Origin of the sequence: Verrucosispora sp. SN26_14.1 (genome assembly GCF_004307965.1) — a bacterium.
GTDB lineage: Bacteria > Actinomycetota > Actinomycetes > Mycobacteriales > Micromonosporaceae > Micromonospora.
Genome location: NZ_SISL01000001.1, coordinates 1 through 57,671 on the forward strand (window position 1 = coordinate 1; position 57,671 = coordinate 57,671).

At 71.1% G+C, this 57,671-nt stretch carries 49 protein-coding genes and 1 riboswitch (1 of these 50 running past the window's edge); of the genes, 31 read left to right on the forward strand and 18 right to left on the reverse strand.

The features are described from left to right. The 5 genes from EYA84_RS32310 to EYA84_RS00020 all read left to right on the forward strand — a co-directional run. A partial coding sequence (locus EYA84_RS32310; RefSeq protein ID WP_201272234.1) for a hypothetical protein occupies positions 1-3,919 on the forward strand: 3,919 nt, incomplete at its 5' end. A gap of 170 nt (positions 3,920-4,089) precedes the next feature. Beyond that, positions 4,090-4,353 carry a hypothetical protein gene (locus EYA84_RS00005; protein ID WP_131050847.1) on the forward strand — a complete coding sequence of 88 codons (264 nt, stop codon included), beginning with the start codon at positions 4,090-4,092 and terminating at the stop codon, positions 4,351-4,353. Between the two features lie 3 nt (positions 4,354-4,356). Beyond that, entirely contained in the window at positions 4,357-4,617 is a 261-nt protein-coding gene (locus EYA84_RS00010; protein ID WP_131050848.1) for a hypothetical protein, read from the forward strand. Then, entirely contained in the window at positions 4,614-5,270 is a 657-nt protein-coding gene (locus EYA84_RS00015; protein ID WP_131050849.1) for a hypothetical protein, read from the forward strand. Before EYA84_RS00010 ends, EYA84_RS00015 begins: the two co-directional genes overlap by 4 nt. Then, positions 5,267-5,695 (forward strand): hypothetical protein, encoded by a 429-nt coding sequence (locus tag EYA84_RS00020; protein WP_131050850.1) that lies wholly within the window; start codon positions 5,267-5,269, stop codon positions 5,693-5,695. Before EYA84_RS00015 ends, EYA84_RS00020 begins: the two co-directional genes overlap by 4 nt. A gap of 199 nt (positions 5,696-5,894) precedes the next feature. Here the strand turns inward: EYA84_RS00020 and EYA84_RS00025 are convergent, their stop codons facing one another. From EYA84_RS00025 to EYA84_RS00040, 3 genes are all read right to left on the reverse strand, one after another. After that, entirely contained in the window at positions 5,895-6,131 is a 237-nt protein-coding gene (locus tag EYA84_RS00025) for a GntR family transcriptional regulator (protein WP_131050851.1), read from the reverse strand. A 1,053-nt stretch (positions 6,132-7,184) separates the two neighbouring features. Beyond that, entirely contained in the window at positions 7,185-7,787 is a 603-nt protein-coding gene (locus EYA84_RS00035; protein ID WP_131050853.1) for a response regulator transcription factor, read from the reverse strand. Then, complete coding sequence (locus tag EYA84_RS00040) at positions 7,784-8,932, reverse strand: sensor histidine kinase (RefSeq protein ID WP_201272235.1); 1,149 nt, start codon at positions 8,930-8,932, stop codon at positions 7,784-7,786. The genes EYA84_RS00035 and EYA84_RS00040 overlap by 4 nt, the downstream gene beginning before the upstream one ends. Before the next feature lie 107 nt (positions 8,933-9,039). Here EYA84_RS00040 and EYA84_RS00045 point away from each other — a divergent pair, with 107 nt between their 5' ends. From EYA84_RS00045 to EYA84_RS00055, 3 genes are read left to right on the forward strand one after another with little or no spacing between them, the layout of a single operon-like run. Further along, positions 9,040-9,921: an ABC transporter ATP-binding protein gene (locus EYA84_RS00045; protein ID WP_131050855.1), complete on the forward strand. Its 882-nt coding sequence runs from the start codon at positions 9,040-9,042 to the stop codon at positions 9,919-9,921. 25 nt (positions 9,922-9,946) lie between these two features. Then, entirely contained in the window at positions 9,947-10,666 is a 720-nt protein-coding gene (locus EYA84_RS00050) for an ABC transporter permease (protein WP_131050856.1), read from the forward strand. Next, positions 10,663-11,349 (forward strand): GPP34 family phosphoprotein, encoded by a 687-nt coding sequence (locus EYA84_RS00055; RefSeq protein WP_131050857.1) that lies wholly within the window; start codon positions 10,663-10,665, stop codon positions 11,347-11,349. Before EYA84_RS00050 ends, EYA84_RS00055 begins: the two co-directional genes overlap by 4 nt. Before the next feature lie 34 nt (positions 11,350-11,383). On the opposite strand, the gene EYA84_RS00060 is transcribed toward EYA84_RS00055, so the two are convergent. After that, a complete protein-coding gene (locus EYA84_RS00060; RefSeq protein WP_131050899.1) occupies positions 11,384-12,226 on the reverse strand; it encodes an ATP-grasp domain-containing protein in 843 nt (280 codons plus the stop codon). Between the two features lie 169 nt (positions 12,227-12,395). Between EYA84_RS00060 and EYA84_RS00065 the strand changes: the two genes are divergently transcribed. Both EYA84_RS00065 and EYA84_RS00070 read left to right on the forward strand, forming a co-directional pair. After that, positions 12,396-14,270, forward strand: coding sequence for an ABC transporter ATP-binding protein (locus EYA84_RS00065; protein ID WP_201272237.1), 1,875 nt, complete (start codon positions 12,396-12,398; stop codon positions 14,268-14,270). Next, positions 14,267-16,087 carry an ABC transporter ATP-binding protein gene (locus tag EYA84_RS00070; protein WP_131050858.1) on the forward strand — a complete coding sequence of 607 codons (1,821 nt, stop codon included), beginning with the start codon at positions 14,267-14,269 and terminating at the stop codon, positions 16,085-16,087. The genes EYA84_RS00065 and EYA84_RS00070 overlap by 4 nt, the downstream gene beginning before the upstream one ends. Here the strand turns inward: EYA84_RS00070 and EYA84_RS00075 are convergent. Beyond that, positions 16,066-16,332: an acyl carrier protein gene (locus tag EYA84_RS00075; RefSeq protein WP_131050859.1), complete on the reverse strand. Its 267-nt coding sequence runs from the start codon at positions 16,330-16,332 to the stop codon at positions 16,066-16,068. The genes EYA84_RS00070 and EYA84_RS00075 overlap by 22 nt on opposite strands. A gap of 200 nt (positions 16,333-16,532) precedes the next feature. Here EYA84_RS00075 and EYA84_RS00080 point away from each other — a divergent pair, with 200 nt between their 5' ends. The 4 genes from EYA84_RS00080 (at position 16,533) to EYA84_RS00095 (ending at position 22,054) form a co-directional block, all read left to right on the forward strand. Further along, on the forward strand, positions 16,533-17,960 hold the full coding sequence (locus EYA84_RS00080) for a condensation domain-containing protein (protein WP_131050860.1): 1,428 nt from the start codon (positions 16,533-16,535) through the stop codon (positions 17,958-17,960). Positions 17,961-18,080: 120 nt separating this feature from the next. Continuing rightward, on the forward strand, positions 18,081-19,754 hold the full coding sequence (lysS, locus tag EYA84_RS00085; RefSeq protein WP_131050861.1) for a lysine--tRNA ligase: 1,674 nt from the start codon (positions 18,081-18,083) through the stop codon (positions 19,752-19,754). Between the two features lie 114 nt (positions 19,755-19,868). Continuing rightward, complete coding sequence (locus EYA84_RS00090) at positions 19,869-20,954, forward strand: Ldh family oxidoreductase (RefSeq protein ID WP_131050862.1); 1,086 nt, start codon at positions 19,869-19,871, stop codon at positions 20,952-20,954. Beyond that, positions 20,951-22,054 carry a glycosyltransferase gene (locus EYA84_RS00095; protein ID WP_131050863.1) on the forward strand — a complete coding sequence of 368 codons (1,104 nt, stop codon included), beginning with the start codon at positions 20,951-20,953 and terminating at the stop codon, positions 22,052-22,054. The genes EYA84_RS00090 and EYA84_RS00095 overlap by 4 nt, the downstream gene beginning before the upstream one ends. Before the next feature lie 38 nt (positions 22,055-22,092). On the opposite strand, the gene EYA84_RS00100 is transcribed toward EYA84_RS00095, so the two are convergent. From EYA84_RS00100 to EYA84_RS00130, 7 genes are all read right to left on the reverse strand, one after another. Continuing rightward, positions 22,093-23,163 carry a sulfotransferase gene (locus EYA84_RS00100; RefSeq protein WP_131050864.1) on the reverse strand — a complete coding sequence of 357 codons (1,071 nt, stop codon included), beginning with the start codon at positions 23,161-23,163 and terminating at the stop codon, positions 22,093-22,095. Next, positions 23,160-24,842 (reverse strand): B12-binding domain-containing radical SAM protein, encoded by a 1,683-nt coding sequence (locus EYA84_RS00105; RefSeq protein WP_131050865.1) that lies wholly within the window; start codon positions 24,840-24,842, stop codon positions 23,160-23,162. The genes EYA84_RS00100 and EYA84_RS00105 overlap by 4 nt, the downstream gene beginning before the upstream one ends. Before the next feature lie 64 nt (positions 24,843-24,906). Then, entirely contained in the window at positions 24,907-25,377 is a 471-nt protein-coding gene (locus EYA84_RS00110) for a DUF6027 family protein (RefSeq protein ID WP_131050866.1), read from the reverse strand. A gap of 28 nt (positions 25,378-25,405) precedes the next feature. Further along, positions 25,406-26,380: an arginine deiminase family protein gene (locus tag EYA84_RS00115; RefSeq protein ID WP_131050867.1), complete on the reverse strand. Its 975-nt coding sequence runs from the start codon at positions 26,378-26,380 to the stop codon at positions 25,406-25,408. Next, a complete protein-coding gene (locus EYA84_RS00120; protein ID WP_131050868.1) occupies positions 26,355-27,704 on the reverse strand; it encodes a sulfotransferase in 1,350 nt (449 codons plus the stop codon). Before EYA84_RS00120 ends, EYA84_RS00115 begins: the two co-directional genes overlap by 26 nt. Continuing rightward, positions 27,698-29,734, reverse strand: coding sequence for a methyltransferase domain-containing protein (locus tag EYA84_RS00125; protein ID WP_201272238.1), 2,037 nt, complete (start codon positions 29,732-29,734; stop codon positions 27,698-27,700). Before EYA84_RS00125 ends, EYA84_RS00120 begins: the two co-directional genes overlap by 7 nt. Then, positions 29,731-30,186 carry a rubrerythrin gene (locus tag EYA84_RS00130; protein ID WP_131050869.1) on the reverse strand — a complete coding sequence of 152 codons (456 nt, stop codon included), beginning with the start codon at positions 30,184-30,186 and terminating at the stop codon, positions 29,731-29,733. Before EYA84_RS00130 ends, EYA84_RS00125 begins: the two co-directional genes overlap by 4 nt. 346 nt (positions 30,187-30,532) lie before the next feature. Here EYA84_RS00130 and EYA84_RS00135 point away from each other — a divergent pair, with 346 nt between their 5' ends. Beyond that, positions 30,533-31,285, forward strand: a complete 753-nt coding sequence (locus EYA84_RS00135) for a class I SAM-dependent methyltransferase (protein ID WP_201272239.1) — start codon at positions 30,533-30,535, stop codon at positions 31,283-31,285. 65 nt (positions 31,286-31,350) lie between these two features. On the opposite strand, the gene EYA84_RS00140 is transcribed toward EYA84_RS00135, so the two are convergent. Further along, positions 31,351-32,523, reverse strand: a complete 1,173-nt coding sequence (locus tag EYA84_RS00140; RefSeq protein WP_201272240.1) for a sulfatase — start codon at positions 32,521-32,523, stop codon at positions 31,351-31,353. Between the two features lie 146 nt (positions 32,524-32,669). On the opposite strand from EYA84_RS00140, the gene EYA84_RS00145 reads away from it, so the two are divergent. Genes EYA84_RS00145 through EYA84_RS00160 form a run of 4 tightly spaced genes read left to right on the forward strand, consistent with a single transcriptional unit; the run spans position 32,670 to position 36,840 of the window. After that, positions 32,670-33,440 (forward strand): QueT transporter family protein, encoded by a 771-nt coding sequence (locus tag EYA84_RS00145; RefSeq protein WP_131050871.1) that lies wholly within the window; start codon positions 32,670-32,672, stop codon positions 33,438-33,440. Between the two features lie 7 nt (positions 33,441-33,447). Further along, the gene (locus EYA84_RS00150) at positions 33,448-35,130 is read left to right on the forward strand and encodes an ABC transporter ATP-binding protein (protein ID WP_131050872.1); all 1,683 of its coding nucleotides are present in this window, start codon (positions 33,448-33,450) and stop codon (positions 35,128-35,130) included. Then, the gene (locus EYA84_RS00155) at positions 35,127-35,924 is read left to right on the forward strand and encodes an energy-coupling factor transporter transmembrane protein EcfT (protein WP_131050873.1); all 798 of its coding nucleotides are present in this window, start codon (positions 35,127-35,129) and stop codon (positions 35,922-35,924) included. Before EYA84_RS00150 ends, EYA84_RS00155 begins: the two co-directional genes overlap by 4 nt. Before the next feature lie 49 nt (positions 35,925-35,973). Next, positions 35,974-36,840 carry an HAD family hydrolase gene (locus EYA84_RS00160; RefSeq protein WP_131050874.1) on the forward strand — a complete coding sequence of 289 codons (867 nt, stop codon included), beginning with the start codon at positions 35,974-35,976 and terminating at the stop codon, positions 36,838-36,840. Here EYA84_RS00160 and EYA84_RS00165 read toward each other — a convergent pair. Then, the gene (locus EYA84_RS00165; protein ID WP_131050875.1) at positions 36,785-37,978 is read right to left on the reverse strand and encodes a DUF455 family protein; all 1,194 of its coding nucleotides are present in this window, start codon (positions 37,976-37,978) and stop codon (positions 36,785-36,787) included. The genes EYA84_RS00160 and EYA84_RS00165 overlap by 56 nt on opposite strands. Before the next feature lie 212 nt (positions 37,979-38,190). On the opposite strand from EYA84_RS00165, the gene EYA84_RS00170 reads away from it, so the two are divergent. Together EYA84_RS00170 and EYA84_RS00175 are read left to right on the forward strand one after the other, a co-directional pair. Continuing rightward, positions 38,191-38,946: a phytanoyl-CoA dioxygenase family protein gene (locus EYA84_RS00170; RefSeq protein WP_161594865.1), complete on the forward strand. Its 756-nt coding sequence runs from the start codon at positions 38,191-38,193 to the stop codon at positions 38,944-38,946. A gap of 61 nt (positions 38,947-39,007) precedes the next feature. Continuing rightward, positions 39,008-40,639 (forward strand): radical SAM protein, encoded by a 1,632-nt coding sequence (locus tag EYA84_RS00175; protein WP_131050877.1) that lies wholly within the window; start codon positions 39,008-39,010, stop codon positions 40,637-40,639. A 31-nt stretch (positions 40,640-40,670) separates the two neighbouring features. Here the strand turns inward: EYA84_RS00175 and EYA84_RS00180 are convergent, their stop codons facing one another. Then, positions 40,671-42,092 carry a sulfatase-like hydrolase/transferase gene (locus EYA84_RS00180; RefSeq protein WP_131050878.1) on the reverse strand — a complete coding sequence of 474 codons (1,422 nt, stop codon included), beginning with the start codon at positions 42,090-42,092 and terminating at the stop codon, positions 40,671-40,673. A 119-nt stretch (positions 42,093-42,211) separates the two neighbouring features. Here EYA84_RS00180 and EYA84_RS00185 point away from each other — a divergent pair, with 119 nt between their 5' ends. Next, on the forward strand, positions 42,212-43,156 hold the full coding sequence (locus tag EYA84_RS00185) for an NAD(P)-dependent oxidoreductase (protein ID WP_131050879.1): 945 nt from the start codon (positions 42,212-42,214) through the stop codon (positions 43,154-43,156). Beyond that, a complete protein-coding gene (locus EYA84_RS00190) occupies positions 43,146-44,045 on the forward strand; it encodes a PHP domain-containing protein (RefSeq protein ID WP_131050880.1) in 900 nt (299 codons plus the stop codon). Before EYA84_RS00185 ends, EYA84_RS00190 begins: the two co-directional genes overlap by 11 nt. On the opposite strand, the gene EYA84_RS00195 is transcribed toward EYA84_RS00190, so the two are convergent. Continuing rightward, positions 43,998-45,500: a class I adenylate-forming enzyme family protein gene (locus EYA84_RS00195; RefSeq protein WP_161594866.1), complete on the reverse strand. Its 1,503-nt coding sequence runs from the start codon at positions 45,498-45,500 to the stop codon at positions 43,998-44,000. The genes EYA84_RS00190 and EYA84_RS00195 overlap by 48 nt on opposite strands. A 134-nt stretch (positions 45,501-45,634) precedes the next feature. Between EYA84_RS00195 and EYA84_RS00200 the strand changes: the two genes are divergently transcribed. Continuing rightward, on the forward strand, positions 45,635-47,305 hold the full coding sequence (locus tag EYA84_RS00200) for a thiamine pyrophosphate-binding protein (protein WP_131050882.1): 1,671 nt from the start codon (positions 45,635-45,637) through the stop codon (positions 47,303-47,305). 40 nt (positions 47,306-47,345) lie between these two features. Next, positions 47,346-48,653 (forward strand): NAD(P)/FAD-dependent oxidoreductase, encoded by a 1,308-nt coding sequence (locus EYA84_RS00205; RefSeq protein ID WP_131050883.1) that lies wholly within the window; start codon positions 47,346-47,348, stop codon positions 48,651-48,653. Here the strand turns inward: EYA84_RS00205 and EYA84_RS00210 are convergent. Continuing rightward, the gene (locus EYA84_RS00210) at positions 48,642-49,535 is read right to left on the reverse strand and encodes an aminoglycoside phosphotransferase family protein (protein ID WP_131050884.1); all 894 of its coding nucleotides are present in this window, start codon (positions 49,533-49,535) and stop codon (positions 48,642-48,644) included. The two genes, EYA84_RS00205 and EYA84_RS00210, sit on opposite strands and share 12 nt — an antisense overlap. Positions 49,536-49,708: 173 nt before the next feature. Here EYA84_RS00210 and EYA84_RS00215 point away from each other — a divergent pair, with 173 nt between their 5' ends. Genes EYA84_RS00215 through EYA84_RS00235 form a run of 5 tightly spaced genes read left to right on the forward strand, consistent with a single transcriptional unit; the run spans position 49,709 to position 55,319 of the window. Next, positions 49,709-50,725 carry an ATP-binding cassette domain-containing protein gene (locus EYA84_RS00215; RefSeq protein WP_131050885.1) on the forward strand — a complete coding sequence of 339 codons (1,017 nt, stop codon included), beginning with the start codon at positions 49,709-49,711 and terminating at the stop codon, positions 50,723-50,725. Continuing rightward, complete coding sequence (locus EYA84_RS00220) at positions 50,722-51,546, forward strand: ABC-2 family transporter protein (RefSeq protein WP_131050886.1); 825 nt, start codon at positions 50,722-50,724, stop codon at positions 51,544-51,546. The genes EYA84_RS00215 and EYA84_RS00220 overlap by 4 nt, the downstream gene beginning before the upstream one ends. Next, entirely contained in the window at positions 51,543-52,352 is an 810-nt protein-coding gene (locus EYA84_RS00225; RefSeq protein ID WP_131050887.1) for an ABC transporter permease, read from the forward strand. Before EYA84_RS00220 ends, EYA84_RS00225 begins: the two co-directional genes overlap by 4 nt. Before the next feature lie 16 nt (positions 52,353-52,368). After that, positions 52,369-53,445 carry a hypothetical protein gene (locus EYA84_RS00230; RefSeq protein ID WP_131050888.1) on the forward strand — a complete coding sequence of 359 codons (1,077 nt, stop codon included), beginning with the start codon at positions 52,369-52,371 and terminating at the stop codon, positions 53,443-53,445. After that, positions 53,442-55,319 (forward strand): GMC oxidoreductase, encoded by a 1,878-nt coding sequence (locus EYA84_RS00235; RefSeq protein WP_131050889.1) that lies wholly within the window; start codon positions 53,442-53,444, stop codon positions 55,317-55,319. The genes EYA84_RS00230 and EYA84_RS00235 overlap by 4 nt, the downstream gene beginning before the upstream one ends. Here the strand turns inward: EYA84_RS00235 and EYA84_RS00240 are convergent. Then, complete coding sequence (locus EYA84_RS00240) at positions 55,297-56,526, reverse strand: aminotransferase class V-fold PLP-dependent enzyme (protein WP_236145510.1); 1,230 nt, start codon at positions 56,524-56,526, stop codon at positions 55,297-55,299. The genes EYA84_RS00235 and EYA84_RS00240 overlap by 23 nt on opposite strands. A gap of 52 nt (positions 56,527-56,578) precedes the next feature. Continuing rightward, positions 56,579-56,696, reverse strand: a riboswitch (SAM riboswitch). A gap of 492 nt (positions 56,697-57,188) precedes the next feature. On the opposite strand from EYA84_RS00240, the gene EYA84_RS00245 reads away from it, so the two are divergent. Continuing rightward, positions 57,189-57,671: the 5' portion of a hypothetical protein gene (locus tag EYA84_RS00245; protein WP_131050891.1), read on the forward strand. It continues 3,096 nt past the right edge of the window; the window shows 483 of its 3,579 coding nt (coding positions 1-483); its start codon is at positions 57,189-57,191; its stop codon lies beyond the right edge, outside the window.

Below are 57,671 nucleotides of genomic sequence, written 5' to 3' on the forward strand. Positions count from 1 at the left end.
GCCGTGGGGCGCCCGCACGGCGCGATGGCTCGGCGAGGCGGCGAGGTCCGGGTGGGCGTGGTGGCGACGACGGACGATCGGCGATCCGCTGGACCGACCGGAGAGCATGGCGCAGGAGGTGGCCCACGCGGCACTGTCGCCCCACCATCTGACGGCCAACGCCCTGCAGGTCTTCAACAACCAGTACGTGACCGAGAACATCGGCGGGCACGGCATGGTGTCGGGAACCGACGTCTCGGTGACGGTCGAGGGCTACCTCACCGACGTGAGACTCCTGCCATCGCCCGGGATCATGGACATGGAGAGCTGGCTGCAGTCCTTCGACGGCTCGTCGCAGACGGCGGAGCAGAGCGTCGGGTACGAACTGCCGGCGACGCTCACCGGCACGTACGGCAGCGTCACGCAGTTCGTACCGGCCGGGACGTACACCCATCTCCAGCGGACGGACACCCGCACGACGTTCAGCGACAACACGATGGCGTTCCGGGTCACCACGGAGAACGACGTCTCGGTGTTCCGCTTCTCGGCGACGGCCGTCTATCTCGTCACGGTCACCAAGGGCCTCCGCAACGTGGTGGCCGGGACGCTCGCCGGCCGACCGTACGTCGAGTGGCAGGTCGCGGTCGAACTGCCCGAGGCCGTGGAGTTCCTGCTCGTCGAGAACGACCTGATCAACCACCCGGAGCTGCGGCAGATCCCCGGCGTTCCGCAGGTCGACCCGGAACAGACCCTCGCGATCGCCGACCGCACGTTGCCCTCCTGGTTCGTGCACGGTCGCGGGAGGCTCGGGTTCGGCGTCGCCACCGCAGTGGTCCCCCGGGGCGCACGTCCGCAGCTACGTACCCATGTCCGCGCACTGGTCGAGGCCCAGGCACCGGGCGTGACCAGCCCCGGCAACGCCGCATACCTGCCCGGTGTCCGATCGCGGATCGCCGACCACACGTCCACCCTGGGGCTGCGGACCCTGATCAACGTCGGCCCCGAGGGCCGCGCCTCGTTCCACTTCGTACACCGGTCGTGGCTCGGCCCACGGGTCGTGGAGGTCGAGTTCCGCGCAGAGCCGGTCGAGGACGCCGCGCAGCTCGCGGCACGGCGAGGCCGGCAGACCTCGTCCAGCGCGGGCCTGGACACCATCCTGGCCCACTCCTCCGGCGAGGGCGGCTCGCTGCCGACCCCGGGTGCGAGCAAGCTGAGCGTCACCCGGGTCGTCGCCAACAGTGTGGCCTTCTCGCCGGCCGTCAAGCAGTACGGCCACCAGACGCAGCCCACCCTCTCGATCGGCGCCCAACACCAGCGTGTGCAGACCGCGACGTCCCTGCGGGAGTACCGGACCTGGGAACGGACCATCGTCACCACCCAGTTCGACCGCGTCCCCTACACACTCGGCGTGACCGTACGCTCGATGCCGTTGGAGGACGCACTCGTCGTCCGGGTGGGCCGGGCCGCGATCACCGGGCTCCTCACCACGGGCCGGCTCGTCCGGCGGGCCTGGCCGAACCTGCCGACGCCGAGTGCGGTCGGCGAGTCGTCCCATGCCTTCGCGGCCCTGGTCACGTTGCGTTTCAGCCAGGCGGAGACGCCTCGCCTCCCGGCCGGCGACCACCGGCAGGTCCCGCCGCTGCTGCTCACGTCCGCCCCGACCGCCGTCGTACCGCCGCCCACCGACGCGGTCGTCATCGACCTGGAGATCCCGGCAGCGGTTCGCGACCTGGTGACCGGACCGTCCTGGCGGCTGAGCCGACCGTTCTCCGTGTACGACTTCGACGCCGTCTCGCAGCTCGCCCACGCGATCCGGACAGTCGACCCGTCCCTGGCCGACGACGACCAGCTGCACAACTCGACGTCGGCGGAGGGCATCTTCGTCCGCCTGTCCAGCCTCGTCCGCTCGGGCCGGGTCACCATGCTGGAACCCGCCGCGGTGGGCCGGTTGCTGGGCCGCGCGGGCAGACCGGGTACGTCACTGCAGTTCGCGCTCTACGCGCCCCGACCCGCGAGCTCCAGTCGCAACGTGGCCATCGACGGCATCAACGCCAACACCGACAGCTTCACCACGACCGTCACCGGGGCGACGACGCCGACGATGACCTTCGGCGACGCCCACCCGCTGACCCGGGACGTCACCAACACCGGCGGGCCGACCGTGCCGGTCCTCGGGGTCGACGCGGCACACGGTCAGGGCGTCGGCGGCTCGGCACAGCGACGCGAGATCCTCCGGTTCGGCACCCCGACGGAGTCGGCCGCCGGCCTCGGCACACCCGGACACCAGGTCGTCGCCGTCGCCGTGATCCGGGTCGACGGCCCCCACGGCACCCGGTGGGTCGTCGGCAACATCGACCTGCGCACCACGGAGGCCCCACCCGCCCCGGCACCGGCCGACGTGATCACGCCCGGCACGCCGGAAACACACTCCCCTGCCCGGGACGTCGCGCCACCGCACGCCCCGACCATCGCGGAGCAGACCCCGGCCGACCTGCCGTCCACGGCGGCCCCACCGTCCGTCGCGTCGGCGGTACGCACCGACGGCGGTCCGGCGGTGGTCGTCGCCGCCGGAGCTGTCGAGGACGACCCGCTGATGCCCGAGGAGATCACCTCCGTGGACGGGGTCTGGTTCGCCGGTGCCCCGCCGGGACCCCGCGACGAGCTGGCGCTGACCTCCCTGACGCAGGCAGTGCGGGCGGCGGAGGCAGAGCGGCACGTGGTGATCGTCAACACGCCCCGGCTACAGCCGCAGAACGCCTCCGTCGTCGCGGCGCTCCGTCAGGCGGTGGACCGGCTCGCCTGGTGGGACGGGCGTGGTGTGGTCGTCGCGGTGCTGCGCGCCGACGCGCTGCTGGAGGCGTGGCTCGACCGTGCGGCGGTGGTGACCGTGCGACGAGTGCCGGCACCGGTCGACAAGGACCGGGTGGCGCTGGACACGGTATGGGAGCTGCGTGGCGCGGGAGGCCGGCGCGAGCAGTTCCGGGAACGACCGACCGCCGACCTGGTGACCGCAGCAGTCGAGGCGAGCCGGACGGTGGCACGCCCACCGCTGCCACGGGACCTGGCGCGGTGGCTCTCCACCGACACCTGGCCGCAGCGGCAGGCCCTTCTCGACGAGCTGGGAGAGCGGCTCGTACGCCCTGACATGCTCGACGCGCTCGAACAGACCGCGACCGCCGAGGGGCGCCCGGGAGGCGTCCTGACCTGGCTCGACCAGGTTGGTCCGTGGCAGGTGGCGGATCGGATCAGGCACGACTCGGAAGGCGTGCGCGACGAACTCGGGCTGGTCGACTCCCGCAGCACGCGGCGCGGAATCGCCAACCGGGTGCTGGAGGAGATGTGGGCGGAGAGCCGCGCCGCCCGGGAACTCGCCGCGATGTCCGTGCTCCTGCGGCATGAGCTGGCCGCCCGTGACGACACCGCACCACCGACTGAGACGGCGACCGCCCCGGCCGTCGCGGACCCATGGAGCCCGCATCCTCCGGTCGCCGGGCTGTCGACCCGGCAGATCTTCGCCTACCTGACGCGCGGCGAGCCGGAGTGGCAGGATCCCCGCGCCGGCCGCTTCCTGCTTCGCGCGGTGTTCGACCGCCACCTGTCGTACGACGACTACGCCGCACTGGTCCTGGCGGGCGCCACCAGCACGAGCCAACGGGTGGAAGGTGTCATCGCCACGGCTGTCGCCGTCGTCCTGGAGCTGTCCCGCCGGGTCCCCGACCAAGAGCGCGACGAGGAGGTGCTCCGCAGCATCGACGACGTGATCACAAGCCTGCAGTGCCTGATCGACCCGACGCTGCGAGTGGAATGGGTGTCGCGGACCGACCCGGCCTGGTGGAGCGGAACGCCGCTGGCCGCCAGCCTGCACCGCGACGGCCGGCTCTCGTCCACGAGAGCCCGACTCGACCACCTGGCCGCGCTGATCGCCTCATGCGGCTACTGATGTCGACAGTTCCGCCGCGACATCAACAATCTCGTCACTGGCGAACGGATGGCCTGGCCTGACTGCTCCCTCGACGGACGGGGCTGCGGAAGGCAATTCATGTTGGATAGTGTCTGCCTCGCTACGTTGTGTGTCGAACGCCATTGCCCGCAGCAGACCGGAAGGACGGCATGGCCAGCATCGAGCAAGTCAAGGCCGAACTTGCCCAGGCAGCCGAGCAGTGCAACGCCACGACGAACCAGATCAGAGCCGCCATCGAGGGCACCGAGCAGGTGCTCTCCCGGCTGAGGGCGGTCGCGGCCGGCACCGGACATCCCGCGATCTCGGAGGCGATCAGCCGCGCCGAACAGAGCAAGCAGCGGCTGATCGAGGCGGCCACCGTCCTCCAGGGCAGTACCCAAGCCGCCCGGCAATACATCAGCATCCTTGGCTGACCGGTGAGTATCGGCGAGGTCAAGGCAGCCCTGACGCAAGCGCACCAATCCCTCGACGAGGGCAGGACCACGGTCGAAGGGGTCGGTACGGACCTTGACGAGGTGTCCGCACTTGCGCTCGCCACCCTGCACGACAGCCAGCGGACCGAAGCAGCGCAGGCCCGCAAGGCCATCGCCGACGCCATCCGCGAGGTGAAGCTGATCTTACGGGTCCTCGCCGCCGCTCAGGACAACGGCCGCGCGTACCGGGATGTGCTGGGATGAGTGGCCTGCTCGCCCAGGTCATCGTCCAACTCAAATCCGCCGTGGACCAACTGGACGGCATCGCGGCACGCGCCACACGCGCCGCAGCAGACGCCGCCGAGGCAAACGTCCTCTACACCCGGGTCGGCACAGGCACCGACCATCCGAAGCTCCGGGCTGCAGTGATGCAGAGTCGCGTCGGCGTCGACAAAGCTCACCGGCTTGCCCGGCTGAGCAGCGACGCGGCCCGGCACATAGGCGCGTATATGAATACCATCGCTCCGGGATCGGCTTCGCTACCAGTCGCTGCCTCCGGGCCGCCGTCCGGTGAGGAGATCCTGACGGACAGCGATCGTCGTGCCCTCACCCGCGAACGGATGCGGGGAATGCTCACCCAAGCCGTACGCAAGGCCGACGAGCTACAGGAGCGGGCAGCCAACGCGACCGAGGCCACCCAGCAGATAATCAAGGTCTCTCGCGGCCCCCAGGGTCCTACCGGAACACACCACACGGGCACTGGCACCCCCGCCGCCCCGGGCGCCGCCGCACCACGACCGAAGATTGACAGCGCGGAGGCCGCAGGCAACCTTGTGGTGGTTGGCCTGCTTGCAGGAATGGGCGCGCGGTGGTTCGCGATGGCGGCGGGCAGGATGATTGCGAGGTTGAAGCGATGACGGTTCAGGCGCTCAGCGAGCTTGTCCGGGCGTTGGCAAGGGCTGACTGGGATGCTGCCGAGACTCTTGTCGCGGAGATTGGCCGTGGCGGCTGGGTCGGCGGTCTACAGATCATCGGTGCGGCGTTCACCCTCGCCGTCAACCGTTACTTTGGCCCCGGCACCACCCCGACCGACGTAGCCGCCTGGGTGGCCACGACCCGCGCTCGCTACGACGAGGGCGACACCCTGCCAGCCCTTGAGATGGAAGGCCTCATCCGCGCCGCTCTCGGTGAATCGCAGCTGGTCGACAGCATCCCCGCCGAGACCATGATCGCCGCCGAGATCTTCGTCCTTGGTCAACTGCTCCTAGAGATGACCCTGACTCCGGACGAACTCAATGAGTTCGTGGCAGAGGCAGAGGAGGTCGCAGCCGAGTACATGTAGGCGTGCGTCCATGCTGACATCGACATCCGTCGGCTGAGCTAGGCCGATGATCATTCGGGAGCCTCCCCCAGGACGGAACTTCGCGGTGGCGCGATCATCTTCGTGGAGCTGACGATTTGGCACTGAATCGGCGGTTTCCACTGAGTCTGTGCGTCGATCTCATGGACACAGCAGACTTCGCAGTGCGTGGCTCCTGTGGCTAGGGATCCTGCTCCGCTGGGTTATTGACGAAGACGCCCAAACCTTGTCGGCCGATGAGCTCGCCAGACTCGATCATGGAATCGACTGCCCTGCGGACGGTCGCAGAGGTTGTCGAGTGCTGGGCCATGAGTTCGCGCGTGGTCGGGATCTTCTCGCCTGGCTTCAACAGGCCTGCCTGGATCCGTGCCCTCAGATCATCGCGGATGGATCTCCAGAGGGGCTGGGCGTAGGGCATTCCTTGATGGGATCACCGGCCTTGAGGAAGAAGACAAGCAACCCTAACTTTGCTAGTAATCCTAGAAGACTTGCGCTAACGTCAACGCACAACTGAAGGGAGGGGCCATGGGCCGGCGGTGGAAGTGGTTCTTACGACCCGGCAGGGTGGCGCTCGACATCGTCGGGCAGGAGGCGCCGACGCAGCTTCGTCGGCCTGAGGTGGACTCTGTCGTGTCGGACCTCCGGATGACCTCGCGCTGCGACGGTTTGGAGGTCACCGAGTTACCTGAGGAGCGGTCGACGCGGCCGCGAAACGTGGTCGCGGGTCGCTACGTGCGAAGTCGGTCCGGTACACGCAACCGGGGCGAGGGACCGCGATGATTGTGGCAGTGCGGCTGCGCGACACGCCGAGGCGCGAACAGCCAGACTGCCACGATCATGTGCGCGCTTCTCGCCCGGCTCGCGGCCTGTGCCGGACCGGGTCGAGGTGGTGACGATGATGGTCGTCGGTGCCGTACTGCTGGGGTTCCTGGCTGGGCTGTTCGCGTTTCGGGTGAAGTCGCGGTGGTGCCCGCGCTGCGGGGAGTCGACCGACGCCATGCGCCAGGCCGCGGGCAGCAGCTCGATCCGCGTGCCGTCCGGGTCCGCCGTAGTCCAGTGGGACGGGCACCGTCGCGCACTGCACCTGTGTCTGCACCGTCGGCGGCACCACCACGTCCGCCGGGCACGCCGTCCACTGTGGTCCGGTCGGCGGTCTGCCGCCCGTCGATTCGCCGGCGGTCGCCGGGACGACCGCTGCCAGGGCACCGACCAGGCCGAGCATCCCGATCAGGGCGATGCCACGCTGTCGTCTCACGTCCAGGTCTCCTGTCGTCGTCGGGGGTGGTCCACCGGGTACGGCCACGGTGCCGTGGGGCACGGTCGGGCGGGAGACGCGTCGGGCTCCTTCGCCGTCCGCCGCGATGGACCTACCTCGATGACAACAAGCCCCGTCCGCCGCAGACAGTGACGCCACGTCACCGCTTTCGGGTCGGGATGTCAGTGCGGGCGTACCGCTACGAGCTGACGCGGCTCACAGCCAGTCGTGTTCGCGGGCGTACCGGGCCGCCTCGTGGCGGGTCCGGGTCTGGGTCTTGCGCATCGCGTTGGAGAGGTAGTTGCGGACGGTCCCGGGCGCCAGGTGCAGTCGGACGGCGATGTCGGCGACCGAGTAGCCCTCGCCGGTGACCCGCAGCACGTCGGCCTCGCGTTCGGTCAGGGGGCAGTCCTCGGTGATGGCCAGTGCCGACACGTCCGGGTCGATCCACCGTTTGCCCGCGTGCAGGGTGGCCACGACCGAGGTGATGTGGGCCGGTTCGGCGGACTTGCTGACGAAGCCCTGGACGCCGAGCCGCAGCGCCTTGCGCAGTACGCCGGGACGGGCGTGCCGGGTCAGCATGAGGACCACCTGGTCCGGGAGCGTACGCCGGATCTCCGCGACCGCGCCGAGGCCGTCGACGCCGGGCATCTCCAGGTCGATGACGAGGACGTCGGGCCGGTGCCGCAGGGTGGCCTCGACGGCGGACCGGCCGTCGTGCGCCTCGGCCAGGACGGTGATGTCTCCCTCCAGCGGCAGCAGTGCGGCCAGGGCCGTCCGCAGCAGCACCTCGTCGTCGGCGAGCACGATGGTGGTCATCGGTCATCCCTGCCCATGGTCGAGGGGGTGCCGGCGTGAGCCGTCGGGAACGTCGCGGCGGTCCGGAACCGCCCGTCCTGCTGTCGCACGGTCAACTCGCCTCCGTCGTCCGCCACCCGCTGACCGAGGACGGAGAGGCCGCTGAGTTCGGTGGGTTCGTCGCCGGTCGCGCCGTCGTTGACGATGGTGATGCCCGACGCGGAGAGGGTGATCTGGACCTGGGTCGCCTGCGCGTGCCGCAGGATGTTGGTGGTCGTCTCGCGCAACACCTGGCCGAGCAGCTCGCCGACCCGGGAGTCGACCTCGCCCTCCCGGGTCACCCGGACCCGGATGCCGGCGGCCTCGAAGAGGTTCTTCGCGTTCTCGATCTCCGCGGTGAGGTTGAGCCGCCGTTGCGCGTGGGCGAGTTCCTTGGTCTGCGCGATGGTGTCGCTGACCAGCGCGTACGTCTCCCGCAGTTCCTTCTCCGCCCGGACGGTGTCGCGGACCAGCAGCTTCTGCGCCAACGCGATCTTCAGTTTGACCACGTGCAGGGTGTGGCCCTGGATGTCGTGCAGATCGCTGGCGAAGCGGAACCGTTCCCGCACGACCGCCAACTCCGCCTCGCGTTCCCGGGTCTGTTCGAGTTCCCGGATCAGGTCGTAGAACCGCTCCCCCACCACCGTCATCAGCGTCACGACGACGGTGAGGGCGGCCGGGACGAGGACGTAGGCGACCAGGACCTGGCGGACGTCGTCGCGCTCCACCAGGAGTCGTGTCGCACCGACGGCGGCGACGTAGGCCAGCAGCGCGACCGCCGCCAGCACGCGCCGTCGCACCTCGCGCAGGGCGAGGGAGCCCACGGCGCAGACCCCCCACCAGGCGTTCGGACTGCCGGTGACCAACGCACCGACCGGCCACACCGCTGCCGCGACGACCAGGCACGGCAGGGCGACCCGCGCGAGGTCGTCGGCGGTCCACCGTTCGAAGGCGACCAGGGCCGCCACCACCCCCGGGGCCAGGACGAGAGCGTGCCACCAGGTACGCGAGTCGAGGTACAGCAGGAGCAGCGCGGCGAACACCACCGGCGGGAGTGAGGTGATGAGGTTGATCCGGCGCAGCCGTCCCCGCGTCGACTCGGTGAAGCGCGCCGATCTTGCTGTCACCATCCCAGTATCCGGCAGTGACCGGGCCTGACCAGTGACACCACGTCACATCCGGTCATGACGTGCGCGCACTGACGGGTCCCGACGATCCGCGCTGTCATGGAGGCATGTCCAGCACACCAGTCATCGACGTCGAGCGCCTCAACCTGACCTACGGCGACTTCCACGCCGTGCGGGACCTCTCCTTCCAGGTGCGGCGCGGAGAACTCTACGCACTGCTCGGCACCAACGGAGCCGGGAAGACCTCGACCCTGGAGGTCGTCGAGGGGCACCGGAAGCCGACCTCCGGCACCGTGCGCGTCTTCGGGCACAGCCCGCAGGACCGCCGCGCGGTACGTCCCCGAATGGGCGTGATGCTCCAGGAGAGCGGATTCTCACCGGACCTCACGGTCCGCGAGTCCGTCGGGCTGGTCGGCCGGCTCACCCGGCGTACGGACGACGTCGACCGGCTGCTCGACCTGGTGGACCTCACCGATCGGGCCGGTCGGCGGGTGTCCCAGCTCTCCGGCGGTGAGAAACGGCGACTCGACTTCGCCACCGCCGCCTACGGCACCCCGGAGTTGATGTTCCTGGACGAGCCGACGACGGGCCTGGACATCCAGTCCCGCGACGACGTCTGGGCCACCGTGGACCGGATGCGGGAGAACGGTGCCACGATCGTGCTCACCACGCACTACCTGGAGGAGGCGCAGCAGCGCGCCGACCGGATCGGGTTGATGCACCAGGGTCGCCTGCACCGCGAGGGCAGCGTCACCGAACTGACCCGTACCCTGCCCGCGGTCATCCGCTTCACCCTGCCCACGGCGGTGCCGGCGCTGCCGCTGGCGGCGGTCGTCGACGCCGACGGCACGGTCGTGGTCGAGACCTTCGCCCTGCAGAAGGACCTGCACGTGCTGCTGCGGTGGGCCGAGGAACACGCCGTGGAGCTGCGGGACCTCACGGCCGGGCCGACCCGGCTCGACGACGTGTTCCGCGCCCTCGGTAGCTGATCCCCCCTTCGACAGGAGTGTCACCATGTTGGCCATCGCGTCCAGCGAGCTGATCCAGATCTTCCGCAACCGGCTGGTCCTGATCACCAGCCTCGTCGTCCCGGTCGCGGTCTGCGTGTTCTTCGTCCGCCAGCACGAGACCTTCGCCGCCATCGGCAGCCTCGGCTACATCGCGGCGATCGTCATGTTCACCGTGGCCGCGTTCGGGCTCTACGCCACCGCCGTCACCACCCTGGCCTCGCGGCGGCAGAACCTGTTCCTCAAGCGGTTGCGCTCCACCGCCGAGAGCGACGCCGGCATCCTCGCCGGTCTGTTGCTGCCCGTCGTCGTCCTCGCCGTGCTCCAGGTGACCGCGATCCTGATCGCCCTGGCCGTCGTCGCCGGTCAGCCCTCCGACGTCCTGCTGCTCGGGGTGGCGACCATCGCCACCCTCGCCATGATGGTCGGCCTGGCGCTGGCGACCGCAGGACTGACGAACTCCCCCGAGCACGCCCAGGTCACCACGCTTCCCGTCACCCTCGGCGTGATCGCCGTGGCAAGCTGGGTGGGCATCACCGGCACGGCGGACCTCGCCTGGCTCAAGCGGCTGCTGCCCGGCGGCGCGGCCACCGAGCTGACCGTGAACGCGTGGAACGGCGGCGTCGCCGTGGCCGACTCGCTGCTCCTGCTGGCGCCCACACTGGGCTGGGTCGCCGTCGCCGTCGCCCTCGCCACCCGACTCTTCCGCTGGGAGCCCCGCCGATGACCATCGACTCGTGGAAGCCCTCGGACCCGCCGACCCTGACCGAGGATCTTCTCCTGCTCCTGTTCCAGCCCCGGTCCGGCACCATCGCCGGCGAGAACACCCTCTTCTACGTCCTCGCCGGAGCCGTCCTCGCCGACCTCGCGCTCAACGGCCAGCTGGCCACCACGGCGAAGGGTCGGATCAGCAGCGTCGCGGAGCACGTACCCTCCGACGACGTCCTGCGGGCGACCTGGGACTACCTCGCGGACAAGCCGCGCAGTGCGCAGACCGTCCTGGCGGCGATGGGACCCGGCCTGCGGCAGCCGGTGCTGGACAGGCTCGTCCGGCGTGGCGACATCCGTCAGGAGGAGCGCAAGGTGCTCGGACTGTTCCGCTCCACAGCCCTGCGGGACGGCGGCACCGACCGGCGCGCACGCCTGCTGGACGACGTCCGGCAGGTCCTCGTGGAGGGTGCGGAGCCGTCGGCCCGGATCGCCGCGCTCGCGGCGCTGCTCTCTGCCAGTGGAACGCTTCCCCAGTTCGATCGCGAGATCCCGTGGACGTCGCCGGTGATCACCCGGGCGAAGGAGCTCGAACAGGGGGACTGGGGCGCCACCGCCGCAGCGGAGGCCGTGACCCGCACCGTGACGGCCACCGTCGTCAACAGCACCGTCGCGGCCATCACCGTGCTCCCCCGAAGCTGAGGCCCGGCCACTCGGCGTCGGCGTGTACCGCCGGTCACCGGTCCCGGGTGGACAGGGCCGCGATCAGCGCCTGCGGTGCGACGGTGGAGGGGCGGTCGCTGACCTGGCCGTCGCCGAGTTCGACGACCCGCCACACGCCGTCGGCGCGCAGCGCGAGGTCCACGGTGACGAAGGGTAGGTCGAGCCCGGCGATCAACGGTGCGACCATGGCCAGGTCGACGTCGGCCGTCGCGGCAGCGTCGGGGCTGTCGGGGTGCGGTCCGACGAGGACGCACTCGCCGTCGACCCACCAGGTGCGGACTTCGGCGGAGGTGAAGTGTTCGAAGCGTCGCAGCACGAATCCGCCGACGAAGTCGTCGTCGCGCAACTCCAGGAACCGGCGCGCGACGCGCCACGCCGCCGCGCCGTCGGCGAGGTCGGGAATGTACGCGGCCTCGTCCCAGTGGTGCTTCATCGACTTGCTGTAGTCCCGCAGCACCGCCGGTCCCGCGCCCAGTGCGACACGGGCGCGGTCGAAGTCGGCCCGCTCCGCGCCCGTGGTCCAGACCGAGGGCGGGGTGACCGGAGCGAGTGCGGCGTACCAGCCGGGCAACTCGTGCGCCCGCCGGTACTGCGCAGCGTCGGTCCGCAGGATGACGCCGCGCTCGGCAAGGGCCTCGGCGAGCGTGGCGTACTGCTCGCTGCGCAGCATCCAGCCCCGGTACACGGCCGTGCCGGGGCCCTGGACCGGGGCGACCGCCCGACGTGCGTCCCCGCCCCGGGCCAACGCGTCATGGTCGACCACCGCCACCGTGAATCCGAGGGCACGTGCCGCCTGCGCCTCCGGCGTGAAGTGGTCGTCGGGTTGGCGTGGGCGCATCGGATTCGCGGGGACCATCAGGATCACGGACACATCCTGCCCCACCGGAGCTACCGGCCCTTCCCGCCGGCGATCCCAGGCGTTCGACCGGTGACCAGGGCGGCGAACGGCTAGGCAAAGCCGACACCGACACATCGATACGACCGTCGATATGATCGGCCGACGATCGACGCCTGCGGAGGTTCGGATGCGGATGGCACGGTTCTCGGCGGTGTGGCGTGGTGCCCGGTCACGGCTCGACCGCTGGCTGTCCATCGCCCGTCTCCTCCCGCACGCGGGCGTGCCGACGCTGGGCGCGGCCCTCGCGGTGAACGTCCTGCTCGGTCTGCTGCCGATCGGGTTCATCGTGGCCACGAGCGTGATGGTGCAACGGCTCGCCGAGGCGATCGGTGGCGACGAGCAGGCGTGGAGCGCGACGGTGCTCGCGTTGGGTCTCGCCGCGCTGGCCTTCTTCCTCCAGCAGGTGCTCGCACCGGCGCAGACGGCGTTGGGGCATCTGGTGACGTGGCGGGTGGACGCGTGGTGCACGCGCCGCCTGATGACGTCGGCGTTGGTGGACGCGCCGATCTCGGCGTTGGAGGACGCGACGGAACTGGATCGGCTGAGTCGGGCCCGGGAGGCGTTCGGCCGGACCATGCCGACCCCGGGCGACGCCGCCGCCGGTGCGTTGGCGTTGCTGCCCCGGTACGGGCAACTCGTCGGGGCGGTGGTGGTGCTCTGGGTGGCGTTGTCGCCGTGGGCGGCGGTCGTGGCCGGAGTGACGGCGCTCGTGGTGCGCTTCGGTCAGCGTGGGGCGCTGGGGCGGTTCGGGACGTTCCTCAAGGGTCTCTTCCCGACGTGGCGGCACGCGTCCTATGTGCGGTCGATGGCGGCGGGCGCGGCGTTCGCCAAGGAGATCCGGGTGTTCGGTCTGATCGGCTGGGTCCGGGAGCGGCACCGCTCGGAGTACCTGGGCTACCTGCGGCAGTTCTGGGCGGGACGGCGGCGGATCAACCTGCGGCCGTTCCTCGGGTACGCGGCGGTCGGCCTGGTCGGGGCGACGGTCGTCTTCGTGTTGATCGCGCAGGCCGCCGCCGGTGGACGGCTCAGCGTGCTGGAACTGGGGCTGGCGGTGCAGGCGACGCTGATCCCGATCCGCTTCGGGGTGCACTTCCCGGAGAGCGACGTACCGACGCAGTACGGCCTCCAGTCGTACGAGGCGATGACCGACTTCGCGCGGTCGGCCCGGTCGCGGGCGGAGTTGGCGGCGCCGGTGGCCGGTGAGTCGGCGGCCGGTCGCCCGGATCGGGAGGTGCGGTTCGAGCAGGTGCGGTTCCGGTACGCCCCGCAGGGTGCGGAGGTCCTGCGGGGGTTGGATCTGACGTTGCCGGCGGGCCGGTCGACGGCGATCGTCGGGCTCAACGGCGCCGGCAAGACCACGTTGGTCAAGTTGTTGACCCGGTTGTACGACCCGGTGGCGGGCCGGATCACGGTGGACGGGCGGGATCTGCGCGAGTTCGACGTGGCGCAGTGGCAGTCCCGGATCGCGGTGGTGTTCCAGGACTTCGTCCGGCTGGAGCTGAGCGCGGCGGAGAACGTCGACCTGGCGGCGGGTGCCGACCCCGACGACGAGGCGCCCCTGTGGGCGGCGCTGGACCGGGCGGGGGCACGTGAGGTGGTCGAGGGGCTCGACGCCGGTCTGCGGACGACGCTGTCGAACCGGTACGCCGGTGGGCAGGACCTCTCCGGTGGGCAGTGGCAGCGGGTGGCGTTGGCCAGGGCGATGCGCAAGGTCGCCGCGGGCGCGTCGATGATCGTGCTCGACGAACCCACGAGCCAGCTCGACGTCCGCGCCGAAGTGGACTTCTTCGACCGTTTTCTGGAGATCAGCCGGGGGTTGACGACGGTGGTCATCTCGCACCGGTTCTCGACGGTCCGTCGGGCCGACCACATCGTGGTGGTGGCCGACGGGGTGGTGCGGGAACAGGGCACCCACGAGGAGTTGGTGGCCGCCGGGGGTAGTTACGCCGAGTTGTTCCGGTTGCAGGCCGACCGGTTCGTCGATGCGGAGGCGGGCCGATGAGCGGTCTGGGGCGGGCGGCCCGGTTCCTGGTGGTGTTGGCGCTGCGGACCGACCGGCGGCGGGCGGGGTTGGCCGCCGTCATGATCGCGGCCGGTTATCTGGCCTCGCCGATGGTGGCGGTGCTGCTCGGTCGGCTGGTCGACGCGGCGTTGGCGGCGCGGACGGACGTGGCGGTGACGCTGGCGACGGCGGTGGCCGTGGTGCTGGTCGTCGAGTTGACGATGGCGCACTTCGCGCATCTGCAGTATTTCGAGCTCGCCGAGTTGATGGAGCTGAAGCTGCACGGCGAGTTGATCGAGCGGGCCAACGGCAGCGTGGACCTGGCCCAGCTCGACGACTCCCGGTTCGCCGACGAACTGCAGGTGGTGCGGGACGACATCTCACCGATGCAGGTTCCGGTGGAGGGGCTGCTGCAACTGGCGGGTGTGGTCGGTCAGCTCGTGGTCACGACCGTACTTTTGGGGTTGTTGAATCCGTGGTTGGCGCTGCTGCCGCTGGCGGCGGTGCCGCCGGTGCTGTTGGCGCGGCGGGCGCAGCGGTTGGTGGACCGGGCCAAGGACGACACGGCGGAGGGGATCCGGCGCTCGCAGCACCTGTTGCAGGTCGCCACCTCGGCGTCGTCGGTCAAGGAGTTGCGGCTGTTCGGCACCGGCCCGGACCTGGTGCGTCGCCAGCAGGCCACGATGGCGGCGGTGACGTCGACGGTCTGGCGGGCGCAGGCGAGCGGGGCGGCGGTCCGTGCGGCCGGGCAGGCGTTCTTCGCCCTCAGCTACGGGGCGGCGCTCTGGCTGGTGGTGCGGGACGTCGCCGACGGTCGGGGCAGCGTCGGCGACGTGGTGTTGGCGGTGACGCTCGCGGTGCAGGTGAGTCTGCAGGTCGCCAACGGTCTGGGGCTGCTCGGCACGCTCCAGGGTTTCGGCACGACGGTGCGCCGGCTGGAGTGGCTGCGGGCGGCCAGCGTGGTGCCGGACGGGGTGTCGGAGCCGAGCGGGTCGACGGCACCGACCCGGCTGGACGAGGGCATCCGGTTCGATGGTGTGGGTTTCCGCTATCCGGGCGCCACCCGGCCGGTGTTGCGGGACGTGACCTTCGAGTTGCCGGCGGGCAAGACCGTGGCGATCGTCGGTGAGAACGGTGCGGGCAAGAGCACGCTGGTGAAGCTGCTGTACGGCCTGTACCGACCGACGCAGGGCCGGATCCTCGTCGACGGCGTGGCACTGGACGAGGTGGATGCCGCGCAGTGGCGGTCGCGGACGTCGGCGATGTTCCAGGACTTCGCCCGGCTGGAGTTGACGCTGCGGGAGAACGTCGGGATCGGCGCGGTGCAGCGGATCGACGATGAGGAGTCGGTGCGGCGGGCGATCGACTCGGCGGGGGCGCAGCGGGTCGTCGACGCGGTGGAGGGCGGACTGGACGGCTACCTGGGCACCGGCTTCACCGACGGGCAGGAGCTGTCGGGTGGGCAGTGGCAGTCGTTGGGTCTGGCCCGGTCCCAGATGCGGATCGAGCCCCTCCTGCTGGCGTTGGACGAGCCGGCGGCGGCGTTGGACGCCGCCGCCGAGCATGCGATCTTCGTCCGGTACGCCGAGTCGGCCCAGCGGGCACAGCGACGTGGCGGGATCACCGTCTTCGTCTCCCACCGTTTCTCCACGTTGCAGATGGTGGATCTGATCGTGGTGCTCCAGGACGGTACGGTGCGCGAGGCCGGGTCACACGCCGAGTTGCTGGCCAGCGGCGGGCTGTACGCGGAGCTGTACCTGATGCAGGCGCGCGCGTACGGTCCGTCCGGTGAGGATCAGCCGCCGGTGGCGCGTTGACGGTCGATGAGCGCGGCGAGCCCGGCGACGCTGACGTTGTCCATCAGCTCGACGGCGGAGAGTTCGACGTCGAAGAGGTCCTCTGCCTGGGCGAGCATGTGGACCAGTTGCATGCTGTCGGCGCCCAGCGCGATGAGGTCCTGGCTCATCTCGTCGGGGGTGAATCCGAGAAGGGGCTCGACCACCTCGGTGACGAGTCGGCGTTCGGTGTCGGTCGGTGCGGCGGAGGGGCTCAGCTCAGTCATCTCGCTCTCCAGTCGGGGGCGCCCACGATCGCGGGCGGAACCAGTATGGCCCGCCGTCGATGGACCGAGGCGCCGTGTGGCACCGTGACGTCCGACGATATTGACAGTGGCCGAAGTGGCTTCATAGGCTACCTTCCGGCCATAAGCGGCACCGCCGGACAGGTGGTGCCGCCGCCCAGACCGGAGCGGGGGATCCCGGTATGGAGAGGAAGCCCGGCCACGATCTCGTGGTGACGGTGCGGGGGGCACGGCAGGCGCAGGCGGCGGCCTCCTGGGCGCAGCGGGAGATCTGGGGCGTCATCTCCTGGTTGGGTGATCAGCCGCAGAGCTTCACGATGCGCGAGATGGTGCCGGTTCCGGAGGGTGTCACGGTCGCCGGGGTGGGGCGCGCGCTGGAGGAGGTCGTCGCGCGGGTCGACGTGCTCCGCACCCGGCTGGTGATGGACGCGACGGGTCTGCGGCAGGAGGTGGACGGGTCCGGCACCCTGACGGTGCCGGTCTGGTCGGCGGCGCCCGATCGGGTGATCGAGGACGCCAAGGAGCTGGTCGCGGCGATGACCGCGACGGTGTTCGACCTGGCCGAGCAGTGGCCGGTGCGGTTCGCCCTGGTCCTGGCGGACGAGACACCCGCCGCGCTGGTGCTGAACGTCTCGCACGCGGCCGTCGACGCGATCGGGTTGGCCCTGCTGAAGACGGAGCTGCGCGACGCTCTGGCGGGGGTGCCGGTCGAGCCGGTCGAGTCGCGGTGGCAGCCGCTGGATCAGGCCGCGTACGAGGCGAGCGAGCCGGGACGCAGGCGTAGCCGGCGGGCGGTGCGGTTCCGCGAGGACCTGCTCGGCGAGGTGCCGGAGTCGCTCGTGCCGCCGTCGTCCGCGCCGCCGCACACACCGCGGATCGTGCAGGTCGACATCGAGTCGTCGGCCGTCGCGGTGGCCGCGGAGCTGCTCGCCGACCGGCAACGGGTGAGCACCAGTGCGGTCCTGCTGGCCGCCCAGGCAGCGGTGGTCTCCCATCACACCGGTGCCGATCCGGCGTTCCTGACCCTGATCGTCGGCGGTCGGGTGGAACGCCGACTGCAGACGATGATCGGCCCGGTGGTGCAGAACGGCCTGTTCCGGGTCGACGTCGGGACGGGTTCGTTCACGGATCTGGTCACCCGCTGCTACCGGCAGGCCCTGCTGACCTATCAGCACGGCAACCACGACACCGTCGAGCTGGCCGAGGCGCAGCGCCGGGTGGCGACACGGCGGGGTTTCGTCCCGCAGGTCGGCGTCTTCTTCAACGACGCCCGGGAGCAGCAGCGGTGGTCGGGGCTGCCGCAGGTGCGGTCCGCCCCGCAGGAGTTGGCCGAGGATCTCGCCGCGCTGTGCCGTGACACCCGGATCGAGTACGTGACCGGTTGGGAGCAGCAGGACCTGACCGTGTTCCTGAGCGTCTCGGACGCGTCGGGTGCCGCCGCGTTGCAACTGCGGGTGGACACCGCGTACCTCGGCGTCGAGGACGCCCGGCGGATCCTGGCCGGGATCGAGTCGTTGCTGGTCGCCGCAGCGGTCGGCGATCTCGACATGCGCCACGCGGGGCAGGTCCTCGGCGTCCGTCCGGCGGCGGGTCCGACCGGGTCCGACTGACCGCGTGCGGCCGTCCGGCCGCTCCGGCACGCCGACGACTCAGCGTGTTCGTGGTGCGTCCGGACAACGGCGGAGTGCCGGCACTAAGGTGGTGGGCCGACACGGCTGGAGGGGAGTTCGGTGGCTGAGGTTGATGCCGGCGACTGGGTGGCACGGGTTGCCGACGACGTGGTGGCGGAGTGGGAGCGCCGGCCCGGGACACCGGTGCTCGTCTGCGCCTCGGGGATCAGTCCGTCCGGGCCGATCCACCTGGGTAACCTGCGCGAGATCATGGTCCAGCACTTCGTCGCCGACGAGGTGAGTCGGCGCGGGTTGCCGAGCCGGCACCTGCTCTCCTGGGACGACTACGACCGGCTGCGCAAGGTCCCGGCCGGGGTCGACCCGTCCTTCGCGGAGTACGTCGGCCGCCCGCTGACCGGGGTGCCGGACCCGTGTGGGGAGCACGAGAACTGGGCCGAGCACTTCAAGGCGCCGTTCCGGGCGGCGTTGCGGCAACTCGGTGTGGTCGTCGACGAGATCTCGCAGACCGCCATGTACACCGGTGGCCGGTACCGCGAGCAGGTCGTCACGGCCATGCGGGCCCGGGAGCTGATCGGGTCGGTGCTGGGCAGGTACCGCACCAAGGTCGACCAGGGCGAGTCCGAGGAGGGGCTGACCGCCCAGGACACCTACTACCCGTACAAGGTCTACTGTGCGGTCTGCCGGCGCGACGACACGACGATCGTGTCCTTCGACGACGAGACCACCGAGATCCGGTACACCTGCGTCTGTGGGCACTCCGACCGGGCCTGGCTGGACCGGCAGGACCCGGGCAAGCTGGTCTGGAAGGTCGACTGGCCGATGCGGTGGGCGTACGAGCAGGTCCTGTTCGAGGCCGCCGGGGTGGACCACTCCTCCCCCGGCTCCAGCTACACGGTCGGCGGCGAGGTGGTCGACCGGGTGTACGGCGGCAAGGCTCCGGTCTATCGCGGCTACTCGTTCGTCGGCACCAAGGGGGCGGCGAAGCTCAGCGGTTCCGCCGGTGCCGCGCCGACGCCGGACGACGCGTTGCGGATCCTGGAGCCGGCCCTGGTGCGCTGGTTGTACGTGCGGCGTCGACCGAACCAGTCGATCACGGTGGCGTTCGACCAGGAGGTGAGCCGGCTCTACGACGAGTGGGACGCCCTGGTGGGGCGGGTGCGGGCGGGCAGCGCGTCGGAGGTCGACGCGGTGGTGCTCGACCGCTCGTCGCGTACCGCGGAGGTGGAGTTGCCGCAGACCGCGCGGCCGATGTCCTTCCGCACGCTGGCGTCGGTGTACGACATCACCGCCGGCACCGAGGAGCAGACGCTGCGGATCCTGCGGGACATGACGCCGCAGGATCCGGTGGGCTCGTTGGACGAGGTGCGTCCCCGGCTCGACCGCGCGGCGGACTGGGTGGCCACGCACGTGTCACCGGCGGAGCGTACGCAGGTGCGGAGCGAGCCGGATCGGGAGTTGCTGGCCTCCCTCGATCCGGTCCAGCGCGAGGGGTTGCGGCTGCTCGTCGACGGGCTCGTGGAGAACTGGACGCTGGACGGGCTGACCGCGCTGGTCTACGGGGTGCCGAAGCAGCAGCTCGGTCTTCCGCTGGACACCGCGCCCAGCCCCGAGCTGCGGGCCGCCCAGCGGGCGTTCTTCGGTCTCGTGTACCGCCTCCTGGTGCACCGGGACACCGGCCCTCGACTGCCGACCCTGTTGCTGGCGCTCGGTGCCGACCAGGTCCGGGCGCTACTCACCCCGCAGGAGGCCGACGCGCCCGCAGGCCGGGCGTGACCTGGAGTCGACCGACGTCGATCGAGGTCATCCATGGGGATGGATTGCCGGGTGGGTCGGTGATGGGTTAAGAAGGCTGTCTGCCTCCGACACCCGACATCCGACAGGACGCCCATGGCCCTCATCGCCGTCGCAGACCTCCGTCGACTGGTACTCGCACTGCTCGGTCAGGCCGGCACACCGGACGACGTCGCCGAGGTCGTCGCCGATTCGCTGATCGGTGCCGACCTGGCCGGGCACGGCTCGCACGGCGTGCTCAAGCTGCCGTCGTACCTGCGGGACATCGCCCAGGGCCGGCTGAAGCCGACCGCGCGTCCGTTCGTCGTCGACGACGCGCCCGCGACCGCCGTCGTCGACGGCGCGGGCGGTTTCGGTCACCTGGCCGCCCGGTACGCCGTCGACCTGGTGGTGGAGAAGGCCGCCCACAGCGGACTGGCGGCGGTGGTGATGTCGCACGCGCACCACACCGGGCGGCTGGGCGGCTGGTCCGAGCGCATCGCCGACGCCGGCCTGATCGGGTTGTTGACCGGCGGGGAGGGTCAGGGTCCGTGGAAGGTCGCGCCGCACGGTGGGACGGACGGTGCGCTGGCCACCAACCCGGTCACCTGGGCCATCCCACGTGCGGCGGGCCAGCCCCCGGTGGTGCTGGACTTCGCCACCAGCATGGTCTCCATCGGGAAGTTGCAGATCGCGCGGGCCGCCGGGGCGCAGAGCGTGCCCCCGGGGTGGGTGCTGGACGCGCAGGGCAGTCCGAGTACCCGGTTGGAGGACTTCTTCACCGGCGGGTACCTGTTGCCGTTCGGAGGCCACAAGGGTTTCGCGCTCGCGGTGATCGCCGAGTTGCTCGCCGTCGGGCTCAGCGACGGTGACCGGTTCGCCGGTGCGGAACGGTCGAGTTGCCTCTTCGTGCTCGCCGTCGACCCGGCCCGGTTCGGGCCACCGGAACGGTTGCACGATTTCGTCGAGGCGACGGTGCGGCGGCTCAAGGCGGTGCCGGCCGATCCGGACTCGGGTGAGGTGCTGGTGCCGGGCGAGCCGGAGCAGCGCGCGCGGGCGGCGGCCGACGGGGTGGTGCTGCCCGACGCCACGTGGCGGGACCTGTGCACGGTGGCCGCCGGGCTGGGCATCGACGCACCGGCGGCGGCCGACGCCTCGGTTGCGGGCGGGGCGGAGTCGATCCCGGCGGAGGGCACGGCGTGAACATCCTGGTGGCCGGACGGCTCGGCCGGTACCCGGAGCGGATCATGACGTTGGCCGAGCGGGGGCACCGGTTGACGTACGTCACGATGCCGGCACCGGCACAGCGGCCCACGCCGGACGTGCTGCCGTCGAGTGTGCCGCAGTTCCGGCTGCCGGCGGGGCCGGCCGGTGCGGAGTTGACCCGGATCGCGGCGGAGCACCGCGTCGACGTGGTCTACAGCCTGAAGAACGTCTGGGACGGGTCGTTGCAGTTGCTCGGCGAGTTGCTCGATGCCGGGGTGGGTCCGGTGGTGCGCCACCACAAGGAGCACTTCTGCGAGCCGGCCGAGCTGGAGCGGCGGGCGTTGACCGAGACCGCCGGGCAGATCTACATCAACCAGGAGTCGTGGGACTACTTTCGTGGGGCGTACGGGGTCAGTGACGCATCGGCGCACCTGCTGGACCCGGACTACCTGCCGGCGCGGTACTTCACCGACGACCTGACCGGCAAGCTGCGCGAGCGGGACGGGGAGCCGCACCTGCTGGTCGCCGGTGGGGTGTCCAGCACCCGGGGCCGTACCGACATCCGCGAGCTGTGTGCGGCGTTGAGTCGTCGCCGGGTCCACGTGCACATCTACGGCGGCAAGTACATCGGTCCGAACGCCCAGTCGATCTGGAGTGTGGACAACGCGCACGCCCGCGCCGCGTACGCGCGGCTCGCCGAGAGCGGTTACGTGCACCTGCACGACCACATTCCGCCGGAACGGTTCGTCGCCGAGTGGTCCCGGTACGACGCCGGGTTGATGCACGTGGTGGCGCAGGGCACCCACGAGGTGGGTTTCCAGCGGATGAACCGGCCGAACCGGCTGGTGCCGTACCTGGCCGCCGGGCTGCCGGTGGCACAGCAGCGCGGCGGCCAGGAGGCCATGGAGCGGATCGTGCGGCAGGAGGGGATCGGTTTCCTGTTCGACGGGTACGACGAGTTGGCCGACGTGTTACACGACCGGGCGCGGCTGGGTCGGCTCGGCGCCGACGTGCTGGCCCGGCGTGGGGCGTACACGTTCGAACGGCACGCCGACGCGCTGCTGGAGGTGTTGGCGGGCTACGCCGGGCGACGTTGACCGGCGGCTCTGCCGTAGGCGTTAGGAGGGGTCCCCTGCTATGCCGTAGGCGTTAGCAGGGGACCCCTCCTTGCACCGAGGCGGGTGAGGCGGGCGCGGGTGTGGATCCACCGTACGGTGGCGTCGCGCCGCCACCGGCGGACGGCGTTGCGGTCCTGCCGCAGTGATCGGTACTCGACTCCGGCCCGCAGGACGCCCTCGCGCAGGCGCAGCAGTGCCGGATGGGGCGGTACGGCCGGTCCGGCGTCGACGGGGTAGCCCAGTTCGGCCATGACCGGCCCGGCGGCGGCCTCCACCAGGCCGACCTCGGTGGGGGCCAGGCGGCGGCGCCAGGTGCCGACGCTGCTGGTGGTCACCGGCTGGCCGGCGTTGCGCCACGACTCCGAGAGACTGGCCAGCGCTCTGGCCGTCGGGGTGCGGTCGTGGGCGAAGAGCGCGGGTTCCGGCGACTCCCCCAGCCAGGCGCAGAGCTGCGTGATCATGTCCCGTGGCTGCTGCACCAGGTCCTCGTAGCGCAGCAGGTGGACGGTGCCGGGGCCGTGGCGGGCCAGCGCGGCGGCGGCCGAGGTCTGCTGCCGCGCCCAGAGTCGCCCGGTGAGGTAGGGGTGGCAGTGCCCGAACACCGCCCGGCGGGCGGAGGCGGCCACGTCCCGGGGGTCGCGGACCAGCCAGACGAACCGGGCCGCCGGGTATTCGGCCAGGACGTCGGTGACGTGGTCGACCATGAAGGTGCTCTTGCAGCCCCAGCGGGCCTTCCCCTCCGCCTCGCGGTACTGCTCGTAGAGTTCGGCGACCACCCCGAAGAGGGTGGGGCTGGCCCGGGCCACCGCCAGGTCGGGGTCGACGCGGTGCGGCCACGGGGAGATGTGCCGGTCGAGCAGGAGACAGGCGTCGTCGACGAGCCGCCGCCGGTTGCCCTCGTCGGTGAGGTCGCCATAGCAGTCGGCCACCGGTGCCAGGTAGCGCATGAAGTGCGGCGGGTGCGGGACGGCGATGCGGGAGTGTGCGTTCAGCACCAGGCGGAGCAGGTTCGAGCCGGAGCGTTCGGTGCCGATGATGAGTACCGGGCTCTGGCTGCGCCCGCTCCGCCCGGTGCCGTCCGTCGTCACGCCGAGCCGGCGGTGACCAGTCCTCCGGTCACCTTCTTCGCGCCGCAGGCCATCAGGCTGCTTCCGGCGGCGGCGACCTCCGGCGAGGCCACCTGGTCCAGGGTGTACCGCTCCGAGCCGGGCACCAGCGGCGCGCCGGCGGAACTGGCCTCGGCCCGCCAGCCCGAGCCGGCGTACGAGGTGGAGCGCGTGAGCCCGTCGTCGGGGTTGGGGTGGAAGTGCGTGAAGTTCTCGGGCCAGTGCTGGAAGTCCATCACCGGGCCGGGCTGGTAGGCGTCGTAGACGCGCTTGTAGGCGTCGCGGCAGGCCTGCTCGGAGAGTCCGCTGACGTTGAGGAACTCGTCCTCGTGCAGGGCCTGCTCGATGGAGAGCCAGTTGACGTGGTCCAGTTCGCTGCGCATCAGGCCCGACTGGAGCGCCTGCTGGTAGACGGTGGTGCCCGGCATCGCGGAGAGGTACTTGACCCGGGTCACGTGGTTGTACGTCTCGGCGAACTCGACCATGTGGTTGAGGGATTCCTCGCTCTCGTTGGGCAGGCCGACGATGAGCAGGGCGCCGAACCGTACGCCGCCGTCGAACGTGGTCCGCATGGCCCGGACGGTGATGTTCTCCGAGTTGCCCTTGCGGGCCTCGCGCAGCACTTCGGAGCCGAGGGACTCGACGCCGTAGAGGATGATGTCGGCGCCCGCGTCGCGCATCGCGTCGATCCTGGGCTTGTCCATGTCGGCGCACCGGGTCAGGCAGGTCCAGCGTAGGTCGTGGTCCTTGATGACGTCGCAGATCTCGATGGTCTGGCGGCGGTGGGAGCTGAACGTGAGGTCGACGAAGAAGCTGAACTCGATGCCGTAGCGGCTCTTGAGCCAGGCCAGGTCGGCGTCCATCTTCTCGGGTGACTTGGCGCGTACCTGGGGGGTGGTCCGGTAGCAGAAGGAGCAGTCCATCTTGCAGCCACGGCTGTAGGAGGAGATGATCTGCGGCTGGAGGCCCATCGGGCTCTGCGCCTGCGGCCACAGTTCCAGGCGCATCCGGGGCAGCGCGTCGAGGTCCATCATCTGTCCACGCGGCGGGGTGCGCTTGACGACGCCTTCCGGCGTCCGGTAGACGATGCCGCGGATGGTGGGCAGGTCCTGTGACCAGCGGCCGGCGGCGTAGCTCTCCATCAGGTCGAGGATCGTGATCTCACCCTCGCTGATCACCGCGATGTCGCAGGCGGTGTGCTCCATGAACAGGTTGGGCACCGAGGTGACCAGCGAACCGCCGCAGATGATGGGGATCTCGGGTGCGTTGTCCCGGACCATGGCCATCAGTTCGTTGCAGAACGGGAAGTTGTCCTCGAAGGTGCAGATGCCCAGGACGTCGGTCTGGCCGATGATCTGGTCGTAGGCGGCCTGGAGGGGGTTCGGGGTGTACCGGACGTCGACGATCCGCACCGGGTAGCCGGCGTTGTGCAGGACGGTGGAGATGTAGGAGGCCCCCTCGTAGGGGGACGTCAGGAAGAACTCCCACCCACGCGGCATGGTGAACGGTGACGGCCCGACGACCAGGGTGAAGCGGGGCAGTGTCGGGTCGGTGGGCACCGGCGTCAGGTCCTGCTCCCGCATCTGTTCCTGGTAGCGGTGGTCGACGGAGTTGGTGGCGTTGGCGTACAGCTCGGGAGCGAGGGAAAGTACACGAGGCATGACTGAGACCTTCCTGTCGTCGCCGCCGGGGCGTCCGGTCGGGACGTCCGGCGATTGAGCACGATTATATCGAGGGTTGTCGATCTAGAGGCCGGTCGTCGTCGGACGGGCCGGACTCACCGGCCACCGGGTAGACGCTCGGGTCGTCGAGGGGGACCTTCAGCCAGGAGATCATCTGACGCACCTGGTGGTACGCGGCCAGCCGGCGGGCGTCGTCGTCCGCGGCCTCCGCCTCGGCGATCGGCTTCCACAGTCGCCGCACCATGACCGGGCCGATCTCCAGCAGCCCCTCGCTGCCGCCGGTCGCCCAGCGGGCCAGCACGTAGCGGGCCAGCACCCCGACCGGGATGCCCAGGTTGCGCGACATCCCACGCAGGGTCACCAGCGGGTCCAGCATGCCGTACCGCATGACCTCGTCACGGAAGTTGGCGTGCGGGTCGTCCTCCGGCCACGTGGCGCGCCAGCGTTCCAGGCGGACGAGGGGCTCCTCGGCCGGATCCCCGCCCACGTTCTGCTCCGACGCTGATGTGGTCATCTCGCCTCCCACGTCGCTGTCTACGTGCTCACTCCGCCCGGTGCAGGATGCCCGTCATGCAGCCCAGCGCCCCGGCGGCCCGGACGTGCTGGTCGACACCGACCTCGGTCACGGTCACACCGACACCCTCCAGACGACGGCGGATGCCCGGCGCGCCGGCCGGCATCAGGGCCCGCCGGGGCCCCAGCGCCACCAGGTTCATCCCCCGTCGCCGCAGCAACTCGTCGTCCGGCGCGAACTCCACCGAACGGACGTCCCGGGAGCGCAGCAGCGCCCGCAACTCATCGGTCGCCGCGGCGGCGTGCACCGCCGCCAACCGTTCGTCGAGGAAGGTCACCGCGCCCAGGAGGTGCTGGACACCCGGGCCGAGTCGGACGGTGACCACCTGCACGCCCTGGTCCGCCAGGACACGCCGCAGACACTCCGCTCCGGCCGCGCTCGTCCGGAAACCCACCCCGACCATCACCGTGTCGCGGTCCAGCCACAGCGCGTCCGCGCCCTCAAGGGTGGCGCTGCCCGCCACCGTGGCCAGCACCGGGTATCCGGCGGCGGCCAGTGCGGCGGCGGCGTACCGTTCCTCGCCGGCCCGTTGCGCGGCGGCCGTGCGGCCCACCACCACTCCCGCCGGGGTGGCGACGAACAGGTCACGGGTGAAGACGAAGTTCGGTGGCGTGTCCGCCGCCGGGCGGGCCAGCACCACCTCCACGCCCGCCTCCGCGAACGCCGCGGCGACCGCCTCGGTCTCCGCGCGCATGGCGCCGAGGTCCACCCGCGCGGTCATCAGTGCGGCGGCCGGATCGGTGATCCGTGCCAGGCTCTCCGGCGGCCAGCCGAGCAGCACCGCCCGCAGCGGCGCGGACTCCGACCGGTAGCCGCAGCGGGCCCAGAGCCGACCGGCCGCCACCTCCTGCTCGTGGCTGGTCGACCGGGGCGACCACCCGGCACCGCCCAGAGTGCTCGGCGGCGGCGCGGTGGTCTCAGATCCAGGATTCGTCGTCGTCATATCCCAGCTCCTCGGCCAGTCGCCGCTCCGGACCCCCGATGGCGGCGCGTACCAGCTCCGACCGCCGTCGCCATCGGCCGGGTTGCGGCGGCGCGGTCGCGACCACGGGGTCCCGCAGCCCGTCGGCCGCGATCGCGCGGAGCGGTCCGTCCATCGGCACTCCGAGCCAGTCGGTGATCCGGGTCAGCACGCCCGCCCGGCTCTGCGCGGAGCGCACCAGGTCCTCGAACCGCACCCGCAGGTAGGGCAGCCGCAGCGTGGCGGCGTCGTCGAGGATCGCCCGGTGACAGGAGCGCCACTGCAGGGCGCAGACGTCGGGCAGGGTCGCCCGGGTGTAGTCCTGCCAGCCCTGCGGCAGGTCGAACTTCCACCACCAGCGGTCCTCGGGCCGGTCCCGCCCGTAGCCGGTGATGTTCAGGGGCCGGTCCATCTTGTGGGCGTGGAAGCCGTGATAGAGCCAGCCGTCGTACAGGCCGTTGATGGATCCGGCCGGGTTGCGGGTCAGGTGCAGGACGCGCATCCGGGCGTTCGGGAACAGTGCCCGGAGGAACCCCAGCCGGTAGGCGTTGCTGGGCGTCTTGATCACCAGCGGGCGGGTCGCCAGGTCGTGCGCGGTGGCGTAACGCCAGCCGACGGTGAGCACGAAGGGCGGCTCCTCCACCAGCAGGTCGCCGGGCGCGCCCCGCACGTCCTGGCGCCACGGCGGTCCGGCGAGGTGCGGTGGCATGTCGTAGTAGCCGGTGCGGATCGGCACGCCGCGTACGGCGAGGGCGGCGTGCAGCCGGGCGTGGAACCGGGCCGCCTGCGACAGGCAGGCCGGGTCGAAGTCGGGCTGCGACCGAAGCTCGTCCAGCACCCGGCGGGCCGTGTCGAGCCAGGCCGCCAGGTCGATCTCCAGCGTCGGCCACTGGATGGTGAACCGCCAGGCCGCGTCCAGCAGGAACTGTTCCGGTGCGACCGTCGGATCCGGTCGACCGACGTCCAGCGACAGCTCCTCGTCGAACACCCGGCGCCGGGCGGGCGGCAGGGCGGCCAGGTGCGCGGCGTCGAGCTGGTCGCTGCCGGTCCCGCTGTCCGGCGGCACCAGGCCGGCGAGCCGCAGGTACGGGTTGAACTCCGCGCGCAGGTGCAGCAACGCGGGTGTCCGGCGCAGCATCTCGGCGAGCATGCTGGAACCACTGCGGGAGCTGGAGGCGAGCACCACCAGGTCCCGGACCCGGCCGGTGAAGTCCCGCACCACGGGTCGCCGCAGCCGGCGCAGTTCGGTCAGCCGGTCCGCCAGGTGGGCGTGACCGGCGAGCCCTGGCGCGGTGCCGGTCAACACACCGGTTTCCGTACCGAGTACACGCACCAGCGCCACTGGTCCCGGACCGATCCGTCGGCGGAGACCTCGAACGGGTGCACCGCCCGCACCTGGGCCGGGGCGTCGTAGAAGAGCCGGTAGATCTCCTGGCGGGCGGCGGGGGTCGTCTCGTGGGTGTCGATCCACTTGTCGATCGACTCCCAGAGCAGGTACTCCTCCATCGTCAGGTCGGTGAAGCCGGCGCCGAGCAACAGCCGCCGGAAGTCCGACTCGCGGAACATCTGGAACAGCAGCGGCTGCTTCTTCTTGAAGATCCGGAACATCCAGTACGCGTCCTCGTCGGCGTACGGGACGATCTGGCCGACGATGAACTGCCCGCCCGGTCTGAGGACCCGGAAGACCTCCGACACCGGCTTCTCCGGGTTCGGCAGCAGGTGCAGCACCTCGCGGTTGACGACCAGGTCGAAGCTGGCGTCCGGGAACGGCAGGTCGTAGACGGTGCCCTGGTGGACCTTGTCGAGCCGGGTGGAGGCGAGCGACACCATCTCCGGGGTGATGTCCAGGCCGATCATCTCGCCGACCCGGCCCCGGAAGGCGTTGCCGACCACCCCGCTGCCGCAGCAGACGTCCAGCATCCGGGCGTCCGGGGCGACGTCGCAGAGCGCTGCGTGCTGGGCCAGCAGTCCCTCGTCGGTGAGCCAGGAGCAGGAGTCGTGCCAGTTGCGCGAGCGGATGCCGAACTGGCGCTGGTAGACGGCGTAGTCGACCTCGATCTGGCGGCGCCGGACCTGTGCGGTGCGGCTGGCCAGCCGGGCGGCGAGCCGGGCGCGCGCGGAGTCGAGCGTGCGTTTGACCAGGCGCTGCCCCAGGTCGTCGTCGAGCGCCAACTGCCGGGTCAGCTCGGCCGACACGGCGGCGCGGACGAAGCCGGCGACCTCGCTGCTCTGCAACCGCTTCTTGGTCTGTCCGTCGAAGCGGGGGCTGCGCATCCGGACCGCGACGACCGCGGCCAGCCCTTCAAGGATGTCGACCGTGGTGATCCGTTCCCCGGCGGTCGTGTCGAGCAGGCCGCGGCTGGTCGCGTACGCGTTGATCACCTCGGCCAGCGCGGCCCGCAGCCCGTCCACGTGGGTGCCGTGGTGGTCGGTCCGGACGCTGTTGACGAAGCTCTGGATGTCCTCGGTGTAGCCCTCGGTCCAGCAGAAGGCGGCGTCGAGCGCCAGGTCGTCGGTCTCGTGCCGGACGGCGAGCGGGTCCGGGTGCACCCACACCGCGTCGCGGTGCCGGTGTCGCAGGAATCCGCCCACGCCGGACTGGTAGCTGAGCCGGACGTCCTCCCCGGTGCGCTCGTCGCGCAGCCGCAGGGTCAGCGTCGGGTGCAGGAAGGCGACCTCCTCCAGCCGGCTGCGGATCAGGGCGGCCGAGAACTCCGCGGTCTCCAGGACCGTCTCGTCCGGGAGGAAACGGATGCGGGTGCCGGTGCGGTCCGATGCGCCGACCCGCGTGAGGTCGCCGGCCGGCGCGCCTCGCGTGTAGATCTGTCGGTGGTGGGCGCCGTCGCGCCACACGTCCAGCTCCAGCCGCTCGGACAGGGCGTTGACGCAGGAGAGTCCGACGCCGTGCAACCCGGCCGAGGTGCGGTAGGACCCGGCCTCGAACTTGCCGCCGGAGTGCAGGGTGGTCAGCAGCACCTCGGCGGCCGGGCGCTGGTGCTCCGGATGCGGGTCGACGGGTATGCCCCGGCCGTCGTCGCCGACCGAGCAGGAGCCGTCGCGGTGCAGGACGACCTCGACGTCGCGGCAGTGTCCCGCCTCCGCCTCGTCCACCGCGTTGTCGACCAGCTCGCTGACCAGGTGGTGCCAGCCGGCCACACCGACCGAGCCGATGTACATCGACGGGTGCCGGCGTACTCCGTCGAGGCCGGAGAGGACCATGATCGTGCTGGCGTCGTACCTGGTGTCGGCGGGCGCCGGGGGCGGGGGCGGGGCGGCCTGCGTGGACTCCATCGGCTGGCTCACTTCCTGGTCGGCGGTCTGCTGGCCGGTGGTCATCCGGCGACCGGCTCGCCGAGTGACCCGGCGGGTACGCCGCGCAGCGCCTCGTGGGCGGCGCTCAGCTTGGCCAGATGCGCGTGCTTGAGGGCGCGCAGGGTCTCCAGCCAGCTCGCGACGTCGGCCAGCCCCTCGTCGTGTGCCTGCTGGACCAGCGCCGGGTAGCGGGCGGTCGCGGCCTCCATCTCACTGCTCAGCGCGGCGGCGAGGTTGAGGTCGGTGTCGCCCAGCGGCCGCCCGGTGGCCGGGTCGGCCACGGCCTGCAGGAAGTCGAGATGCCCGTGTGCCACGCAGGCCGCGCTCTCGGCGAGTTCGGTGAACAGCCGGGCGGAGTCGAGCGAGCCCTCGATCTCGGACACCTGGGCGAAGTACTGGAAGCGCAGGACGGTCGATGCTTCGGCGATGAACGCCGCGCGAATTTCGTCGAACAATTCCTCAGTGAGGGCACTCATTGTACCGTTCCACTCCCCCGAATAATTCGGAGCATTTGCCGACCAGCGCGGGAAACGCCGGATTCGGTATCGGAATTCTATTGGACGAAAGGGTGCGGGATTGTCGCCCCCGAATCTCCGTCAAACGTTGACCAGGCACATCACTGCCCGGCCCACCAGGCCCGGTGGTCAGAACTATAGACGCGCCGACCATCGCCCGTCTAGAGTCCAACGTCAATGTCAGTGAGCCTTCGGCAGGGCACGCTCAGCAGCGTTGCGGGGGTTCCTCATCGCCGCCGCGCGCTACCGCACAGCGGTCCCGCGCCGTCGCGGCCGGTCCCGAATTGTGGAAACGACAGGGGGAGCAGTGACAATTAGCGATCAGGACGTCGTCGACCACTTCACCGCGCGGGCGCAGGGCTACGACCGCTCCAGCGCCTGGTGCACCGACACCGAGCTCGGCCGTCTCGTCCTCGACCTGACCTCGCCCCGGCCGGAGCACGAGGTGCTCGACGTGGCCTGCGGGACCGGCCTGGTCTCCCGGCTGTTCAGCGGGCGGGTGGCACGACTCGTCGGTGTCGACGTGACCGCGGCCATGGCGGAGCAGGCCCGGCCGTCGCTGGACGACCTCGTCCTCGCCCCCGCCGAGGACCTGCCCTTCCCCGACGACTCCTTCGACATCACGGTCTGTCGGCAGGGCATCCAGTTCATGGAGCTGCCGGCCGCGGTCACCGAGATGACCCGGGTGACGCGGCCGGGCGGCCGGGTCGTCCTGATCAACCTCTGCGCCTACGGCACCGACGACCGCGACGAGTACTTCGAGATCCTGCGGCTGCGTAACCCGGTGCGGCGGCACTTCTTCCTGCCGGGCGACCTCGGGGACCTGCTGCGCGAGGCGGGCTGCGGAGACGTCGAGACCCGCAGGTACGTCTCGGTCGAGGACGTCGACGTCTGGTCGGACAACGGCGCCATCGACGAGGACGCCAGGGAGGCGATCCGCCAGGTGTACCGGTCGATGTCACCGGAGTTCCGCCGGCTGCACGCGGTGGAGCAGACCGACGGGCGGATCATCGACCGGATGCTCTTCGAGGTCGCGGCGGGGCGCCCGGCCGGGGACTGACGCGAGGGCGACCTCCGGGCCGGCGACGGGTGCTGCTCCCCCGCCGTCCCGGAGGCCGGGTGTGCTCAGTCCACCAGCGGCGGGGCAGGCGGCGCGACCGTCGGGGAGACCAACGGGACGGGGTGGAACTCGTCCGGGTCGGTCGTCAGGTCGTACCAGTCGACGGCGCCGCCCTCCACGGGCTGCCAGATCGTCTTGCTGCGGCCGTCGGTGCGGATCGACGCCAGCGCCCGCAGTTCCCGGTAGTCACTGGCCTCGCGCTTCTCCTCGGGGAAGTAGGTCTCCGAGTACGCGGGCCGGGAGGTGCCGGTCAGGTCCCGGAAGAACGACGTCATGGACTCGCCGTCGGTGGGGGTCTCCGGCAGTCCCAGCAGGTCCAGGACGGTGGGCATGATGTCGACCAGCCGCACCTGTTCGTGGAACTCGCGGCCGGCCGGCACGCCCGGTCCGGAGAAGATCATCGGCACGTGCTGGGTGGTGTCGTGCAGCAGGCAGCCGTGCCCCTCCTCGTACGGGTGCCCCCGCTCCCCCGCGTGGTCGTTGGAATACCAGCCGCCGAGGTCCTCACCGTGGTCGGAGAAGCAGACGACGAGCATCGAGTCGATGTCGTGCCCGGCGGCGGCCAGCCGGTCGAGCAGCACTCCGAGGTAGTGGTCGCTGTAGGCGACCTCGCCCTCGTAGGGGTTGTCGACGGCCACGCCGACGTCCTCCGGCGGCTCGTACGGCCAGTGCGCGTCGAAGAAGTGGGCGAAGAGGAAGAAGGGCGAGTTCTGTTCGTCCAGCCAGTCGCCGGCCCGCTCGGCGACCATCGGCGCCCGCTTGAGGGCCAGCCCGCGCAGCTTCACGTCGCCGACCGCGAGGGGGTCCCGCCCGTCGGGCAGCAGCGGGATCTCGTCGTCGTAGAAGTCGAAGCCGCGGTCGATGCCGTACCACTTGTTGAGACCCGGGCAGGAGACGACGGCGCCGGTCCGGTAGCCGACCTCGCGTAGTCGTTCGGCCAGTGTCGGCACGTCGGCGCGGAGTTGTTCACGGAACAGGTGACGGACGCCGTGGTTCGGTGGTTGCAGGCCGGTGAAGACCGTGGCGTGGCTGACCGGAGTCAGCGGGCAGGACGACACGGCCTGGCGGAACGTGACACCTCGGCGGCGGAGCCCCTCCACGCCGGGGAACTTCCCGGAATATGCGACGTCGGCGCGGACGGTGTCGAGCGAGACGAAAAGGACACTGGGCCGGTCCACGAGAACCCCCTCGCTGGCTACGGGCAGTCGGGAGATCGTACCTTATCGATGCGTTCATTGACGACCGCAGAAGTGGCCCGACGTCGACACGTTGACGGTGATCATCGTTGGCGTTATGTTCGTCGCGATCGTCTTAGGGGGGCGCAATGCGGTCGTGCATCCTGATGTGGAAATACCCGCAGATGGTGGTCCTCACGGCCGTCACTGCCGCTCTGTACGCGACCGCGTACATCGCGTTGTCGCCGTTCAGCATCGATCTGGTGCCGGGCGTCCTCAGTTTCTCCATCCGCACCATCTTCCCGATGGTTTTCGGAATCCTGTTCGGCCCGGCCGGCGCGTGGGGCCTCGGCATCGGAAACATTGTCGGTGACCTGTTCACGGGCAGTCTGGCACTCGGCTCGGTATTCGGCTTCCTGTCGAACGCCCTGCTCGGCTACCTCGGTTTCACCCTCTGGTCCCGCTTCGGCCCCCGTCCGGCGCAGTTCGACGCCGACGTCGAGGACGCCCCGGCCGGTGACCGGGTCCGCCCGGTGCTGACCTACCTGGCCATCGGTGTGGTCGCGGCGGCGGCGAGCGCGGTCGTGCTCGCCTGGGGCCTCGACCTGCTCGGCTTCGTGCCGTTCCGGGTGGTCGCGGTCACCCTGGCCGCCAACTTCGTGATCGGCAACTGGGTCGGCGGTCTGCTGTACCTCCTCCTGCACCGGAGGGTCCGGGCGATGGGCGTGACCTGGGACGAGATCATGGATCTCGACGAGCCACCGGGCCGAGGACCCCGCGCGCTGCTGGGCACCGCGCTCGTGGCGGTCGGCGGCATCGCCGGCTGGCTCGTCGGAATCCAGCTCGGCGGTTCCGACCTGCTCACCCCCGTCGTGGGCGTCGGCTTCGTGGCGGTGCTCCTCGGCTCGCTCCTCCTCTGACGGGACGATGTCCTCCTCGCTGACCGCGCAGCAACTGGGCTTCACCTATCGGCGGTCCTCCACGGCGGCACTGACCGGGGTGGACCTGCGCCTGCCGCCCCAGCAGTTCACCGCGTTGCTGGGTGCGGCGGGCGCCGGGAAGTCCACCCTCGCCATGGCGCTGACCGGCCTGATCCCCCGCAGTGTCCGGGGGCGCCGGGAGGGCACCGTGCACCTCGACGGCCGGGATCTCGCCGAGCTGGCCGCCGCCGAGGTGGCACAGCACATCGGCATCGTCTTCCAGGACTTCGAGAGTCAGCTCTTCGCCACCAGCGTCACCCTCGAGCTCGCGTTCGGGCTGGAGAACCTGGCGGTCGAGACGACCGAGATGCGCCAGCGGGTCGAGGACTACCTGCGCCTGCTCCGGCTGACCGAGCTGCGCGACCGGGAACCGGCCACGCTCTCGGGCGGTCAGAAGCAACGGCTGGCACTGGCGGCGGCCCTGGCGCTCGAACCGGAGATCCTGATCCTGGACGAGCCGACCACCGACCTCGACGCGGCCAGCCGTGTCGAGGTGATCCGCGCGGCGCGGTGGTGGCGCGGTCGGCCTCGGACCCTCGTGCTGGTGGAACACGACACCGAGGCGGTGCTCGGCCCACCCGGCGGACCCGGTGCGGACCGGGTGGTGCTGCTGGAGGCCGGTCAGGTGGCGGTGGACGGCCCGGCCGACACCGTCCTGCGGGACCCCGCCCTGCTGCGTCGGCACGGGGTCCGGCCACCGCAGGTCGCCGACGTGTGCGACCGGCTCGGGCTGCCCGAGATCGCCCTCACCGTGGCTGAGGCGGTGCCGCTGATCGGATCGCTGCGCCCCTCGGCCGGGCCCGCCCGCGCGCGGGGGGCACCCGGACCGGCGGTGGTCAGCGCGCGACACCTCGACCACGAGTACCCCGACGGTCGGGCGCAGGCCCTGCGCGACGTGTCGGTGGACATCCACGAGGGACAGTTCACCGCCATCATGGGGCGGAACGGGTCCGGCAAGACGACCCTGGCCAAGGTGCTCAGCGGGTTGCTCGTCCCCGATGCGGGGCAGGTCGACGTGCTGGGCCGGGACCTGCGAGGGCTGCCCCGCGCCGACCTGGCCCGCCACGTGGGCTACGTGTTCCAGAACCCCGACCACCAGCTCTTCTCGGCGACCGTGGCGGACGAGATCGCCTTCGGGCCGCGCAACTTCGGTCTCCCCGACGACGAGGTACGCGACCGGGTGGACGCCGCGCTGGCCGACGTCGGTCTGACCGAGCTGCGCCGGACCGACCCGTTCCTGCTGCGCAAGGGCGACCGGCAGCGCCTGGCCGTGGCGGCGGTGCTGGCCATGAGCCCCCGGGTGATCGTGCTGGACGAGCCGACCACCGGTCTCGACGAACGACAGCAGCAGGCGGTCATGCGGCTGCTGCGCCGCCTCAACCGGGCCGACCTGACCGTGGTCATGGTCACCCACCACGCGAACCTGGTCGCCGAGTACGCCGACCGGCTCGTCGTGATGACCGACGGGCGCATCGTCCTCGACGGGCCGCCCGAGGTGGTGTTCCGGCGTCGCGACGTGCTCGCCGCCGCGTCGGTGCTGCCGCCGCCCGTGGTGGACCTCGCCGACGAGCTGCGGGTGGACGCGCTCACGGTCGACGAACTCGCCGCCGTCCTCCGAGTGGGTCGGTGACCGTGTACAAGAGCCTCTACCTCCACCGCGCGTCACCGGTGCACGCCCTCGATCCGCGGGCCAAGCTGCTGGGCCTGCTCGCGCTGGCCGGACTGCCCTTCGCCTTCAACGACCCCCGGTACGTGGCGGTGGTCGGGCTAATCGTGCTGGGGCTCTCCGCCGTCGCGGGGTGCCTGGGCAATCTGCGCCGCTTCCGCAACGTCTACCTGCTGGTGTTCGTGGTCAACGTCGTGCTGTGGCAGTTCACCATCGACGGCGCCACCACGCTGTTCGTGCTGGGTCCGGTCAGCGTCACCCGGGAGGCGCTGCTGTACGGCATCGCCGCCGCGCTGCGGTTCGTGGTCGTGCTGATGGTCGGTACGCTCTTCGTCTCCTGCACCAGCACCGAGGACGTCACCGTCGGGCTGGTGCACCTGCGCCTGCCGTACACCGTGGCGTTCGTCGTCTCCACCACGTTGCGCCTGGTGCCGGCGTTCGTCACCGCGACGGGCACCGTGATCGAGGCGCAGACGGCGCGGGGCTTCGTGGCGGACAGTCGCAATCCGGTACGCCGGGTCCGCCAGCTCCTGCCCGTCGTGGTGCCGTTGATCGTCTACGCGCTGCGACACGGGTCGATGATGTCGCTGGCGATGGAGGCCCGGGGGTTCACCGTGCGCGGCGACCGGACCAGCTACCGCACCCCGGTGATGACCGCCCGCGACGTCGCCGTGCTGGGCGGGCTGGCGATCATCCTGGCCGGTGCGATACACCTTCGACTGTCCGGTTACGGCGTGGTGCTGCCCGGACGGCTGTGACGGCCGGGCCGGGACCGTGGTGTCGCGGGCTCGGCCGGAAGGGAGCACGATGACGCCTCGCCTGATCGCCACCGACGTGGACGGGACCCTGCTGCGCCCGGACGAGACGGTCTCCGCCCGCACCGGTCGCGCGTTGGCCGCGGTGGCCCGCTCGGGTACGCCGTTGGCCCTGGTCACCGGCCGTCCACCCCGTTGGCTACGTCCGGTGCTGGCGGAGACGGCGCACCGTGGGCCGGTGGTCTGCGCGAACGGGGCGATGCTCTACGACGTACCGACGCAGCGGGTGTTGCGGTCGTACCCGATGGAGGTGGAGTGTCTGCGGGCGGTCGCCGAGAACATCCGGCGGATCCTGCCGGACGCGACGTTCGCGGCCGAGTACGGTGACGCCTTCGTCCACGAGCCCGGTTACCGGCCCCGCTGGGACGTCGATCTGCCCGAGGTGAGCATCGTGGACCTGACCGTGGTGCTCGCCCGCCCGGCGGTCAAGCTCCTGGTGCGGCACGCCGAACTCGACGCGGACGCGATGTTCGCGCTCGTCCGGCCGGCGGTCGGCGACCTCGCGGTGGTGACCCACGGTTCGGGTGACGCCCGGATGGAGATCTCCGCGCTCGGTGTCACCAAGGCCACCGCGCTGGCCGCGCTCGCCGAGGAACTCGGCATCGACCGGTCCGAGGTGATCGCCTTCGGTGACATGCCGAACGACCTGCCGATGATGGAGTGGGCCGGGCGGTCCTACGCGGTCGAGAACGCCCATCCCGACGTCCGGGCGATCGCGGACGAGGTGGTCGGGTCCAACAGCGAGGACGGTGTGGCCGGCGTGTTGGAGCGGTGGTGGCCGGTCGGCCCGCCCCGACCGGCGGTCAGTGCTCCCCGTCCCCGGTCCGCCGCCGCAGCCGCGCCAACTCGGCGGGACTGAAGCCGGAGAGCCGACGGGCGTCGGTGTTGATCGGGTGTTTGTAGGGCGCTCCGGCGTCGTTCTCCTCCAGGAGTCGGTACACCCGTTCCTCGGCCTCCTGGACGGCCTCTTCGCTGCCCAGGAGGTGCCGGAGCCAGCGGTTGCCGTTGGCGACGTGGGTCACCTCGTCGGCGGTGATGTACTCGAACACCATCGCGATGTGGTCCTCGCCGTCGGCCTTGAGTCGACGGTGGACGTTCTCCGCACTGTCGAGCGCCGCGCCCTCACCGATCCGCTGTTCGATGATGAGCCGTTCCGCGAGGTCGCGGCCGAGGGCGAACTTGTCCCACACCTCGTACTGCACCGGTTGGTCGCCGGGGGCCAGCCCGCACTCGTGGGCCCGCTGCATGAACAGCTCGAAGTGGCGGGCCTCGTCCCGGATCTGCTTGGCGAGGTCGTAGCGCAGACCCCACGGCGCCTCGGGGTGGTGGGCCAGGACCGCCGCGCACACCTCGGTCGCGCACAGCTCGATGCGGTACGCCATGTCGTAGAGGATCGTGCCGTAGCGGCCCGGTCCGTCCGGGGGCACCGCCCGCCCCTCGCGCAGGTCGGGTTCGCGCCCGGGTCGTGCCGGGATCTCCGGAAGGGGTGGGCAGGGGGTGTCCGCGACGGGTCCGGTCGGCAGTCGGGACAGGACGTCCTGGCGGAGGGTGGGCTCGTAGGGCAGCACGTCGATGCGGTGCAGCACGTCGGTGAGGCACGCGACGGTGGTCTCGTCGGCGGCGGTCAACAGTCGGGACCGGTGCTGGAAGACCTGGTCCCGCAGGTCGGGGTAGCAGACACCGACCAGCGCCGTCCGTTGCCGCCCCGGGTCGGACATCCGGGTCAGACGGTTGAGCAGGCGCACCTGGGCGGTGTCCGGGGTGACGCCGTCGGAGGTGCGGGTGCGCAGTGTGCCGATCCGCTCGTCGATGAGCTGTGCACCCTGGGCCAGCGCCCAGATCTCCCGCGACAGCGCCAGCTTCTGATCGGTAGCCGGGATCCTGACCAGGACGCTCGCGGCGAGCCCCATGGTCTGTTCCATGGCGTCCCGGATCGTCGCCAGCGCCCGCCGGTTGTGGGTGAGGTCGAGTCCCTGTGGCACGAACTCCGGATCCAAGCGGGAACCTCCCCGAGCGTTCGATCCTGCCGGTCGGGCCGTGCGGCTACGCGACGCCGTGGGCCGTCCGCATCCCTCTCAGCGCGGATCCTACAGCGCGTCGCAGGGGCCGAGGCAAGAGCAACATATCCATGGGAGTAACTGTCGTGTCGCGTTCGGACTTCGTCTACCATCGATCTTTGTCATGGCGGTTCGGGAGAGGATGTGACGAGGTGCTCACCGATGAGGAGCGCTTTCTGTTCGACCTGCGGGGCTTCGTGGTCCTCCGCGAGGTGCTCGACCCGGAGCAACTGGGTGAGGTCAACCGGATCATCGACGGCCAGGAGCTTCCGCCGCCCGGTGACACGTTCGCCGACCAGATCTTCTCCGGCTTCCTGAGCTGGGGGCCGGCCTTCACCGACCTGCTCGACCACGAGCGGGTCTTCCCCGTCGTGACCACCCTGCTGCCACGGCCCCGGCTGGACCGCTACTACGGCATCCGGATGCGGGCCGGCACCACGGGCCTGCCCCTGCACGGCGGGGCGCTCGAAGCAGACGGCCAGTCGGAGTTCTACCACTTCCACCACGGCCGGATGGCCAACGGCGTGATCACGGTCAGTTGGGCCCTCACCGACATGCTGGCCGGTCAGGGCGGCTTCGTGTGCATCCCGGGCAGCCACAAGAGCAACCACCCGCTGCCGAAGTCCTGGGACTACCGGGCCGAGGCGGTGCACCATGTGCCGATGGCCGCCGGTGACGTGCTGGTCTTCAACGGGGCGATGGCGCACGGCACCCACCCCTGGCACGCCGACCACGAACGCCGGTCGGTCATGTTCAAGTACGCGCCGGGGCATCTCGCGTGGAGCAAGGTCTATCTGGATTGGGCGGCCGAGCTGCGGCAGTCCCTGAGTCCCCGTCAGCAGGCGTTGTTGGAGCCGCCGTACTGCTTGCCGCACCACGAGGACCCCACCGACCGCTTCGTGCGCTGACCCTCCGCTGCCGGCGCGCCCGTCGCCCACCGACGGGCGCACCACCGTCGAGAGGAACGCGATGACCGCACTGCTGCTGTCAGGGCTCGGCCCGGCCTTCATGAACGAGGGGGTGCTGCGCGGCACGCTGTTCGACCCGGACAGCGTGGACCGCCTCCGCACCGACTACTACCCCCACCTGACCCTGGCCGACCTGGGCTTCGAGCGCGAGGGTCGTCGGCACCCGTTGCTGCGCCCGGCGCGCGGGCGGGGGTCCAGCTCGCTGCGCATCGACGGGCTCGACGGGCTCACCGCCGCGCCGGTGCCGCACCTGACCACGACCACGCTGGAGTCCATTCTCGACGCCGCCGAGACCGACTACGAGGCGTTCGACCTGTCCGGGGTCTGGCAGGGTGACCGGGAGCCGGTCACCCCGTCGGCCCAGGTGCACGTGGTGCTCCTCTCCACCACCTTCGTCTGGGACCACCGCTCGATGTCCCGGGCGATCCGGTGGGCCGTGGACCGCTTCCCTGGGGTGCCGATCGTGCTGGGCGGTCAGTACAGCAACCTGAAGTATCTGAAGATCATGGCGGCCCACCCGGAGGTCACCTGCGTGGTGCGTGGCGACGCGGAGGAGGCGTTGCCGCTGCTGCTGCGGGCCGTCGCGGGCGGCGGTGACTGGCGCGACGTGCCGAACCTGGTGGTACGCACCGACGACGGTCGCATCGCGCACACCGACTTCCGGTACGTGGACATCGAGGCGCACCCCTCCCCCACCATGCGGGGGCGCCGCCCGATCGTGCCGTACGAGTCGATGCGCGGGTGCCCGTTCAGCTGCAAGTTCTGCTCGTTCCCGGCCGCCTCGCCCAAGTGGCGGTACAAGTCGGCGAAGAAGATCGCCACCGACTGGGCCGGGTACGCCGAGGTCAACGGGGCCCGACACATCAGAGCTTCCGACTCGACCTTCACGGTGCCGCCGACCCGTCTGCGGGAACTGTTCGACCTGCTGCCGGAGGTGGGCATCGGCTGGGAGGCGTTCGCCCGGGCCAACGCCATCCGGGACGCGGAGACGGTCGACCGGCTGCTCGCCGCGCACTGCCGGTGGCTGTCCATCGGCTTCGAGTCGATGAGCGACCGGACGCTGACGCTGATGAAGAAGCAGGTGACCGCCGCCGCCAACCGCCGCGCCTTCCAGTTGCTGTCCCGCAGCGACCTGGGCTACCGGTGCTCGTTCATCCTCGGCTATCCCGGGGAGACGCCCGACGACTTCGGCGAGACGTCCACCTTCCTGCGGGACGAGTACGCCGGCCACTTCACCCTGAGCATCTTCTCGCTCCAGGACGAGACGATGCCGGTCTGGGAGGACGCCGAGCAGCTCGGTATCGAGGTCGACGACCCGGAGGCACCGGACTACTCCTGGCGGCACCACGGCATGGACATCCACCAGGCGCGGCAGCTGTGGCGGCAGACGCTGGAGGAGGTGCGGTGGGGCAGCGACACCGCCGTGCACCTGCTCTGGCAGAAGGACTACGAGACACCGCTGATCCCCTGGCGTGACGCCCGGACGAACTTCCGGCTGGAGAAGCTGGTGGAGCGCCTGGCCATGCTGCCCACGACCGAGCCGGACCCGCGCCGGGCCCGACCGAGGATCGTGGGGATCCTCGACGAGCTGGCGCGGGAGGGGGTGTCGGCGCAGTCGGCTCCGGCCGGGTGAGCCGGTCGCGGTGCCTGTGCACCGCGACCGGTCAGATCGCGTACCCGAGGGACCGGAGCTGGGCGCGGATGTCGACGGTGGCGGGTACCGGCTCCGGGGTGGTCCGGGCCAGCGTGTAGGCGTCCAGCAGCGCCCGGAGGTCGCGGTCGTCGGCGGTGGGATCGACGTGTGGCACCAGGTCGTCGTCGAAGCGCTCGACCCAGGCGGTCTCCACCTCGTCGATGCCGGCGAAGGACTTGCGGTATCTGCGGGGGACCCGGACGAGGCGGTGCCGGCCCTGGTAGGCGGCCTGCCCGACCAGGACGTGACGCAGTGGGCCCTGCGCCTCGCCGGCCCGCTGGCGTTCCTGGAAGGCGATGAACTCCCCGAGGTCGGAGGTGTACGCCTCGGCGAGGGCCTCCGCGTCGGGAGGTGGGCCACCGCTGCCCCGGGCCGCGTCGGCCAGGCTACGACCGTCCAGGGCGTCGTCCGCCGCCGGCCGCAGACCGGCGAGGTCGAGCACGGTGGGCACGATGTCGACGGTGCGGATCCGGTCCCGGTGCAGACCGGCGGCGACACCGTCGCCGACCAGGACGACGGGTACCCGCAGCACCGCCTCGGCCATCGAGTTGAAGTGGCCGTTGGTGTGCTCGTCGAACTCCTCGCCGTGGTCGCTGAAGACGACCAGCAGCATGCGCCGACCGGTGGCGGCGACCCGGCGGGTGAGCCGGTCGAGGAAGGGCTCCAGCCGGGTGGTCAGGAAGTGCGCGACGCCGTCCAGGTAGAGCTGCATCAGCAGGTCGTACGCGCCGGTCTCGTAGAGGTGGCCGGCGGCCCGCTTGTAGCGGAACAGCAGTTCGGCGTCCTCCGGGTCGCGGTGGCTCTCCACGAGCCGGTCGACGAACGCCGGCTTCTCCGTGGGCAGCATGGCCTCCAGTTCGTCGACCTTGTCGCGGAATGCCTGGCCGCCGAAGCGGAGGTTGTGGAAGCCGTACGGGGTGTGCACGCCACCGAAGTGGGCCAGTGCCACACAGCCCTCGGAGGCGGCGACGGCGTCGACGAAGGCGTCGTCGTCCTCGTCGAGGTAGACGTCGACGTCCCCGGTGAAGCCGAGTTCGGGGCCGAGGATGATCGGGAAGTCGACCTTCATGATGGTCTGTCTGCCGGCCCGCTTGCCGTGGGTGAAGATCGACGGTGCCCGCAGCCGGCCGTTGTAGAACTCGTGCAGGCCGTTGTGCAGGGGGTAGCGCCCGGTGAGCAGCGCGCCGTGTGCGGCGGCCGTGTAGGGGGCGGCGGTGATCGTGTTCGGGAAGAAGGCACCCCGGCCGACGAGGTCGTCGAGGACGGCGGTGGGTGGTGCCGCCAGTTCCGGGAAGCGCCGACGCCAGAGGTTCAACGGGTTGGCGGCGATCGCGTCGCCGCGCAGGGTGTCGATTGAGACGAAGACGATGTGGTCGTACGGCTGCTCGCCCACGGTGCTCCGATCCTTGGTCCGGCGTGCCGGGACTGGTCGACGGCATCGATCGATTCCACTATTATCATGCCGATGATCTCGATCTACAACGGTCGGCGACACCGGCGTCGAGGACGTTGATGCGCGTCCTGGTGACCGGAGCGGCCGGCTTCATCGGCAGCCATCTGGTGGAGCGGCTGCTCGCGCGCGGCGACGAGGTGCGCGGCGTCGACTGCCTCACCTCCGGCTATCCGCCCGCGACGAAACTGGCCAACCTGGCCGCGGTCCGCCACCACCCCCGTTTCGAGCTGGTGATCGTCGACCTCGCCAGTACACCGACCGCCCCGCTGCTGGACGGGGTGGAGGTGGTCTTCCACCTGGCCGGTCAGCCCGGGGTGCGTACCTCCTGGGGCAGCGGGTTCGGCGACTACGTGACGCACAATGTGCTCGTCACCCAGCGGATGCTGGAGGCCGCCGCCGCGACCGATCCGGCTCCCCGGGTCGTGATGGCCTCCAGTTCCTCGGTGTACGGCGAGGGGCACCGGTGGCCGACGCCGGAGGACGCCCCGGCACGTCCGGTCAGCCCGTACGGCGTCACCAAGCTGGCCGCGGAACACCTGTGCCGGGTCTACGCCGACCTGCGCCGGGTGCCCACCGTGGTGCTGCGGTACTTCACCGTCTACGGGCCCCGGCAGCGGCCGGACATGGCGCTGCACCGGATGTTCGACGCCCTGGCCACCGGCCGGGAGTTCCCGGTCTACGGCAGCGGTGGGCAGGTGCGCGACTTCACCTACGTCGACGACGTGGTGGCCGCGACGATGGCCGCCGGGACGCGTCCGGTGCCGCCCGGCTGCGTGTTGAACGTGGCCGGCGGGTCGGCACGTTCCCTGACCGACCTGATCGGGCTCGTCGAGGAGGTGACCGGCCGACCCGTACGGGTGCGCGACGGCGGGGCGCCCCCGGGCGACGTGTCCCGCACCGGCGGGTGCATCGACCGGGCGCGGGAGCTGTTGGGCTGGACGCCCCGGGTCGGGCTGCGCGACGGGGTCCGGGCCCAGGCGGAATGGCACCTGCATGTTGACTGAGCCGGCCGGGGTCGTCGCCGACCTGCACGGGCACTCCCGACTGTCGGACGGCTGGAACCGTCCCGCCGAGCTGGTGACCGTGCAGGCCCGCGCCGGCGTGGAGCTGGTGTCGTTGACCGACCACGACACGCTGGCCGGCACCGCCGCCGCGGCGGCCCGGGCCGCCGAGCTCGGTCTGTCCTACGTGGTCGGTGTGGAGATCACGGCGGCTCCGGTCCGGCACGACAACCACCTGCTGGCGCACGGCGTACGCGCCGACGACCCCGACCTGGCCGCGTTGCTGGCGACCAACCGGCGGATCTGGCGACGGGACGCGCTGGCCGCCCGGGCGGCGCTGCGCGAGGCCGGGGTGACGGTGCCGGAGAGCGCCGCGTACGACGACAGCGAGGCCCTCGTCATGCCGCACAGTGTGGCGCGGGACGTGATCCGGACCGGTCGGGCGACCCACCCGCAGGTATGGCAGGTCATCGACGCGGCGTTGGCCCGACAGCCCCCCGAGGCGTACGCGGGGATGCCGGAGCCGGTGGAGATCGCCGAGGTGGTGCACCACGCGGGCGGGCTGCTGGTGTGGGCGCACCCGGGGCGCTCCCGCAGCCCGGAGCGGATGCGGGCGGTGCTACCGCTGCTCGACGCGATCGAGGTGCACACCCCCCGGCACGACGCTCGCGCCACCGCCGAGTGGGCCGCGCTCTGCGCCGAGACCGGCATCCCGGCCTGCACCGGACGGGATCACCACGGCTATCCGCGGTACCAGCCGCCGCCGGTGCCGGTGGACCCGCGCTACCTGGAGCGGCTGGCGGACCGGATCGTCCGGCCGGAGGATCCGGTCCGGTCGCCGCGCTCAGCCGCTGGTGGCAGCGGGCGAGCCGACCAGGGTGGAGCGGCGTAGCTTGCCGGTGTCGGTGTGCGGGATCGTCTCCCGGAACTCGTAGGTCAACGGCATCTTCGCGGTGGAGAGCAGGAGCTGGCAGTGCCGCCGCAGGTCCGCCTTCGCCGGTGGCGCGTCGGCGACCGCCGGGACCACCACCGCGTGGACGGCCTGCCCGAGTACGGCGTGCGGGCGGGCGGCGACGGCCACGTCCGCGACGCCGGGGTGTTGGCGCAGCACCTCCTCCACCTCGGCCGGATACACCTTCACCCCACCGACGTTGATCATCTCGGCGCGTCGGCCGACGATGTGCAGGTAGCCCTCCTCGTCGAGGAAGCCGGCGTCGCCGAGGCTCATGAAGCCGTCGCGCTCCGGCAGGGCCGGCCCGTCGCCGAGGTAGCTGGGCTGCCGGGTGAACCGGGAGCGCAGGAACACCTCCCCCACCTCGCCCGCCGCCGCGACGCCACCGTCCTCGCGGTACACCCGCACCTCGCAGTCCACCGGTCGTCCGACGCTGCCCGGGTGCCGCAACCACTCGTCGCCCCGGATCCACAACGCGCCGATGCGCTCCTGGCTGGAGTAGCCCTCGTAGAGGGTCTCCGGCGGGAACACCTCCATCCAGGCGCGCTTGAGCTCCGGCGGGGCACCCGCCGAACTCTGGTGCACGGTGGTCACCGAGGAGACGTCGACCTCGCGCAGTGCCGGCACGGCCAGCAGCCGGCGCATCAGGCTGGGCACGATGATGAAGTAGTTGACCCGGTGCCGTTCGATCAGCTCGGGGATGCGGGCCGGCACCACCTGCGGCACCAGCACCACGGTGTGGCCGAGCGCCAGGCCGTGGTAGAGCTTCGTGAACCCCGCGTGGTGCAGCGGGATCATGGCGAGCTGAATCTGCCCGACGTCCAGGCCCACCGCCCGGTCGCCGGTCGACGGGAAGTCGTCGGCCGGGTACACCCAGTCGGGGCGGCGCAGGATGATCCGGGGGCGTCCGGTGCTGCCGCCGGTGGCGTGTGCGGAGCGTGGGGTGCCGGCGGGGAACGCCGCGGGGTCGACCTGCGGTGCCGTCCACAGCTCTGCCGCCGGCACGGTGGTCACCGCGTCGTGCGGAGCGGTGGCCACCACGACGGCGGGGTGGGCCGTGTCGAGCAGGACGGCGAACTCCCGTTCGGTCGACTCGGGATCCAGGGGGAGCACGGTGGCGCTCAGCTTCCAGGCGGCCAGGGTGGCCACCACGTGGTCCAGACCCATCGGCAGGCGCACTGCGACGAGCACGCCCGGGCCCACTCCGGCGGCTGCCAGTCGACCGGCCGCCGCGTCACTGGTGCGGTCCAGTTCGCCCCAGGTCAGCGTGGGGGTCCCGACGGCGTCCGGCACGATGACCGCGGTTCGCTCGGGATGCCGGGCGGCCAACTCCCTGATCCGGTCGCCGATGCGGATCGTCGGGGCCGTCGTTGACAGCTTCTCGGAATGGATCATAAGGTCAATCATATCGAGAACTGTCTTTCGCGAAGACCTCCGAGCCCGGTCCGGGCCGAGCCGCGGTCGATCTGGGACGGCGGCCTGCGTCCACGGCCCCACGGCCGGTCCGCCTCGATGTCAGGGAGGCCTGAATGCGGGTGCAGGAAGCGATCGCGGCCTCGGTCCACCGGCTCGGCGTACGGCATGTCTTCGGTCTGATGGGCCGGGGCAACATGGGATTCCTGCTCGACATGGTGCACCGACACGGGATCGGCTACATCGGGGCGCGGCACGAGACGAACGCGGTCACCATGGCCGACGCGTACGCGCGCAGCACGGGTCGGCTCGGGGTCGCGACGGTCAGTGTCGGTCCCGCGTTCAGCAACGCGCTCACCGGCATCCTGGAGAGCGCGCGCGGCCAGACACCACTGTTGCTGTTCGCCGGGGACACCGCCACGACGCACGGCGACTACGGCCAGTTCCTGGACCAGGCGCCGCTGCTCGACGCGGTCGGGGTCGCCCACCGCCGCCTCGACGAGCCGCACCGGGTCGGCCCGGAGATCGCCGAGGCGGCCCGGCGTGCCGTGCACGATCGTCGGCCGGTGGTGTTGACGGTGCCGCTGGACGTGCAACGCAAGCCGGTCGAGGCGTTGGTCGAGCCGGTCGGGCCGCCCGAACCGGCACCGCATCCGCTTCCGGACGCCGCCGCTCTGGACGTCGCGGTGGAGGCGATCCGGCGGAGCCGTCGACCGGTGCTGGTGGCGGGTCGTGGCGCACTCGCACCCCCGGCCCGGGCGGCGCTGATCGAGCTGGCCGAGCGGGCCGGTGCGGTGCTCGGCACGACCCTGCACGCCGACGGGCTGTTCGCCGGTGAGCCGTGGAACGTGGGGCTGCTCGGCGCGCACTGCACCGCGTACGCCGCCGATCTGATGGCGACGGCGGACCTGATCCTGGCGTTCGGCACCGGCCTGGACCGGTACACCACCCGGGGCGGGCACCTCTTCCCGCAGGTGCGGGAGATCGTGCACTGCGAGCTTGATCCCCGGCGTGCCGCGTCGGCCCCGGTCACCGTCCGGTTGACCGGGGACACCACGGCCACCGCCCGGTCCCTCGCCGCCGAACTGCGGCGCGGCGGGCATCGGGCCACCGGCTTCCGGACCGGGCCGTGGGATCCGCCGCCGCCGTCCCCGGCGTCCGCGACCGGCACACCGGCACCCGGCTTCGTCGACCTCAGCGAGTTGCTGTCCACGTTGGACGCGTGGCTGCCGGCACACCGGTCGGTGGTGCAGGAGAGCAGCCACGCGGCCGGGAACGCGGTGGGTCACCTGCGGGTCGCCGCACCCCGGGCGCGGGTCAGCACGTTCGACTTCGAGTCGATCGGGTTGGGCCTGGCGACCGCCGTCGGCACCGCCGTGGGCCGCCCCGACGCCCCGACGGTCGCCGCCGTCGGTGACGGAGGCGCGCTGATGGCCCTCGGCGAGCTGGAGACGGCGGTCCGCCACCGGTTGCCGATCCTGCTGCTGGTGCTCAACGACAGCGCCTACGGCGCGGAGGCGCGGGAACTGGAGATGCGCGGCCTGCCCATCACCGACGCGTTGTTCCCGACCACCGACTTCGCCGCCGTCGGCCGGGCGCTGGGGGCGGCCGGGACGGTGGTCCGGGACGTCTCCGACCTGGTGGCGATCCGCGACTGGATCGCCCGCCCGGAGGGGCCGTACGTCCTGGACTGCCGGCTCGACCCGACCCTGGTCTCCGGTTGGTTCCAGCTCGCCATCGCCTCGCCCGAGGGCTACCTGCGCCGGCCACGGTGGCAGCCATGCTGAGACGCCGGCCGGCAGCGGTCGGGCAGGAGGGACGACACTCGTGATCGTCATCATCGGAGCCGGCCCGGCCGGTCTGTCGGCGGCCTACCATCTCGGCGACGAGGAGTACACCGTCCTGGAGTCGGAGGCGGAGCCGGGTGGCCTCTGCCGCTCCTTCGACCTGGGGGGTGCCACCTTCGACCTCGGTGGGCACGCCTTCTTCACCAAGCACGACGACGTCCGGGAGCTGGTCGAGCAGCTCTGCGAGCCGGGCGTGTACGCGCAGCCCCGCGAGGCGTGGGTGCACAGTCACGACACCTTCGTCCGGTACCCCTTCCAGAGTCATCTGCACGGTCTGCCCTCGGAGGTGGTGGAGGAGTGCCTGGTCGGCCTCTACGAGGCCGCCCGCCGGCAGCCGCTCGCCGCGCCACCGGCGAACCTGCGGGAGTGGATCGAGCTGACCTTCGGGCCCGGCATCGCGGCCCGTTTCCTGCTGCCCTACAACGAGAAGCTGTGGGCCTTCCCGCTGACCGAGATCGCGCCGGGCTGGACCAGCAACCGGGTGGTCACCCCGGACGTGGCGGCGATCGTCGGTGGGGCGTTGCGGCCCGACCGTTTCTCCGACTTCCCGAACGCCGTCGTGCGGTATCCGGCCACCGGTGGCTTCGCCAACCTCTACCAGGGCTTTCTGCGTACGGTCGGCGACCGGATCCGGCGGCACGACGTCGTGGAGGTCCGCCCCGGTGGTTCGACGGTGCGGGTCGAGGGTGGCGCCACGATCGCCTACGACCATCTCGTCTCCACCATGCCGCTGGACGAGTTGGTGCGACGTACCGACGGTCTCGACGACTGCTGCCGGGACGCCGCCGCCGAGCTGCGGCACAACAGTCTTCATCTGGTGAACCTGGTCTTCGACCGGCCGGCCATGACCGAGATGCAGCGGGTCTACTGCGCCGATCCCGACATCCCGTTCCACAAGCTGGTGCTGAACTCGAACTCCAACCCCGAGCTGCGCGCGCGCCCGTGCTTCGGCATCCAGGCCGAGGTGAGCTTCTCCGCGCACAAGCGGGTCGACCCGGAGGGCCTGCCGGATCGGGTGTTGGCGGCGCTGCGCCGCATCGGGATCGCCGGGGCCGACGACCGGGTGAGCGCCGCGAGTGTGGTCACCGTGCCTCGGGCGTACCCGGTGCAGACGCCGGGGACCGTCGAGGCGCGCGGGCATCTGCTGGAGGAGTTCCGGCGGCGGCGGATCCACTGTGCCGGCCGGTTCGGTGAGTGGCTCTATATCAACTCGGACGACGCGGTGCTGCGCGGCCGGGTCCGGGCCGAGGAGATCCTGGCGCACCGGGCCGGTGGCTCAGTCGACTGACTCCGCCGGGGGCAGCCCCAGCACGGTGGTCATCCACGGCAGCGCGACCTGGAGTTGACGGAGCTGGAACTCGCGGACCAGCGGCAGCTTCGGCAGGAACGGCAGACCGGCCCGGCTGGCGAAGAAGCCGGTGACCAGGGTGACCACCCTCGGGTCGGGATCGGTGAGCAGATCGGCCGGCTGCGGTCCGCCTTCCAGGGTGAGGCTGGGCAGCCAGAACGCGAGGTCGAACTGCGGATTGCCGAGGGCGGCGTGATTCCAGTCGAACAGCACCGGCTGGGTGCCACGGAAGCAGAGGTTGTCACTGCGGACGTCGAGGTGGGTGACCGAGTCGCCGTCCATGCCGGCGAAGTCCGCGGCGTCGAGAATGGTGGGCAGGCACTTGTCCAGCCACTGCGGGGAACAGACCCGCAACGCCAGGAACTGTGCCGGGTCGCGGGCGATCTCGGGCCAGCCGCCCTGGCCGTACTGCGTCTGTGAGGCGGGGATCAGGCCGTCGATGGCGGGGCGCGCCGCCAGGTCGCGCAGCGTGTCCTGGACCGCCCGGAGTTGGTCGGGTGACCAGGGCGGCGGCCAGGTCGAGGCGGAGAGATCCTCCAGCACGAGCACGGGCAGCTCACCGTCGTCGTGCCAGCCGAGCAGCTCCGGCATGAACGGCGCGTGCAACTGCTGGTAGACGGCGTGCTCGCGGCGCAACCAGATCGCTCCGGGCTCGTCGTCGGCGTGTTTGACGAAGACGGTGCGGCCGTCGTCTAGCCGGGCGAGCCACCGCCGGTTGTTCGAATATCCACGCCGGACGCGGACCGCGTCCACCACCCGCTGCCCGGTCGCGTGGGCGATCCGTTCCGCCTCGTCGATCGCGATCACCGCGTCCGCCTGCATCGAGTCACGATATCAGAGGGCGTGATCAACCAATTCACGCCGGTCACCCATGACCGGGAACGACGATCAATGGGTATTGCCCGCTCGACGGCCACCCCATATCGTCTGGCAATGCTGACTCGACCGGGCCGATCCGCTGTCACGACGGATGTTCACGGCCGGGTCGACGCGCGGTGATCAGGGCGGAGGGGCTCTCCAAGACGTTCCGGCGGTACGAACGTGAGCCGGGCGTGCTGGGTAGCCTCCGGACCCTGTTCAGCCGGCGTCACACCACGGTGACCGCGGTGGACGAGGTCTCCTTCGAGGTGGCGGCCGGCTCCCGGGTGGCGTACCTCGGGGCGAACGGTGCCGGCAAGTCCACCACGGTCAAGCTGCTGACCGGCGTGACGACCCCGACCAGCGGGCGGTGCACGGTCGACGGGATCGAGCCGTACCGCGAGCGGGTCCGCAACAGCGGAAACATCGGTGTCGTGTTCGGTCATCGCAGCCAACTGTGGTGGGACCTGTCGGTGCCGGACTCGTTCCGGATCCTCAAACACATCTACGACATCGACGAGGCCGTCTACCGGCGCAACCTGTCGCTGTTCCGGGACGTGCTCGACATCGACGCGCTGGGCACCACCCCGATCCGGGAACTCAGCCTCGGGCAGCGGATGCGCGCGGAGATCGCGGCCAGTCTGCTGCACACCCCCGCCGTGGTCTTCTGGGACGAACCCACTATCGGTTTGGACCTGGTGCTCAAGGAGGCCGTCCGGGACCTGGCCAACCAGATCAACCGGGACCACGGCACGACGATCTTCCTCACCAGCCACGACATCAGTGACATCTCCGCCATCTGCGACCAGGTACTGGTGGTCGACCAGGGCCGGATCGTGCACCAGGGCACGCTCGCGGCGCTGCTGCGGACGGCCCGCCATCGGGCGGTGCACTTCGACCACCGGGGAGACGAGTCGCCGGGACAGGTGGCGGCCCGGATCGAGGAGGCGCTGACCGGCACCAGCGTCTCCGTCGACGACCAGCGGCGGGTGACGATCAGCTTTCCCGTCGACCGGCTCACCGCCCGGGAGGTACTCACCTGGGTGTTGCACCGCTTCGACGTGACCGACTGTTTCGCGCCGGAGCCGGACCTGCAGACGGTGCTGCGGGAGATCTACGGTGGTCGCCAGCCGGCGCGGAGCACGGCTGAATGACGGTCGGCGTCCCCTCCCTGCGTCTGCGCCGCTACCTGCCGTTCGCGGTGAGCGGCCTGCAGGCGACCCTGCAGTACCGTGCGAGCTTCTTCGTCAGCCTCGCCACCACGGCGACCAGCACCGCCGTGGTGGTCTTCCTGTGGCGTGCGGTCTACGCGGCCAGCCCCGACACGGGCCCCGGCGGCTTCGGGATCGAGGGCATCACCACCTATCTGATCGCCGCCCAGGTGCTCGGTGTGCTGCACGCCAACCAGGTCGACAGCGAGATCGGGCAGGACATCCTGCGCGGGGACATCGCTGTCGCGCTGATCCGTCCGGTCAGCTACCCGGTGATGCGGATCTTCACCGCCCTGCCGGTGCTGATCACGAATCTGCTGATGGTGGGCCTGCCCACGTTGTTGATCTTTGCGGTGCTCTTCCCCCTACAGTCCCCGGCCCCGGTGGACCTGCTGCTGTTCCTGGCCGCGGTGCCGTCCTCGGTGGTCATCGCGTTCAGCCTCAACATGCTGGTCGGGCTCTGCGGCATCGTCACCACCAACATCTGGGGCATCCGCATCGTCAAGGAGAGCGTCGTGGTGTTCTTCGCCGGTCAGCTCGTACCACTCGACCTGATGCCGGCACCGCTGGCCGCCGCCGCCTCGGTCCTGCCCTTCCAGTCCATGGTGTACGCGCCGGTCCGTCTGCTGACCGGTCGGTACGACGGCGCGTCCGACGCGACGGTCGTCCTGGCCGGGCAGGTGGGTTGGGCGGTGCTGCTCGCCGGCGCGTGCGCGGTGCTGTGGCGGGTGTTCGTCCGACGCGTACAGGTGCTCGGCGGATGACCCGCCCCGGTCGTACGCCGCTGCGCTACGCGCGGCTGACCTGGTTCCTCGGCGGGGTCAGCCTCCGGCGACTCGTGGCGTACCGCACCGACTTCCTGCTCGGTGGCGTCGGTTTCCTGCTCCGGGTCGGCGTCCAGGTCCTGCTGATCGGCAGCATCTTCCAGTTGGTGCCCACGGTCGGCGGCTGGTCCCTGGACAAGGTGTTGTTCCTGCTCGGCTTCGCGCTGCTGCCCCGCGGGCTGGACCGGCTCTTCACCGACTACCTGTGGGTGGTCGCCTGGCAGTTGATCCGCAGCGGCGACTTCTACCGGCACCTGATCCGTCCGGTGAACCCGCTGTTCAGCGTCCTGTCGGAGCGGTTCTTCTGGCCCGACGCGCTCGGCGAGCTGCTGGTCGGGTTCGCGCTGCTCGGGTACGCGGGCCGGCGACTGGGGCTGGACGTGGACGCCGAGATGGTCCTGGTCGGTGCCGGTCTGGTGGTCTGCGGCACGCTGATCTACACCGGGATCAAGCTCATCTTCGCCTCGATCGCCTTCTGGACGATCACCAGCCAACCCGCGATGCACGCCGCCAACCAGCTCTCCGAGTTCGCGGCGTTCCCGCTGGAGATCTATCCGGGCGTGCTGCGGTCCGTGCTGACGTGGGTGCTGCCGTTCGCGTTCACCGCGTACATCCCGGTGGAGTTCCTGCTCGGCGGCGACGGCCGGTTGGTCTGGCTCACCCCGCTGGTGGCGGCGGGCGCGCTGTGCGTCGGCTACGGCATCTGGAGCATGGGCATCCGCCGGTACGAGATGACCGGTAGCTGAGAGGAGAGGCATCGGTATGCGAAGACAGCTGCCGCTCGGTGAGCCGCTGGCGCGGGGCTACCAGTTCTATGCGTTCCCGTTGGCGATCCTGGCCACCGAGGCACGGGCCCGGGACTGGATCCTGAGCAACTACATCCACGTCGCCTTCGACCCGAAGGCACCGGACTCGCCGGTGCCGTTCGGCTTCTATCTCTACGACCACGCGATCAGTCCGTGGCTGGAGGTGGTCCGGACCAGCCGTGAGTGGGTCGCGTGCGTCGGCGCGGACATCGTCGCGCTCTGCCGCGACTCCATCGGCGCCGGCTACTACCCCTATCTCAACCTGGACGAGCACCACCTGCCGGGCCGGGCGCCCTACCAGCAGTGGCACCAGACCCACGACGTGCTGCTCAGCGGCGTCGACGACGACGAGGGCACCTTCACCGTCTACGGCTACACGGCGAACGGGTCGCTGCGGACCACCACCGTCGGGCAGGACGACGTCGCCCGCGCGTACGCGAGCCTGGACGAGGTGGAGAACGACTGCTTCCAGGTCTACTTCTACCGGTTGCGACCGGATGCCAGCTACCGGATGCGGTTGCACGTGGTGGGCGGCGCGTTCGAGGAGTACCTGTCCGGTGCCAATCCGAGCCGTCGGGTCGACATGCTCCAGGAGGAGTGGGAGCGGGCCTACGGCGTCGACTCCTACGTGCCGCTGCGCGGTTACCTGCGCGACTACCTCAACGGCGATGCCGCGTACGACATCCGGTACCTGCACGTGCTCTGGGAGCACAAGCGGCTGATGACGGAGCGGTTCCTCCGCCTGGCCGAACTCGCCCCGGCACTGGCACCGCTGGTGGACGACTGCCGTGCGATGCAGACCGACGCGGTGGCGTTGCGCAACGGGATGCTGTGGCACGAGCAGAAGGGGCGGTCCTCCCGGTTCGGCGAGGAGGCCATGCCGCGCCTGGAGCGCGTCTTCGACACCGAGGTGCGGGTGCTGCGGCAGGCCGTGGAGGAGATCCGGCGTCATCCGACGCAGGAGCCGGCCACGGATCACCGGCCTGTCCATCAGGGCACGCCGACGGACGCGGGACGGGGTGGCGGGACGTGAGTGTGGACGCGGAGTGCGCGGTGCTCCTGCGGATGCCGGCCCTGCGCCCGGACGACCACCTCCAGTTACGGATCGTCGGCGCCGGCACGCAGGACTTCCGGTACGACCAGCGCACCGGCGAGTGGACCGCCACGCTCGATCCGGCGGCACATCCCGACGGTGTCGAGGTCGTCGTGGTCCTCGACAGCGACCCCCAGCTCGACGGGCCGCTGCACCTGAGCACCGCCGAACTGGCCGCCCCGACCTGCCGCATCGACGGGCGGGTCCACTTCGCGCGGCACCAGGACGTCCTCGTCGGCGAGTCGCACGTCGCCCGGCACTTCTTCCCCGGCGATCCGGAGTCCACGCAGCGCTACGACGTCATCGTCGTCGGCTCCGGTGCCGGTGGCGGCACCCTGGCGTACCAGCTCGCCGAGACGCCGTGGCGGGGCGGTCGGCCACCGCGCGTCCTGCTGCTGGAGGCCGGTAGCTACCTGTTCGGGACGCACACCGGCAACCTGGCCCGCTACCAACCGGTCGGTCCCGATGTGTACCCCAACATCTTTCACCACTGGGGTGCGTTCGGGCGTCGGCGCTGGCGGGCCGCCGACGCCGAGAGCGCCAAGGCACGCATCGCGCAGGGCCTCAACCTCGGCGGCCGGACCCTGTTCTGGGGGGCCTCGGCACCCCGGATGCACCGGTGGGAGTTCCGCGACTGGCCGGAGACGGTCCGCGACGAGTTGTACGACGTCTGGTACGACCGCGCGGAGCAGCTGACCCGTGTCACTCCCCTGGTCCCGTCGTCGTACCAGACGATGGTCAAGGCGAAACTGCGGGAGTTGCCCGCGTTGGCCGAGTTCCGGCACTTCGATCCCCCGATGGCGATCGAGTACTGCGGTCCGGTCCCCGGGGCGGTGCCGGCGGGTATCTGGTCGGCTGCCGAACTGCTGCTCAGCCGCGCCATGCAGGACGGCCGCTTCGGCAACCTGCGGGTCCACCTGAACCACGAGGTGGTCGGTGTCGAGCGGGCGGCGGGCGAGGTCACCGGTGTGGTGACGTACGACCACCTGGCCGGCCGGGACCGCACCTACCGACTGGCCGACGACGGCGTGGTGGTGCTGGCCGCCGGCACCGTCGGCACTGCCGCCGTCGCGCAGTCGTCCGGCCTCGCCGAGGACATCCCGCTGGTCGGACGCGGCATCACCGACCATCCCATCCACGTGGTGAAGTTCTGGATGCGGCAGGGCGGGGACTGGTACAGCCGGTTCGACTCCAGCAAGACCGTCTCCCGGCACCTCACCGACGCCGCCGACACCGACCCCGTCCACCCGTACAGCGTCACGCTGGACCTCGGCGCGAACCTGAACCAGTTCCGCTTCGTCAACGCGTTGGAGTTCACCGGCGCGAACCTGGCCACCGTCGACGGGAAGATGCCGGGCGAACTCGTGTTCATGGTCGAGGCGCCGCTGATCGAGCAGAACGCCGTCACCCTGACCGAGACCCGGCCGGTGGGCGGGAAGCCCGCCGCGCTGCCCACCATCCGCATCCATCCCAGCCCGCGCGCCCACCAGGTCCAGGACGCCCTCGACACGATCACCGCCGATGTGGTGTCCGCCTTCGGAGGCGAGGTGTACGAGCAGCTCTGGGCTCCGCTCGGCGGGGTGTCGCACGAGGTCGGCACCATGCGGATGGGTCGCGACACGCCGGGCCGGGAGCGGCCGGGGGTGGTCGACGAGGACCTGCGCGTCGCCGGCCACCGCAACCTCTATGTCTGCGACCTGTCCGTCTTCCCGAACTCACCGGCGGCCAACCCGACGCTGACGTTGGCGGCGCTGGCCATGCGCCTCGCCGCCCACCTCAGCACCGGACGACTCACCGCCCCCGGGGCGTGTTGATCACCTGGCGTAGTCCGTGCAGGAGTCGGTCGACGTGCTCGGCGGTCGTGCCGATGCCGATGCTGGCCCGGATCGCGTACCCGTCGGTGGGGCGGCCGAGCCGCACGGCCGCGTCGGCCAACAGCTTCCGGCTGAGCGGGTGGGCGCAGAACAAGCCGTCTCGTACGCCGATGCCGTGCTCGGCGGAGAGCCGGTGGGTGATGTCGGCTGCCCGCCGGTCGGCGACGGTGAAGCTGACGATGCCGACCCGGTCGTGATCGGCGTCGAACGTGCGCAGTTCCGCCACCTGCGGCAGGGCGCCGAGGCCGTCGCGCAGTCGGGCCAGCAGCTCCTGCTCGTGGTGAGCGAGTACGTCCGGTGCGGCGGCGGAGATGGTGGCACAGGCGGCGGCGAGTGCCACCGCTCCCAGCAAATTCGGCGTGCCGGCCTCGTGTCGGGCCGGGCCGGTCTGCCACTGCACCTCGGCGGGTTCGTCACCGACGTGCCTGGTGGCTCCACCGCCGGACAGGTACGGGTCGGCGGCGTCGAGCCAGTCGGCGCGGCCGGCCAGGACGCCCGCACCGAAGGGCGCGTACAGCTTGTGCCCGGAGAGCGCCAGGTAGTCGATACCGGCGGAGGCCATGGAGACCGGGCGGTGCGGGGCCAGTTGGGCGGCGTCGACGGCGATCCGCGCGCCGTGCCGATGGGCGATCTCCGCGATCTCGGCCGTCGGCCAGACCTCGCCGGTGACGTTGGAGGCGCCGGTCACCGCCACCAGCACCGGCCCCGCGTCGCCCAGGTCGGCCAGCGCCCGGGTCAGCCCGGAGGTCACCTCGGGCAGGTCGGCGGGCACCGGCAGGCGGTGCACGTTCGGCCAGGCGAGGAGGTTCGCGTGGTGTTCGCCGGCCCAGGTCACCACGGTGGTGTGCGGGGGCAGGGCCCGGGCGAGCAGGTTCATCGCGTCGGTGGTGTTCCGGGTGAAGATCACGTGGTCGTCCGGCCGGACGTCGAGGAAGTCCGCGACGGTCTGACGGGACTGCTCGTAGGCCAGCGTGCACCGGCGCGACGCGAGGCCGGCGCCCCGGTGCACGCTGGCGTACCAGGGCAGCAGTTCGGTGACCGCGTCGGCGACCGGGACGAGGCAGGGTGCGGTGGCGGCGTAGTCGAGGTTGGCGTACGCGACGGTGGTGCCGTCGGAGAGGCGGACCGGAAGGTCGTCGCCGAGCACGGCAGGAGCGATCGTGGGCACACTCGTCCTCAGGTGACAGTGGACCCGTGCGGGTCCGCGCTTGCCTCCGGCGATCGCCGACGGCCTGGTCTCACCCGGAGGCACCCCACCGCGGATATACGAGGGTTGCCGGTCAGCAGGCCGGGGCCTTGACGCTGACACTCTTGACCGCTGCCGATGCTGCCACACGGGCGAGCCCGCCCGCCAGTGCCCGTCGGGCACCCGGCATGTCCCTGTTCGTACGACACGAGACAGCCCCTTGATTCGTCCCGCCTGACCGGTCGGCTCGCCGTCGCGCCGGTCCGGGTGGCGGCTCGGGAGCAGACGTGAATCCGACGCCCCGGGTGCGCGATTGCGCGGGCGCGCTTCACCACGCACAGTGACCACAGTCACCTGCCGCCGATCGGCTCGGCGCCCCTTCGCCGCTGTTCTGTCGGCCATGGGAGCGCGGGTCGGCGCGGCATGTCGGTGATTCGACGGATCACTGTCCGGAAAGCGTCTCCACCACGCGGGATAGCACACTCCATGATGGACGGACCAGCGGTTCGACTGTCAGCTTTGCGAAACACTTTCGCGCTCTGATCTGCCCTACGGTGAACCGGCGTTACCGCAGCGACCACGCCGCAACCATTGGGGAACGCATCACCATGCGCATACTCGCCGTGCCCGTCAGGGTGGACGCCCTGTGGCTCGCCACCGACCGGACCGTGACCGGACCGACCGCCGACTTCACCCGCCTGCCGTACGTCGACGCCAGCACCGGCCGGGACGCCGACTTCGGTGAGCGCAACCTCAGCGACGCGATCCTGCCCGGGTCGTTCCAGCAGGACCTGCTGTTGCCGGCCGGCATCCACCTGCACTGGTCTCTGCCGGACGCACTGACCCGGTTGACGCACGGCGCCGCGACCGGCGGTGGTGCGCCCGCCGTCGACCTGCCCCGGGTGCCGAACCGGTGGCTGGTCACCCGGACCGCGCCGGGTGGCGCCCAGGACCGCTGGATGGTGGAGAGCGACGCGCTGGGCGACGTCGACCGGGGCGGGGTGACCTATCCGCTGCGGGCGGCCGATCCACGCGGCACCACCGGACGCCCGTGGCGGTATCTCGGCCGGAAGCTGCCGCTGTCGGCGTGGCCCGGTGCGCCGACC

Bases quoted from the DNA above. Each gene is read 5' to 3' on its own strand.
- EYA84_RS00005 (WP_131050847.1), top strand. From the start codon at position 4,090: ATGGCCAGCATCGAGCAAGTCAAGGCCGAACTTGCCCAGGCAGCCGAG.
- EYA84_RS00015 (WP_131050849.1), top strand. From the start codon at position 4,614: ATGAGTGGCCTGCTCGCCCAGGTCATCGTCCAACTCAAATCCGCCGTG.
- EYA84_RS00020 (WP_131050850.1), top strand. From the start codon at position 5,267: ATGACGGTTCAGGCGCTCAGCGAGCTTGTCCGGGCGTTGGCAAGGGCT.
- EYA84_RS00025 (WP_131050851.1), bottom strand. From the start codon at position 6,131: ATGCCCTACGCCCAGCCCCTCTGGAGATCCATCCGCGATGATCTGAGG.
- EYA84_RS00035 (WP_131050853.1), bottom strand. From the start codon at position 7,787: ATGACCACCATCGTGCTCGCCGACGACGAGGTGCTGCTGCGGACGGCC.
- EYA84_RS00045 (WP_131050855.1), top strand. From the start codon at position 9,040: ATGTCCAGCACACCAGTCATCGACGTCGAGCGCCTCAACCTGACCTAC.
- EYA84_RS00050 (WP_131050856.1), top strand. From the start codon at position 9,947: ATGTTGGCCATCGCGTCCAGCGAGCTGATCCAGATCTTCCGCAACCGG.
- EYA84_RS00055 (WP_131050857.1), top strand. From the start codon at position 10,663: ATGACCATCGACTCGTGGAAGCCCTCGGACCCGCCGACCCTGACCGAG.
- EYA84_RS00060 (WP_131050899.1), bottom strand. From the start codon at position 12,226: ATGGTCCCCGCGAATCCGATGCGCCCACGCCAACCCGACGACCACTTC.
- EYA84_RS00065 (WP_201272237.1), top strand. From the start codon at position 12,396: ATGCGGATGGCACGGTTCTCGGCGGTGTGGCGTGGTGCCCGGTCACGG.
- EYA84_RS00070 (WP_131050858.1), top strand. From the start codon at position 14,267: ATGAGCGGTCTGGGGCGGGCGGCCCGGTTCCTGGTGGTGTTGGCGCTG.
- EYA84_RS00075 (WP_131050859.1), bottom strand. From the start codon at position 16,332: ATGACTGAGCTGAGCCCCTCCGCCGCACCGACCGACACCGAACGCCGA.
- EYA84_RS00080 (WP_131050860.1), top strand. From the start codon at position 16,533: ATGGAGAGGAAGCCCGGCCACGATCTCGTGGTGACGGTGCGGGGGGCA.
- EYA84_RS00090 (WP_131050862.1), top strand. From the start codon at position 19,869: ATGGCCCTCATCGCCGTCGCAGACCTCCGTCGACTGGTACTCGCACTG.
- EYA84_RS00105 (WP_131050865.1), bottom strand. From the start codon at position 24,842: ATGCCTCGTGTACTTTCCCTCGCTCCCGAGCTGTACGCCAACGCCACC.
- EYA84_RS00110 (WP_131050866.1), bottom strand. From the start codon at position 25,377: ATGACCACATCAGCGTCGGAGCAGAACGTGGGCGGGGATCCGGCCGAG.
- EYA84_RS00115 (WP_131050867.1), bottom strand. From the start codon at position 26,380: ATGACGACGACGAATCCTGGATCTGAGACCACCGCGCCGCCGCCGAGC.
- EYA84_RS00125 (WP_201272238.1), bottom strand. From the start codon at position 29,734: ATGACCACCGGCCAGCAGACCGCCGACCAGGAAGTGAGCCAGCCGATG.
- EYA84_RS00130 (WP_131050869.1), bottom strand. From the start codon at position 30,186: ATGAGTGCCCTCACTGAGGAATTGTTCGACGAAATTCGCGCGGCGTTC.
- EYA84_RS00145 (WP_131050871.1), top strand. From the start codon at position 32,670: ATGCGGTCGTGCATCCTGATGTGGAAATACCCGCAGATGGTGGTCCTC.
- EYA84_RS00150 (WP_131050872.1), top strand. From the start codon at position 33,448: ATGTCCTCCTCGCTGACCGCGCAGCAACTGGGCTTCACCTATCGGCGG.
- EYA84_RS00160 (WP_131050874.1), top strand. From the start codon at position 35,974: ATGACGCCTCGCCTGATCGCCACCGACGTGGACGGGACCCTGCTGCGC.
- EYA84_RS00175 (WP_131050877.1), top strand. From the start codon at position 39,008: ATGACCGCACTGCTGCTGTCAGGGCTCGGCCCGGCCTTCATGAACGAG.
- EYA84_RS00185 (WP_131050879.1), top strand. From the start codon at position 42,212: ATGCGCGTCCTGGTGACCGGAGCGGCCGGCTTCATCGGCAGCCATCTG.
- EYA84_RS00190 (WP_131050880.1), top strand. From the start codon at position 43,146: ATGTTGACTGAGCCGGCCGGGGTCGTCGCCGACCTGCACGGGCACTCC.
- EYA84_RS00195 (WP_161594866.1), bottom strand. From the start codon at position 45,500: ATGATCCATTCCGAGAAGCTGTCAACGACGGCCCCGACGATCCGCATC.
- EYA84_RS00200 (WP_131050882.1), top strand. From the start codon at position 45,635: ATGCGGGTGCAGGAAGCGATCGCGGCCTCGGTCCACCGGCTCGGCGTA.
- EYA84_RS00210 (WP_131050884.1), bottom strand. From the start codon at position 49,535: ATGCAGGCGGACGCGGTGATCGCGATCGACGAGGCGGAACGGATCGCC.
- EYA84_RS00220 (WP_131050886.1), top strand. From the start codon at position 50,722: ATGACGGTCGGCGTCCCCTCCCTGCGTCTGCGCCGCTACCTGCCGTTC.
- EYA84_RS00225 (WP_131050887.1), top strand. From the start codon at position 51,543: ATGACCCGCCCCGGTCGTACGCCGCTGCGCTACGCGCGGCTGACCTGG.
- EYA84_RS00230 (WP_131050888.1), top strand. From the start codon at position 52,369: ATGCGAAGACAGCTGCCGCTCGGTGAGCCGCTGGCGCGGGGCTACCAG.